This is a genomic window from Neorhizobium phenanthreniclasticum (assembly GCF_040066075.1).
Classification (GTDB): domain Bacteria; phylum Pseudomonadota; class Alphaproteobacteria; order Rhizobiales; family Rhizobiaceae; genus Neorhizobium; species Neorhizobium petrolearium.
Map to the genome: position 1 here is coordinate 1 of NZ_JBEAAL010000004.1, position 56502 is coordinate 56502.

A 56502-nucleotide genomic window follows, 5' to 3' on the forward strand; every position below is an offset into this window, starting at 1 on the left:
TCGACCTGCAGCAGAGCCTCAACCTCGCCTTCCTGTTCATCTCCCACGACATGGCGGTGGTGGAACGGGTGAGCCACCGGGTGGCGGTGATGTATCTCGGCGAGATCGTCGAGATCGGCCCGCGGGCGGCGGTCTTCGAGAACCCGCAGCATCCCTATACGAAGAAGCTGATGTCGGCCGTGCCGGTGCCCGATCCGTCGCGCCGCCGGATCAAGCGCAACATGTCGACCGACGAGATCAAGAGCCCGATCCGCCCCGTCAACTATGTGCCGCCCAAGCGCGAATACCGCGAGGTCTCACACGGGCATGTCGTCCAGATCGCATGAGGGTTTGGTAAGGAATGAGGGAACACCCTTATGCAGGGAGGGTGGTCGGGTCGGGCGGGATTGCAATGGACTTGCAGAATTGCTCACGGAAAGGGAACTGCCTCCAGCGTCGGGTGCTCCTGGCCATAGCTTTCTTCTGTTGAGCGGTCTGCTCCTGCTACAAGAGGCGATGATGGGGTTGGATTTCTCTTCAAAGGCGGAAAATTCGAAAGTCGCATTCAGAACAGAATTGCATTGCGGTATCCGACTTAAGCCAAAGTCGTAACATACTCGCGCAATCTCGTGCCTAAGAGCGCGAGATTGGCCTTGAGCTCTGCATAGCCGGCATTCTTTTCGCGCGTATCTTCGTCCATGTAGAGCTTCCGATTCAACTCGATCTGAATGCTGTGGCGCTTGTTCGACGGGGCAGAATAGGCGGAGACGAGCTCTGCACCACGGAAGGGGACATTCAGCGAAACCGAGTAGCCGAGACCTTCTAGAGTCTCGATGACGAGGTTGACGAAATCCGGCTCGCTCGACTGTCCGTCATAATCGCCGACAACCACATCCTTGCGGACCGTGCCCGGTGGATCGGGTGAAAGCACATGGCCGATCGCGGGCATGGAATGGCAGTTGACATGATAGACCTTGCCGAAGGTGGCGTAGGTTTCGTCGAGTAGCCGAACGATCTCTCGGTGATAGGGGCGCCAGTAGGTTTCGACCCGCTTTTCGAGCTCCTCCACGGTTAACTTTCGGCCATACATCGGCGTATCGCCCCAGGCGTAACGCCAGGCAAGCCCCATGCCCCGACGGGCGGCGGCGCTGTCGCGGGTCGGGTGCGGCCATTCACCTTCGATCATTTCGACGTCGACGTCCCTCACCGATCGGTTGAGATCGAGGAAACTGCGTGGGAACAGGGCGATAAGCAACGGCGCACCTATCGAGGGTGCGAAGCCGAAAAGATCGTCCACGTAGGTATCGGCTGCAACCCGCACCAACTCGTCGGAGACCGTCCGTTCAAAATCTGGGATCGTCAGTCCGCTATGGGGTGAATCGAAGACAAGCGGGACAGCCGGCGCGGTCGGCGGAATAATCTTCAATACGCCGTCTATCTCAACGGCTGCAAATAATGGGTCCGACATGAGAGCCTCGTTTAGGCTGTGGCAGCGAAAGCGGCCGGATAAGTGATGTCGGGCATTCCGACGAACGATGCTCCGCGACGGCCGACCATGCCGGGCGCAGCGAAGGGGCGAGGATAGACGACCGCTGCCGCCGGCCGGATCTTGGCGATCTTTTCGAGCGCCTCTATCTGATCGGCAGGCATGTCGATATTGAAAATGATGTCGCTATGCGGACCTGTCGTCATGCGCGGGGTGTTCATCGCGTCCTCGATATCAAGGCCCGCATGCACGATCATGCCGGTCAGCTGGGTCAGCGATGGGACGATCTGGTTGCCGCCAGCAGCGCCATAGGCGGCGAATGAACCGTTTTCGTCGGTGATCGCCACGGGACACATATTGCTCGGCGCATAGGCATTCGGTTTCAGCGAATTGGCGCGGCCGGGCGTCGGATCGAACCAGGACATGCCGTTGTTGAGCAGGATACCGGTCGAAGGCGACAGGGCACGGGCGCCGAACCGGTTGAGCAACGTGAAGGTGATCGCCACCATTCGGCCTTCATGGTCAACTGCGTTGACCTGCGTCGTGCTGGTCTTGCCGTTCGTCTCGGCCGGGTTAAGGCGCTTGCGGTGGGCGCCGAAACTTTCCCACAGCGCTTCGGCCATGGCCGTGAAGAAACCGGCGTCGACCGGCCCCCTGCCGCGCTTCCTGTCGAAGTGATCGAGCGCGTCGAAGAGCCGCTGGCCGGCGCTGGTTTCTCCGGCCACATGCACCGTCTTCCCCTGCAGTGACATGGTCCGCGATGGATAGAGGAGGGGCGCATAGTTCGCCATATCCGCAAGCGTGATCGAGCTGCCACCGGCATTCAGATCGGCAACGAGCTTCTCGCCGATCGCACCCCCATAAAGTGCGTCTGGGCCTTCGTTGGCGAGCTGTTCCAGCGTCTGTGTGAGTTGCTCAAGCGGCAGCGTCGCTCCCGGTTCGGGCGCGTGGCCGCCGGGCAGAAAAATGGAGCGCGTGCCGGGGTCCATGGCAAGCTCGCCTTCGGCAATGGCGACCGCCAGCGTCGTGTGCCAGTCAACATACATGCCCTTGCGGGCACGTTCGATCGCGGGCGCCAGAGCCCTGTCGAAACCGATCGTGCCATAGCGTTTCAGCGCCTCGGCAAAACCGCGCACGCAGCCCGGCACGACGGCAGCGGTAAAGCCCCGGACGTTGCGGTTGTCGATCGAGGCCGGGTGGCCGATGAAGGTCCTGATTGTCGGATCGGGCTTGTAGAACTCCTGATCGAAAGTGGACGGCACGCGTCCGGTGAACTCGACCACCTCGACCTTGCCGTCCGGCTCGGCGATGAGCATGTAGCCGCAGGCGGCGAGGCTGGTCATCCATGGTTCGACGGTCTGAAGCGTGAAGGCGGCGGTGACCGCCGCATCGACGGCATTGCCGCCAGCGGCAAGAACCGCAGCGCCTGCCTCGGCTGCCGCATAATGTTGTGACGTGACGACACCATGTTCGCTGACGCCGGCCACCTTGCGATAGATGCCGCGTTCGACGCGCAAATGGTTATATTGCGGGTTTTCCATTATTGGCTCTCCAGCGCGGCGGCCACCATGCGGCTTGCGCCTGAAAGATCGCCGAGCTTTTCGCCCGCCTCGATCCTGTGCTTGTTGCGTCCGGCGCGGGCTTGCCGCGCCATTGCCTCTTCCGCGACTTCTTCCGCTTCATCGGCGGAGATAACCACGATGCCGCTCGCGTCGGAGACCACGACATCGCCCGGCAGGACCGGTACGTTGCCACACGAAACGGGGAGATTGAGCGACCCACCGAGGTCGTTGAGCCGTGTGGTGATGCCGGAGACGCCCCGACACCAGAGCGGCATGCCGAGTTCGACGACTTCCTCGACATCGGTGCACGGGCCATCGATCGCAACGCCGATCGCACCGGCCGTCCTGATGGCAAAGGCAACCCCGCCGCCGATACAGGCGTGCCGGTCGTCGCCAAGCCGGTCGACGAACAGGAAATCCCCCGGACGCAGCAAGCCGACGGCATGATGGAGAAGAGTCGAATCCGTTGCAGGGATCGCGACCGTCACCGCCGTGCCGACCAATGTCTTCTTCGGTTCGACAACCGGCGTGATCGAATGGCGCAGGAACCCGCGATGGCGGAAATGGCCGATCGTCGCGACCTCGACGCTCTCGAATTTCCGGATGAGTTCGGCGTCGACCTGTTTCGGCACAGGCCCGATGTGGTATTTCTTCATGGCGCTTCCTTCCGGAGCATGGATTCTCCGGCCTCGTTTTCAGCCGCGTGATGTTGCCAGCCCTTGCCGGGTACGGCGGCAAGCAGTTCCTTGGTGTAGGTTTCCTTCGGCGCGCCGAAGAGCGAAGCCGGGTCGCCACGTTCGACGATTTTCCCGTTCTTCATGACCGCGATGTTGTCGCAGATCTGGCTTGCGACCCGCAGATCGTGAGTGATGAACAGGATACCGAAGCCGAGCCGGGCCTGCATGTCGGCGAGCAGTTTCAGCACCTGCGCCTGCACCGAGACGTCGAGCGCCGAGACGCTTTCGTCGGCGATTAGAAGCTCTGGCTCGACTGCAAGCGCTCTCGCGATGCATATGCGCTGCCGCTGGCCGCCAGAGAACTCGTGCGGGAAGCGACTGGCCGAGGCCCTGTCGAGTCCGCAGGCTTGAAGGAGGTCGAGGGCGCGGGCCATGGCGGCCTTGCGATCGAGCCCATGAATGATGGGACCTTCGGCAATCGCATCGCCGACCTTTTCGCGCGGGTCGAGGGCGGTATACGGATCCTGGAAGACGATCTGCACTTTGCGGCGCGCTTCGCGCAACGCCTTGCCGGAGAGTTCGGCGAAATCGCCGCCGGAAATCAGGATATCGCCACTTTCCGGCTGCACCAGGCGGATGACGCATTGGGCAAGCGTCGATTTGCCGGAGCCGGATTCGCCCACGAGGCCGAGCGTTTCGCCGCGGCGGATGGTGATGTCGACGTTGTCGACCGCCTTCACGGTGCGGCCGCCGCCGAACAGGCCGGAGCGGGTGAAGGTTTTCATGATGTTCCTCGCGATCAGCACCGGATCGCCGAGCCCTTGGCGCTCCTTGCGCGGCGTCAGCGTCGGTACGGATGCGAGCAGCCGGCGGGTATAATCCTGACGCGGGTGATTGAGGATTTCGTCGCGCGTGCCGATCTCGACGAGGCAGCCCATCTGCATCACCGCGACGCGGTCGGCGATTTCCGCCACAACGCCGAAATCATGGGTGATGAAGATGATGCCGGTGTCATGCCTGGCGCGCAGGTCCAGCATCAGCTTGAGGATCTGCGCCTGGGTGGTGACGTCGAGCGCCGTCGTCGGTTCGTCGGCGATCAGAACCGACGGATCGAGCGCGAGCGCCGTAGCGATCATGACGCGCTGGCACTGGCCGCCGGAAAGCTGGTGGGGATAGGAGTGGTAGATCTGCTCCGGATTGGGAAGCTGCACCTCGCGGAAAAGGTCGATCACCTTCCTGCGGATCTCCGCCTGCGATAGTTTCGTGTGGATACGGAAGGTTTCCGACACCTGTTCGCCGACCCGGAAGATCGGGTTCAGCGCTGCCATGGGTTCCTGGAAGATCATGGCGATGCGCCGGCCGGTGATGCTGCGCCGGGTCGCATCGTCGATGGTCAGCAAGTCCGTGCCTTCGAACATCACTCGGCCGGTCGGCTGCCCGAGGTTGCGGGGCAGGAGGCCCATAGTGGCAAGCGCCGTCAGCGATTTGCCGGAACCGGATTCGCCGACGATGCAGAGGATTTCGCCCTTGCTCACTGACAGCGACAGATCCTCGACCGCAAAACGCCGATCGGCGCCTTCCGGAAGCGGCACGTTCAAATGTTCGATCGAAAGTCGCTCGCTGCTCATGAGGCCGCCTTTGTGTCTTGAGGTGCAAAGGCGGTTGGCGAGCGCATGTCGCAGCCGCGCATATGTCCGACGAAGCGGGCGCAGAAGCCAACAAGATGTTCGACCATTCTTGCGCCTTTCTCCGCACTGGCGAGCAACGGATCACCGCCCAGCATGCCGTCGGCATTCACCTCGTGGCAGTTCATCTGCACATGCACGGGCATGCCCTCGAACTGTATGTTGTTGACGCCGCCGGTCGGGAGGCCGAACGCCTTGGCGCGCACAGATGGACGGGCGAGGTCCATGCGCATCAGTTCGGGGAAGAGATGCAGGTAGATGGAAGTCAGCGGCTCGCCGCCGTGGCCGCGCGCAGCAGCGACGGAACTGCCGTGCAATTCCTTCCAGAGCACGTCGGGGATCGATTGCCAGAGATTGACGAAGGGGATTGAAACCCCGCGTTCCGTGCGGATACGGCGAAGTGTCTGATCGAAGAGCGGTGCGTTGCTGGTATGGCCGTTCAGGATCAGAATATGCTCGATACCGTGATCGAGGAAGGCGGTCACGGTATCCTCGACGACAGCCGAAAACGTCGAAGGCCGCAACTGGATGCCACCCGCTATGGTCTTGAAGAAATCCGCATAACCGAAGGGAATGGTCGGCGCGACGATCGCGTCGGAGGCTTCCGCCACTTGTCCCGCCACCGCCTCGGTCAGCATGAAATCACCCATCGGGGCGTGGGGGCCTTGTTCCTCCTGGCTGCCGAAGGGCAACAGGATGACCGGCTTTTCGGAAAGACGCTCGCGGAATTCCGCGAACGTCATGTCCTTCAGCGCATGCTTGCGTATCCTGGCCATCATACGAACTTGAAGTAATCGCCGTAGATGCGCATTTCGCCGTTCGGCTTGTATTTGAATTCGATGCCGGCACGGTGGGCGCAGTTGTAGACGCTCTTCCACAGGTAGTAGCCGGGCGTCACGCGTTGCCATTCTTCCGAAAGCGCCAGATAGGCCTTCTTGCGCTCCTCGAATTCGGTCGTGGCGTCGAACTTCTTGCCGAGCTCGACGAATTCCGGCGTCGGATCCCAGGTCTTCCAGTTGGCCGTCGAGCGTGATGCGGTCGGGCCCCAGTCGAGCCAGAGCGGCTGGTAGGGATCACCGGGGATGAAGTCCGAGCTCATGGACATGTTCATGAGATGGAACGGGCGGCGATAGACGAGTTCGAAATTGTCGAGCACCTGTGCTTCGACGTTGACGCCGATCTCCCGCCATTGCTCGACCATGATTTCGGCGGCCGCCTCGTAGTTCGGATAGAACTGCCGAGTGATGTGCCAGAGCAGCTTCTCGCCCTTGTACTTCGTCTTGGCGACCAGCGCCTTGGCGGCGGCGACGTCGTAGGGCAGTTTCACCGGCAAGTCAGGATCATAGAACTTGCCGTATTCCTTGAAGTTGAACGGAACGGCCGGATGTTCGGTCGTGCCGTTGAACAGCGCCTGGACAATCGAATCCATGTCGATCGCCTGGACCATGGCGTAGCGCAGATTGGCGTCGACCAGCGGATTGTCTTCCGGATCGGGGCGGGTGTTGAAGGCGAAAGCCGGATAGTTGTCGGCGAGCACGCGCTTCAGCACTACGCCCTTGTAGCTTTCCAGCGTTTTCTCCTGATCGGTCGGGATGTTGACCATGAAGTCGAATTCGCCCGAGACGAGGCCTGCCATGCGGGCGGCGAATTCCGGCACGATCTTCCAGGAGATCTGCTTGACCGGTGGCGGGCCGTCCCAATAATCGTCGAAGGCCTCCAGCACCATGATCTCGCCGGAACGGAAGGTCGTCACCTTGTAGGGACCCGTGCCGATCGGCTTCTGGCCGAAGCCGTCGACGCCCACTTCCATGTAGTATTTCTTCGGCACGACGAAGCCGATATAGCCGGTCAGCTTTGCCGGAATGTTGGGATCGGGACGCTCGGTTTCGATCTCGAACGTATATTTGCCAGTCGCCTCGACCCGCTTGAAGCCGGCCGTGAAAGTCTTGCCGCGCGGTTCGAACGGCTTCTGCCCCCATAGTCGCTCGGGCGACAAGGTAAAGACGGCATCCTCCGACGTCATCTCGGCGCCGTCGTGGAATTTCACGCCTTCGCGCAGCTGGATGCTCCAGACATTGCCGTTCTGCTCCCATTTCGTCGCAAGTTTCGGCGCGAAGAGCAGGCCGTTCTCATCATTGATATAGTCACGGTCGACGAGCGTGTCGTAGAAATTCGGAAAGATGCGGCGTGACGTGGTCGAGATACCGTTGATCGTCGCCATATTGGCCCAGAGATTGTCGACGGCGATCGTCAGCGATGGCCGGTCCGCGGCATTGGCCCGCGGCATGCGGCCGGCGAGCGACAATGCACCGGCTCCCAGAATGAGACTTCCCACTTCGCGTCTGGTATACATGGTTCCACCTTCTCCTATTATGATTATAAGGTTCTATTCATGCGGTTCTGACACGCAGCATCGGGTCGAGCCGGTCACGCAACCAGTCGCCGACGATGCTCATCGAAAGCGTGACGAGGAAAATGATCGATCCGGGCACGACCGAGATCCACCATGCGGTCGACAGGTAGTCGCGTCCGTCCCCGAGGATCTGGCCGAGGCTCGTCTGTGGAGGCTGGATGCCCAGGCCTAAGAAACTGAGCGAGGTTTCCAGAAGGATGATCTGCGGAAAGGTCAGGGTGACCTGCACGATCAGCGCGCTCGCGACATTCGGCAGGACGTGCTTGAGATAAAGCCGGCCGTTGCCTGCGCCGAGTGCGACGATCGCCTTGGCATAGGGCTGGCTGATCGCCGACAGGACCACGCCGCGGGAGAGGCGCGCATATTTTTCCCAGCCGAACAGGCCCATCAGGATCACGAAGAGCGTCATGCTGTTGCCGAAAAAGGCAAGCAGCGTCAAGGTGATGAGGATGAAGGGGAGCGATGCCTGGAAGTCGACGAGCATCATCAGAACTTCTTCCACCCATCCCCTAAAATGTGCGGCGATGAAGCCCACCGCGGAGCCGAAGACCGCTCCGATGATCGTGCCGGCGATCGCGACCGAGAGCGACATCCGCAGTCCGGCGATGACCCTTGCCACCATGTCGCGGCCGATGCGGTCGGTGCCGAGCGGAAAATCCGGATTGCCGCCGGTGAGGAAAGCCGGTGGCCTGAGGCGCGCGAGCAGGTTCTGCTGCGACATGCCGTAGGGCGTGAAGACGTTGCCGACAATCGCGACCAGCACGGCGATGACGAGCACCGTAATGGCAAGGACGAGGATGGGAGAGATGCGCTTCATCCTTCTGTCCTCAATTCTGTACGCGGATGCGGGGATCGAGCAGGCCGTAGAGCAGGTCGACCACCAGGTTTGCGAGCACCATGGTGACGGCCATGATGAGGACGAGACCCTGGACAACCGCCAGATCCCTGGACGAGACGGCGGTCACCAGCAGGCGACCGACCCCCGGCCAGGCGAAGACGGTCTCCACCACGATCGCACCGCCGATCAATTCGCCGAGGTTGAGGCCGATGATCGTCACGAGGGGAATGCTGGCATTCGGCAGGGCATGGAAGATGATGCGCTTCCAATAACTTACTCCCTTTGCAGCGGCGGCCCGGATATAGAGTCTGTCGAGCACTTCCAGCATGGCTGAGCGGGTGAAGCGGGCGAGCGTGCCAGCCGTGAACGTGGCGAGCGTGATCGCCGGCATGATCAGGTGCCAGATGGAGCCCGTGCCCGAACTCGGAAGCCATTGCAGACTCAGGGAGAAGAGCAGAATCATAAGGACCCCGAGGAAGAAGTTCGGCAGCGCGAAGCCGAAGACTGCGGTGGCCATGATGAGATTATCGAAAGTCGAGCCGCGCTTGATGGCGGCGACAATGCCCGCTGGAACGCCGATCAGGATGGCACCGAGATAGGAGAAGAGCCCGAGCATCAGCGTCCAGGGGATGCGCTCGGCGATGATGTCGATCACCTCGCGACCGTCGCGATAGGAAACGCCGAACTCGCCGATCGCCATTTGCATGACGTAGCGCAAGTATTGGACCCATAGCGGGTCATCGAGGCGCCAGAGCGCACGGAACTGTTCGATTTCCTCCGGGGTGGCGTCGGCCCCGACAAGTGCGACGACCGGGTCGCCGGAGGTCCTCAAGACCACGAATGTGAACGTCACGACGAACCAGAGCGTCAGCGCGGTCCGCAGAATCTTCAGCAACCAGAAACGCGTCATAAATGCCCCGTTTCGGGGCCTGGCGACCCCAGCTGTTCCAATTTTTATGTCATTTTTTTCGAAAGCTAATCACGGGAATAGATTATTATCTATTACAAAATCGCGGGATCATTGATATGTATGAAATATGAAATACGGCATCGAATTTCGTCATCTCCACTATTTCGCATGCGTGGCGGAAGAACTGCATTTCAGCCGCGCGGCCGACAAGCTCGGCATGGCCCAGGCACCTCTCAGCCAGCAGATCCGCCAGCTCGAAGAGCGGCTCGGTACCCGGCTCTTTCGCCGCACGACGCGCCGTGTGAAGCTCACGCCGGCGGGTGAGATATTCCTGCGTCACGCACAGGAAATCCTGGGCGGCATAGACAGGGCGGTCACGCATACGCGTTCCATTTCCGGCGAGGACAGCGGAACGATTTGCGTCAGCGGAGTCCATTTGGCGCTATCGCATGTCATGCCGCCTGTCATTGCCGACTTTCGCAAACTCTATCCGGCGATGACGGTCGATGTGCAGGTCCTGGGAACAGCGCAGCAGTTGGAACTGCTGCAGAGCAACAAGGTCCAGGTCGCATTCATCCGTTCGACCAATCCGGCTGGCTTCTTGAAAACGGAACATATTCTGGAGGAGGGCTTCGTGGCGGTTCTGCCGAAAGACCATCGGCTGGCCCAGAAAGACGACCTGACAGTGAAGGACTTTGCCGGTGAGCCGCTGATCACCTATGCGCCGCTTGTCGGCGCGAGCTATTATCACGCAATCATGGACGCACTTCGCCGCGCAGGGGTCTATCCGGTGATCGTGCAGGAAGTCTCGCACACATTAGCAATCGGAACCCTAGTCGCGGCGGGCGTCGGTGTGGCGATCGCACCATCCTGGCTGGCTCACAACCCAAGCCCATATGTGGTTTACCGCCGTCTCAACGATATTCCTGCAGAAGTCGAACTGCTGGTTGCTTGGCATGCGGAGGAAAAATCGAAAACCGTAATCGACTTTATCGAGATCACTCGACAGACTGCGGCGAAAAAAGAGTTCGTCGGAATCTCGAGCTAAAGATGCGAGGCCTTTCTTTGGCGCAGCCGTCGGATTTTCCTCGGCCTCGCCCAGTCGAGCGCAATCCATGACGAAGTGCGTCAAATTCTTAAAGCCATCGCCCCCGCAAGCGTGTGCAGCCTACTTCAAGGAGGCTGGAGATGAACGGGCTTAAAACATATCGCTCTAGTTCGATTGCAATATCCAGTGATCCCAGAAATCGTTGCGGCCGTCTCGGGTATCAACACGAGGGACAACGGACATACCGGCGCGAAGGCGTCCGGCGAGTGTCTTGTCATCAATCGTTATCTTCACAGGAACCCGCTGGACGACTTTCGTGAAATTACCTGTAGCGTTGTCGGCGGGGAGGAGAGAAAATTCAGAACCGCTTCCGGGCGAGAGGCTTTCCACTCGCCCGCCGATTTCAATACCGGGAAAGCTGTCTACCCTAATCGTCACCGGCTGAGCAGGATGGATATCGCTGACTTGGGTCTCCTTGAAGTTCGCGACGACGTAAATCGCATCCAGCGGGACGACTGCCATCAGCTGTGTGCCGGCATTTACGAGTTGACCGATTCTGAGTGTCCGCGCGCCGATCGTGCCATCAACGGGGGCCACAATCTGCGTGTAAGAAAGGTTGAGCTCCGCCTGCGCCACTTGAGCCGCTACGCGGTGACGCTGGGCCACAGCCTGATCTTTCTGTGATTCCAGCACGGGAATTTTATTTCGGGTTGCAATAACATTTGCTTCGTCGCGTTTGACTGCGGCGGCCGCCTGATCGCGCAGCGAAGCGCTTTGTTCGGCACGGGATCGGGTTCCGGCGCCGTTCATAATCAGCTTGGTTGATCTGTCGGCTTCCGCCAGCGCAAAGGCGAAGGCAGCATTGGACGAGTTCAGAGCGGCTACCGCCTGCTCGACCAACGAGTGCTGCAGAGCAATCTGAGCGTCGACATTCCTGATCGCGGCATCCGCAGATTCGAGATCAGCCTTTGCCTGAGAGAGTGCGATTTGGAAGTCCCTGTCGTCAATGCGGGCAATAAGCTGGCCGGCCTTTACCGTGTCGTTGTCTTCGACAAGAATTTCCTTGATGTATCCCGACATCTTGGGAGCGACCGTGGTGAAGTCAGCTTTCACATAGGCATTGTCGGTCTGTTGGACGTAGCGGTTGACAACGAAGTGCCTATATCCGGTATCGACTCCGATCGCAGCTCCGGCGGCAAGGGTGATCGCGAGAATTCCCGTCCGCACCGCTCCTCGTTTGGCGGACTTGCGCGCTGGGGCGCCGGCATTGGGAGGCTCAGGAACTACCGACTCGGTCGTGGCGACGATGCGCAAGCTCTCCTCGGGCTCTTTGGCCTCAAAAGCTCTCGCGCCCGGTAACTCAACCATCTTCCAACTCCTTCACCGTGGCAGACGAAAGACCGTCCACCCGTTCGACGGAATAGATGCCTGCAAAATTTGATCGTGATAATGAGGGAAGATGTAAAAGGATTATCAAGCACAGGTGTAAGGTAAGGACCGATGGATAGGTTGAAGAGTCTCGAGGTCTTCGGTCGGGTTGTGGAAACAGGTGGCTTCTCCGCCGCGGCGCGCAAGTTGAACATGTCAACCACGATGGTGGCCAATCACATACAAGCGCTGGAAGATAGTCTCGGTGTCCGGCTGCTGCAGCGAACGACGCGGAAGGTAAGCGTTACCGAGACAGGAAAGTTCTTTTACGATCGTTCCTCTGCAATCTTGATGGATCTCGAAGAAGCGAACGAAGCCACGGCTGCCCTTTCTTCTATGCCTCGCGGCTCGCTGCGAATCTATACAAACTCCTCCATGATAAAGAGCCTGGGGCCGATCACGGATGAATTCCTGGAGCGGCATCCCCAGGTTACCATCAGCCTGGATGTCGGCGAGCGGATGATCGACATGATCGACGCCGGCTACGATCTGGCGATCCGCATGATCATGCCGGAAGCCAATTTGATCGTAAGGAAGCTGGCGACGTGGAGGCACCTTCCAGTCTGCGCCCCGGAATATATCGAACGACATGGAGAACCTGAAAGTCCGGGCGATCTGCTCGGGCATAACTGCCTGCAATATTCCCTATACGCTTACGGCGATCTATGGCGCTTTATCGGTCCCCAAGGGGCTGTTGTTGAGGCGAAGGTGAAGGGCAATGTCGTTTCAAGCAGTGCAGACCTGCTCCTTGATCTCGCCCTACGCGGGCGCGGGATATTTCTTGCGCCAGCACCTGTCGTCAGTGAGGAAATCGCGGCCGGACGGCTTGTCCACATCATGAAGGCCCATAAGGGCGTAGAGTTTGCTCTTAGCGCTGCCTTTCCCAATCGCAACTACCTGCCCACCAAGGTGAGGTTGTTCATAGACCTGCTGGCTGAGCGGCTTTCGAAATTGCCTCAGTTCGCAGGGTAGCGATTGGGCTTCCAACGCACCGGTCACCGGCGACGGATGGATGGAGCAAAGCTGTTTCAGGCGCGGTCCTTTGCAGGATGGATGCGGCCCAGTGCGATCTTCCACAGGATCAAACAAGGCGCTGCAGCCAGGAAGAAGATCGTGATGGCGAAGAAGGCCGTGTCGAAGGCTATCGTCGTTGCTTGCAGGGCGACCTGTTTGCTGATCAGCGACACTGCCGTTTTGTCAGCGAGGTCGAATTCCAGCCCGTGGTTTGAGAGAAGCCTGCTAACCGAGCCGATACGCGCGATCACCTCTTCACTCCCCGGGTGAATATGCGCAGCCAGCACGGCGCGATTGTAAGCGGTCTGGTCTTCGATAAAGGTCTGCAGAAAAGATATTGCGACCAGACCACCGACCTGGCGGCCGATGTTGAACAAGGCGACTCCGTAAAGGAGAAGTGACTCATCCAGGCTCATGAGCGTAACGAGCGTGATCGATAGGAACAAGAAGCCAAGAGCAAGGCCTCGTATCAGGATCGCAGGGGTCATATCGGTAATGCCGCTGTCACCGCTGGAGGCTGAGAGAAGCCACATTGCGAACATTAAACCCAGTATGCCGAAGGGGACAGTAACAATGCCCGGCAAGTTGAGCTTCTGGATCAAAAACGCCGTCAGAAAAAGTGAGCCGATGAACGTCAGCGTGCTTGGAAGCAACAGACTGCCAGCGGCAACCGGGGTCATCTTGAGAACGGAAACGGCAAACGACGGTATGACGAAGCTGCTTCCGAGCAGCGCAAAACCGGCTGCCAGACTGGCGACGATTCCAAATGCAAAATTGGCGTTTCGGAAAACAGTAAAATTGAAGATCGTGGCGAACGGCTGATCGCAAAACTGGCGGATCAGTTGCAGGCCGAGAGCCGCGAACCCGGCGGCAGATGCGATGACGATGGTGCGATCGTTGAACCAGCCCCACCGGTTGCCTTGATTGAGGACGTAGGTAAAGGAGGACGCGGCAACCGTGAACAGGAGCAAGCCTTCCAGGTCGAACCGCACTCTCTTGCTTTGCACCTCCTGAGAATGAGGTGATAGCGCCAACATGGCGATCCCCGCAATGCCGAAGGGAACCGACCAAAGAAAGATGAAAGACCAGTCGATCCTGTCGAGTAGCCAACCGTGCATGTAAGGGGCGAGGGTGGCTGGAGCGACGACTGCGCCGACCGCATAGATGCTCTGGACAACTGGCTGGTGCTTTCTGGTAAAAGACCGAAACAGCAGCGCCTGCGTGCCAGTTAACAATACCCCACCGCTCATGCCCTGGAGAAGCCGAAGACCAAATAGGAGTTCAAGATCGTTGATATGGGCTGCACCGAAGCAGGCAGCCGTCATCACAACTCCTGCCATCACGACGCATCGGTAAAGGGTGAGCAGTCCCGCCAGCCAAGGCGTGAGTGAGAAGGCGATGAGTTTGGCGGCAGTATAGCCATAGTCCAGCTTCGCGAACTCGTCGGCGGATGCATGCGTACCCCCCATCATGTCGAGGCGAGCCATGGATAGTGCAGTTCCTGCCAACGCGTCCGTTAAAACGATAACCGTTGAGCCTGCCAATAGAAACAGCGGGCCGGCCATTGAGGCGGCAGTGGTGGTCTCGATCGGATGGGAAGTATTTGCCATCTCAGTCTCTCAAGCGCGTGCACCACCAGAATGGGGGAGGTGGTGCGTGGTAGAGATCGACAATGCATTGCGACGACGTCGCTGATAATGGCCGTTTTCGTGGATGCACTCTCAAACGAGGGTTTAAGATCGTTGGATCCCATTTCCTTCCCATAGATTGCGATGGATCGCTGATCGATTTTGGCTGCACTTCGCGGTGAGGCCCAAATTGATGCTTGCCAAGTATAACGCGGACTATTAGGGTCTGCGTTATGGCTCACATGACGGCAGGCGTGGAATACGGATTGCATTGTCTCCTGTGGTTGGCGAGCTCGCCCGAGGCGCCGCTCAGCAGCCGCGATCTGGCTGATTTTCAAGGAATTTCCCCGAGCTTTCTGGCGAAGATATTTCCGAAGCTGGAAAAAGCGGGGATCGTGTCCGCATCGGAAGGCGTAAAAGGGGGATACCTGCTCGCAAAGCAGCCCAGGGACATCACCGTCCTGGAGGTTGTTGACGCAATCGAAGGCAGTAAGCCCTTGTTCGATTGCCAGGAGATTCGCGGCCGCTGTGCCGTATATCGGGAGCGGCCGCCGTCATGGGCGACGAAAGGCGTATGCGCAATCCATGCGGTGATGCTGCGTGCGGAGAAGGCGATGCGGGATTCGCTTGCGAGCCAGACGCTGGCCAATATCGCTGGGGACGTGGAGCGCAAGGCGCCACCGGAATTCTCGAGCGATGTTCGCAAGTGGCTTGCCGATAGGGCGGCGAACCGAGGCCGTGGGCTTGCGGCGGAAGATGGGGCGTAGTCCCGAGATAAAGGCGGACCAGGACTATGAATTGCGGCTGACGAGGTTGGAGATGCGGCCTCTCTGGGAGATGGGGATGTAGAGTGATGAAGGATACATTCATATTGACCCGCAACGGCATTTTTCACTCGCTGGTACGTATCCGCCCGGAGTGCGATGGGGCTAGCGAGCCATGCGTCATCATGTCCGCAATCCTTTGTTCCGGGAGGTGACACGATGGCTAGCTCAACTGTCGCTACAGATAGTCCGTTGGTTCTTGTCGTTGATGATGACGAAGATGTTCGCCACTCCCTTCGGGAGCTTATGGAATCCGTCGGCCTCGACGTCGCCTGTTTTCCATCGCCTCGCGAGTTGCTAAACGCGGGCCTTCCTGATCGGCCCGGTTGCTTGGTGCTGGACGTCCGTATGCCAGGCGCGAGCGGCCTGGACCTGCAAAACCAGCTGTCAACGCGCGGGATCACGAAACCCATCGTCTTCCTTACAGGATATGGCGATATTCCGATGACCGTGCAGGCCATGAAAGCCGGGGCCGTCGATTTCCTGACGAAACCAGTGCGGGACCAGACGCTGCTGGACGCCGTGATTGCCGGCATCCAGCGGGATGTAGAGCAGAGGGCGCAGGCAGAAAACATCTATCAGCAAACCACCCGGTTCGCGACCCTGACGCCGCGTGAACGCCAGGTGCTTCGCGAGGTAGCGCGCGGCCGCCTGAACAAGCAGATCGCTTTCGAGCTTGGAATCAGCGAGATCACCGTGAAACTCCACCGCAGCAATGTGATGCGCAAGATGCGGACTATTTCTGTTGGCGAACTCATTCGCGCTTGGGATTCACTGCCTTCCAGCCTTCGCGAGGCGCCGCAAGCCTGAGCTTGCGGCATCACCGTCTTCGCGCGCCCTGCGTTTATCACTTTCGAAAACAACGGCTCTCGGCGCATAGCGCCGCGACATGTTTTTGCCATTCGTGGGCCTCTCAAGGCTGCGAGTTCACTCCAAGGGTTATGGCGCCTTTCACTGGCGTACCTTGGACGCTCGCAGCGGGAGGCGATTGCACCGAGGCGAGCGGGGCAACTAATCACCCGATCTATCCTACCTGTACTCTGGGACTAGACGGTCGATGCCTCTGTTCGATAGGCCGGCGGCCTGCCGTGACGCATTCTCCTGCTCGGTCGAAAGGCCGCAACAGGAGACATCAGATGCGCGATATCATCAATATTCTGGCACTTGCTGCGACGATCGGCACGGCAGCTGCCACGTCGGTACAGGCTGCGGAACCTCGGGCGAAGCCGGTGATCGTGTTGGTACACGGCGCATTTGCCGAGTCATCGAGCTGGAACGGCGTAATTCAGGCGCTTGCCAAGGACGGCTATACGGCAATCGCAGCCGCCAACCCGCTCCGCAGCGTGACGAGTGATGCCGCGGCAGTCGCAAGCGTTCTCCGCTCGATCCCGGGACCGGTCGTGTTGGTCGGTCATTCTTATGGTGGACCGGTCATCACCGAAGCGGCCAACGGAAATTCCAACGTGAAGGCGCTGGTCTATGTCGCCGCCTTTGCCCCGGACACCGGCGAATCGAGCGCGCGCCTTTCAGGCAAATTTCCCGGCAGCACCCTGGCGGATGCGCTAACGACGACCGCGCTGCCGGACGGTGGCCAGGATCTCTACATCCGGCAGGAGCGGTACCACGATCAATTCGCCGCCGATGTGCCCGAGGACGAGGCGCGGCTGATGGCGGCCACCCAGCGCCCCATCACGCAGGCCGCATTGGCCGAACCGTCGGGCGTCGCCTCGTGGAAGACACTACCGTCCTACGCGATCTACGGCACCGCAGATCGCAACATCCCGCCGGCTGTGATGGGCTTTATGGCGCAGCGTGCGCATGCGGTGAAGACCGTCGTCATCGAGGGCGGCTCGCATGCCCTGATGGTCTCGCATCCCAAGGAAATCGCCTCGCTGATCGAGGAAGCAGCCTCGGCGAGGTAACGCCCGCAGGCAATCTCTTAATCCCGTCATCAACTTGAAACCAGGAGATCGAACATGAAAATCGTCGTCATCGGAGGCACGGGCCTCATTGGTTCGAAGACCGTCGAACGGCTTCGCAAGAGGGGACATGAGGTGCTTGCCGCCTCTCCGAATTCGGGTGTGAACACCGTCACTGGTGAAGGCCTTGCCGAAGCTCTGGCCGGCGCCCAGGTCGTGATCGATCTGGCAAACTCACCCTCCTTCGAAGAAAAAGTCGCCATGGAATTCTTCGAAGCAGCCGGCCGCAACCTTTTTGCCGCAGAAAAGACAGCCGGCGTTCGCCATCACGTCGCACTGTCGGTCGTCGGCACCGACCGTATGCAGACGATGGGGTATTTCCGCGCCAAGCTGCGTCAGGAAGAGCATATCCGCAAGTCAGGAATTCCCTACACGATCGTCCATGCGACCCAGTTTTTCGAATTCGTAGCGGCCATCGCCCAATCGGCAACCGAGGGAACGAATGTTCGCGTGCCGACGGGGGCATTCCAGCCGATCGCAGCAGACAACGTCGCCGACGCCATGGCCGATACCGCGCTGGCCGAACCGGTGAACGGCATGATCGAGATCGCCGGCCCCGAGCGCGCACCAATGAATGAATTCATCGCGCGCTACCTCAAGGCCACCAACGATCCGCGCACCGTCGTCGCTGACCCGCGCGCCCGCTATTTCGAAGTCGAGATCGACGACCGGACGCTGGTTCCAAATGACGGCGCCCGCCTCGGTGCCATTAGCTTTAAAAACTGGCTGCAGTCTCCCGCCGCTCAGAAGAAATAAGCGGTTCCCTCGCGAATAATTCCTCCCCGCCTTGCCGGTCCCTCGGGCCGGCAGGCCCCTGCTCAACAAGGAGACGAAAGATGATCAGGACATTTCTCTGCGCTATGGCTCTCGTATTTGCCTCCGCGGCTGCGGTCACGGCCGATGACGACAGCGACGAAAAGGTGACGCTGGTCTACGACCAACCGCTGCCGACCGTGCCGGGCAAGAGCATGAAGGGCGTGCTCGTCGAATATGCGCCCGGCGGCACTTCGCCCGCTCATACCCATCCCAAGTCCGCGTTCATTTATGCGACGGTTCTGGAAGGGGCGATCGCCAGCCAGGTCAATGGCGGGCCGGTGACCGTCTACCATGCCGGCGAGAGCTTTTCGGAATTCCCCGGCGACCATCACGCCGTCAGCGAAAATGCAAGCAAGACCGAACGTGCTCGCCTACTGGCCGTGTTCGTGGTCGATACGAACGAAACCAATCTGACGACTTACGAAAAATAACCTCGACCCGGGCGCCCAGCGCTCGCGTGACATCAATGACTGAATGGCGCCCGCAGCCGGCGCCATTCCAGCTCCGATTACAACCAACACCGAAATACCCTGCTGTGCCAGCGAGTGCCGTCAGGAGGATCCCATGCGTATCGAAAAACTCTATCCCATGACGTCGACGCGCCTGATGGTGATCGATGTCGCTGCCACGCTGCAGGTCGCCGCGCTGACGCTCTCCAATCCCGGGATCGGACTTGTCGTCGTCAGCGAGGAAAACGGCAAGGCTGCGGGGGTGCTCAGCAAATCCGATCTTATTCGCCATCTGACGGATCGTGAGGCAAAGGCCAGCGTCGAGGCGCTGATGAGCCGCAACGTCATTTCCTGCAGTCCGGCGGACGAATTGCAGGCAGCATGGCAGGTTATGGTTGAAAACCGCATCCAGAACATGCCGGTACTTAGTGCGGATGCAAAACCGCTCGGCGTTCTCGATATCCGCGACGCCCTGAAAGTGCTTTTCGAGCAGGAACAGCTGCAGGAACACATGCTGGCGAACTACATCGCCGGCATCGGCTACTGACTGCCGCACATCGATACGGAACGAACACCATGCTAAACGCGCATCTGGGTGAAATCGCCGGCGCGCCGCTGGTCTGGCTGATCATTCTCGGCCTAACCGGAATGGCGGTGTGGAAGCTCATCGGCCCGTTGCGCTCCAATCTGCGGCTCGTGGTGCAGATCATCTTTTTCACGGCCATGACCTTCGTCCTCGTTCTGGAGGATATTCCGCTCGGTCAATCGGACGGTCTGCGGATTGGCGACGAGCATGCCGCTTTTGTTGTCTTCGCCCAGTCGTTGTGGTGGCTCCATCTTTCCTGGGCCGTCATCGGCTTCGTGCGAATCTATTTGGTCCTGGAGGGAAGGCCGCGCGAGGCTCGCCTGCTGCAGGACATCGTCGTCGGCGTCGTCTATATCTGCGTCACGCTCGCCGCCCTGGCTTTCGTTTTCGGCGCACCGGTCGGAACGTTGATTGCAACGTCTGGTGTTATCGCTATCGCGATTGGCCTTGCTCTCCAGAATACGTTGGGCGACGTCTTTTCCGGCGTCGCCCTCAATCTCGGGCATACCTATGCGCTGGGCGACTGGATCCTCCTTGAGGACGGCACGGAGGGACGCGTCATCGCGAGTACCTGGCGGTCGACGCAAATCCTGACCGGCGCCAACAACATCGTCGTCTTGCCCAACAGCGTCCTTGCCAAGCTGAAGCTTACGAATGTCAGCCGGCCTGACGAAACGCATCTTCTCAAGATGACGGTGCGGGTGGTGCCGGCACACGCTCCCTCCGTTGTCGAGAAGGCCATGTTGACAGTCCTGGCCAGCTGTAACTCGATCATACAGGAGCCGCCGCCGGTGGTCGCGCTCAGCAATCTGGATGCCACCTCACTGGAAATCCATCTGTTTTTCCGGGTGAGCAATCCGATGCTGAGAATGAAGGCTCGCAGCGAGGTGATCGACCGTTTCTATCGCCATTGTCGATCCACCGGATTGCAGCTGGCGATGCCTCCGTCGGCGATCGCTATCGTGAACGGAATTCCGGTTGAGGAAGGCGCGCGGACGCCTGAAGCGATGCTGCAGGAGGTTATCGATGAAAACCCGATCTTCTCTGGCCTGACGCGGCCCGAAAAAGAAAAATTGGCCCAGTCGGGAGTAACGCGCGAATTTCAAAAGGGTGACGTCATCATCTCCAGGGGGCAGGCGCTGCCCCCGATGATGATTATCCGCACCGGCGTCGTATCGATGCAGCACGACGAGCAAGAAAAGTGGCGCCTCTCGTCGGGAGATTTCTTTGGCGAAATCGGGCTTCTCGCGGGAATGGGCGAGGCTTATACACTGCAGGCGCTGACCGCGGTCACCGCCTATGAGATCGACCAGGAAAGCTTTGCCCGCCTAATCGCCGACCGTCCGGCGATAATCGAGGAAATCGCGGCAATGCTGTCCGCATACTCGAGCGACATCAGCCAGCTGCCGCTTACAGCGGCAAAACACGAGCGGAACGCCTCCGCTTTCCTGAAGTCGATCCGGACAATCTTCAGCACCTAGATACCGGCCACTTTGCGTATGCGGCGATCAATCCTGCAGCCGATAGTGAGCGAAGAATCAACTCGGAAAAGCCTTGCCAGCCCCTTGTACCGGCGATTCCGCAGAGTGGGTGCGTGAATTCATGCATCAAATCTTCGTCCTATCCTTCGGAACAGGTGTTTTTGTCGCAAGCTCCCATATACCGTTCTCGCCAGAGGGCCGTGGTGCGGTCCCGGTTTAAGGCACCACGGCGATCTCAAATGCAACGGGATTGGGTTGAGGCATGTCGAGGTTCGCCGGAACGTCGGGGGTAGATGGTGGTGGATCGGCCTGGTCCCCAGATATCGATGCCGTGCAAGCGGCGAAGGTCGTCGAGCGGGTCACCGGCAATGCCTGGGCAACCGATGCCGATGGCAATTTTATCTACGTGACGCCGGCAGCACTCGCTTTTTTCGGCACCAGCCTGGAAAGCCTCAATACACAGCCTGACGAGAACACGTGCGGCTGGAGGCGTGTCATCCATCCGGAAGATTATGACGCCGCCGCTGCCGCCTGGCGTCGGTGCTTGCAGACGGGCGAGCATTACAACGTAGAACACCGGATGCTGCGTGCGACCGGAAGCTATGGCTGGGCCCGCAGCACAGGGCAGCCGATACGCGACGCGGCTGGCACGATCACCGGATGGTACGGCACGGTCATCGACATGGCCCTTCCGTCCCGGATCGGCGAATACCGAGCCAAAGACATCGATGATCGGCTCGCCGATCGATCGGCCCATGATGCGCTTCAGTCGATGGACGCGGTCCATCCGCATGACAGGTCCACCGTCGAGCAGGCGGCGGCACGAGCCTTCTTTCACGGCATCCCTCAGATCAGCAGCTATCGTCAACTGCAGTCCGACGGCAGTTATCGCTGGGTCGAGTTCCGGGTCGAGCCGGACTATAGCATCAGCGTCGATGTCGATCCGGCGGTCGCGCGGCAGGACGAGCCGTGGACGATGGCAAGCTCTTTCGGTGAAACGGGAGATGCGGTTCAGGCAGCTCTCGCCATCGAAAAACTCTATGGCGGCGCTTGGGCAATCGACACAACCGGGCAGTTTACCTATGCGACCCCAACGGCGCAGACCTCGATCGCGATGACGCTCGAGGACCTCAACGTTCTCCTGGACGGAAAGCCTTTTCTTGAAGGTGGGCGGCAGGGCTGGCAGCGCGGCACGCATCCCGACGATAGCGAAAGAGCGGGAGAAACGTTGCGCCGCGCGCTCAAGACGGGCGAGCACTGGAATGTTGAATACAGGGTGCTGCGCGCCAACGGCGCCTATGTCTGGCACCGGGCAGCGGCCCGCCCGACGCGCGACGAGCAAGGACGTATCACCGGATGGTTTGGAACAGCATTGGACATCGACGTGTATAAGAGAACCGAGGCGGCGCTTCGTGAACGCGAACGGCAACTGCAGCAGCTTATAGATACCGTGCCGGCGCTGATCTGGAGCACGATGGCGGACGGAACACCGGCCTTTGTGAACAAGCGCTTCACGGAGGTGACCGGGGCTACGCTTGAAGACATGACGGCACCGGATGGCTCGCCTTCGCTCGGCGTTGTGCATCCCGATGATAGGGTGGCGGCGCGGGAAGCCTTCCTGCATTCGGTCAGGGCAGGTGCCCCATACATTCAGCGCTACCGCCAGCAACGGGCCGGAGGCAGCTATCGCTGGACAGAAACGCGGGCGGAACCGTCACGTGATGAGGCAGGCACCATCGTCCAATGGTACGGCCTGAGCTCCGACATCCATGACCTCATAACCACCCAGGAGGCGCTGCGCGAAAGCGAGCAGCACCTCCAGCAGCTGGTCGAAACGCTGCCTGCGCTGATTTATTGCGCTCTTCCGAATGGCAAGCCGATCTATCGCAGCCAGCGTCTTCGCCAATATCTCGGCTTCAATCTCGAAGACACGGATGGTCTGGGAAAATCCCGATTGGACGGCACGCTCGACGCCGTGATCCATCCTGATGACCTGGCCGTCGTCAAGGAACGGTATGCCCATTCGCTGGCGACTGGCGAGCCCTATTTGCTGCGACACCGACTGCGGCGCTTCGACGGCGTGTACCGCTGGGTTGAGACCCGTGCTTCGGCCATGCGCAATGGCGACGGCGAGATTATGCAATGGAACGGCATTTGCCTGGATATAGAGGATCAGGTGCGTGCGCAGGAGGAGCTTAGCCGCGCCCAGGAAAATCTCGCCCGCTCCAGTCAGGCGGCCAGCCTTGCGGAGTTGTCGGCGTCTATTGCGCATGAGGTAAACCAGCCTCTTTCGGCGGTGATGAACTATTCCAGCGCCTGCCAGCGCTGGCTCACCGCCGAGCCGCCGAATATCGAACGCGCTCAGAAGACGTTGGAACGCATCGTCCACAGCGCCAATTCCGCCGCTGATGTCGTCAGCCGCATTCGCGCTCTCTTCAAGCAATCGACGGATAAGCGGGACAGCATCGAGCTCGGCGCCGTCGTAAGAGAGGCGCGTGACTTGCTTGCCGAAGAGGCGGGTCGGCGGCGCATCCGGATGGATATCGAGGGCGAGAGCGGCCTCCGGCTAGTCCCGTTCGACCGGGTGCAGATCCAGCAGGTAATGGTCAATCTGATGCGCAACGGTATGGACGCGATGGCCTCCGTTTCGAACGACCGTGTCCTCCAGATCCGTGCCTTCCGGGCGGACGATGTGGTCCGCATCGAGGTCAGGGACCGGGGGTGGGGCATCCAGTTCCCCGACAAGATTTTCGAGCCCTTCTTCACCACCAAGGATGAAGGAATGGGCATGGGGCTCGCGATCTCCCGCTCGATCGTCGAATCGCATGGCGGGCAGTTATGGGCGGAAAAGCACGAACCTCGCGGCGCGAAATTCGTTTTTACCCTGCCGCTCGACGTGGCGAAGATGCCATGACGCGATCGCCGGGCCGGAAGGGGACAGTATGCACAAGCCTATTGTAGCGATTGTCGACGACGATCCGGACGTGCTTGCCTCACTGGTGGAACTCCTTGAATCGGCGGGGTTCACTGCCTGCAGCTTCACCTCGGGGGAGGCGCTGCTTTCCTCCGGTCTTAAGGGAGTGGATGTGTTGATCACCGATATCGGCATGCCCGGTGCCGACGGGTTCGAACTCCGCGACCTTGCCAGGCGGGAGAACCCGCAACTTCCCGTATTCCTGATCACCGGGCGGCATGAGATAGCGGATCAGGACCGAGCCCGAGGGATTGGCGGTTTTCTGCGAAAACCCTTTGACGGGCATGCTCTGCTTGCGGCCGTTCGCGACGCGCTGGGCGACCGGAAAGGCTGAGCCCGACCCGCGTTTACGTCACTTTCTCGGTCCCGACATTACGCTTTTTTTTGGTAGAAATAGCCGGTTTGACAGGCGCAAGCATCGGCTTGGAGCGCTTGCGTTGATCAACGGCGATCACCGCGCGGCCAGCGCCCACCCTCAAAATATCAAGCGTCTCCGTCCCCATAGCAGAGTAGCCATGACTCAATCCTCGCTCTCGTAAACGAATGGGGCACCTACCCTGTTCTTGGGGCTAGCTCTCCCTCTTCCTCGGCCCAATCGACCGCCAAAACGCGCCCCAATACACTCTGCCGCATGGTCCGTGCCTCGCACGTTCCACCCCCGCAGAACAGGAGCACATCATGACGCAGGTAGAAGCAAATCCCCATATGATGGGTCAGCAAAAGACAGATGTGAGTATGGAAAACATCTCACGTCCCGGTCAGCCGACAACCGAAGAACTGGTTCCATCGCGCTACGCGGTGAAAATCGGCGAGATCGAGGTGTTGGTGATCAGCGATGGCGTACTGCCCCTTCCGACCAAGATGTTGGGGCACAATGTCGACGCAGCAGAACGCGCCGTCTGGTTGGAAAATATGTTCCTGCCGGTGGACGCTTTCGATTGGGCACTGAACGCTGTCGTGGTGCGCAGCGGCGCGCAGACCATCCTCATCGACGCCGGGCTGGGACTGGATCCAGAACTAAACCTGCCGCGGGCAGGGCAGCTGGTCAAGCGGCTGGAGAGCGCCGGAATCGATCTCGCGTCGGTGACCGACATCGTGTTGACCCACATGCATATGGATCACGTTGGCGGGCTGCTCGTCGATGGCGTTAAGGAACGGCTGCGCCCGGATCTGCGGATTCACGTCGCTTCCGCCGAAGTCAAATTCTGGGAAGCGCCCGATTTCACGCATGTAAACATGCCTCCGGGCTTCCCGGATGCCCTTCGCGCCGCCGCCAAACGATTTGCCAAGGAATACCATAACCAACTGCGGCTGTTTGACGAGGAGTATGAGGTTGCTCCAGGCGTCGTCGTCTCCCGCACGGGCGGCCATACGCCAGGGCACAGCGTGGTCCGCGTGGTATCCGGCAACGACCGGCTGATGTTTGCCGGCGACGCCGTGTTCGCGGTCGGTTTCGAACACCCTGACTGGTTCAACGGCTTCGAACACGATCCCGAGGAGGCTGCCCGCGTTCGAGTCCGGCTTTTGAAGGAATTGGCGACGACCGGCGAGTTGCTGGTAGCCACCCACATGCCGTTCCCCTCGGTTGGGCATGTTGGCGTTGATGGCGACGCTTTCCGTTGGGTGCCGGTTTTCTGGGATTATTGACCGCAAAATAGCCGACGTGCCGATGAGGCACCGCGCGCGATCCCGGTCCGCCGGGATCGCCAAGTCTACCCGCCCCAATCGTCAGAGGGATACGACATGACCACGACAGAGACACGCCTATTTGCCGGCATTTCAGTTCCCAAAACGCCGCTTGTCGATTTAGCGATCGACTATGCTCGCGAAACATACGAAACCTACCTGTTCAACCACGTGTTCCGGTCCTGGCTATTCGCGGTCAGGATTGCTGAGCTTCAGGACATCGCCCATGATGGGGAAGTCCTTGCCCTCGGCGTGTTGCTGCACGACATCACTCTTAACGAGAGATTTGCAGGTCCTCGTCGGTTTGAGGTGGAGGCCGCGGATATGGCACGGGATTTTGCAAAGAAGGCCGGATTGGACAAGCGCCGCGCCCAACTAATTTGGGACAGTGTAGCACTCAATTCCACGCCTTCGATCGGGCTCTACAAGGAGGCGGAGGTTATGCTCTGCACGACCGGCATCTGTTTTGATGTCGTAGGCCTAAAATACAGCGTCATTCCGTCATCCGAAGTACAGGCGATTGTCGCTGAATTCCCGCGGCTCGGAATGAAGCAGAAAATGACCGCGTGTTTCTGCCATATCGCGAAAACGCAGCCGGAAACCACCTACGACAATTTCGTCAGGGATTTCGGTGAGCGCCTCGTCCCGGGTTATCGCGTCCCGTCGTCCGTCGATCTCGTCGCGGCCGCCCCCTTCGACGAGTGACGGCGGCATCCGGCGGGGTCAATGTGCCCGCAACACGGCTAAAGGTTCCGCCAGACGACCTGAACCTTTGGATAGGTGGAGAATCCCGAGTTGAATAGCCATCGTTGTTCGCCGGGGGCATTCTCAAGTCATTTCTGAACTATCTGACCCCGAAGCTACAAGCCGGCGAGGGTTTTGGCTTCGCCGGCCATGAAGTCGCAAAATAGCCTTACGCGCGCCGGTACAGTCCGCCCGAAGGCATGCAGGGCGCTGAAGGGCAACGTGGGAAGCGCGAAATCCGGTGCAAGTTCGACAAGCGTACCGGCCAGCAAATCGTTCGTCACAAGGCATCGAAGCAGGTAAGCGGCGCCAAGTCCGCTGCGCGCGGCTTGAATCAAGGCCATTCCCGTATCGCAATCGACCCTTCCCCTTGGAATGAAGTCGGTACCATCGGCGAAGCGGACTGACTGTACCACGCCGTCCATCACGTAACGGGCAAAGGGCAGCCCAGCCAGTTCCTCGATGGATTTCGGGCTGCCCCACGTATCGAGAAAGGCGGGGGAGGCGACAATGGCCATCGGCAGATCCGCCAGGCGGCGGACGATCAGATCCTCCTGTGTCGGGATTCCGGCGCGCAAGGCGACGTCATAATCCTCCCGGACCAGATCGACGAAGCGGTCGGTCAGCCTGACATCGAGCTGGAGATCCGGATAGCTCTTCGCAAATGTGCCAAACAGGCTCGGAAGCAACAGCTGCGCAAGCTCGCCAGGCATGCTGATCCGCAGCCTGCCGGATGGAGCAGTTTGGAGCCGGATGGCATCGTCACTCGCATCGATTTCCCGCAAAAGCGGCGCGACGCGCTCGAAAAACATCTGCCCATCCTGGGTCAGGGTCAGCGCTCGGGTGGTGCGCAGGAAGAGCCGCGAGCCAATTTTCCTCTCCAGCCGCGCCACGCTTTTCGAAACTGCCGATGGCGTCGTGCCAAGGTCGCGCGCTGCCGCGGTGAACGATCCGGCTTCAACGGTCCGCACAAACGCCATCAATCCCGGCGTTTCGTCCAGCAGGTTTGGCATTCGCGTCTCCGTGGCACAGATCATGTGCCTGATCGTGGTCTAATGGCATGCGCTGTCAGCATTTATCTCATCTGCGATGAAAAGCAGGAGATAAACAAATGCAGCATCTCAAAAACAAGGTTGCCGTGATTACCGGCGGCAATAGCGGTATCGGCAAGGCAACCGCGCAGCTCTTCGCAGAGGAAGGGGCGCAGGTCATCATTACCGGCCGACGCCGGGATATTGTCGAGCACGTGGCCGGCGAAATCGGCCACGGCGCCATCGGCATCGCCGGCGACGTCGCCGATCTGGAGCATCACCAAAAACTCGCGGACCTGGTGAAGCGCCGCTTCGGCGAGTTTGACATCTATATGGCCAATGCCGGCGTCATCAACCTTAAAGCTTCCGGCAGCGTCACCCTTGAGGATTACGACCGTCACTTCGCAACGAATACCCGCGGCGTCTTCTTCGGCGTACAGGCGATGGCTCCGCTTCTTCGCGATGGCGGCAACATCATCATTACCAGTTCGCTGGCCGCAACGAAGGTTCTGCCGGACCATGCCGTCTATTCCGGCTCGAAAGCCGCGGTTGCCGCCTTCGCAAGGAGCTGGGCCATCGAGTTCAAACCACGGAAGATCCGCGTGAACGTCCTGAGCCCCGGACCGGTCGAAACCGCAATCCTCGGCAAGCTTGGGGTTTCGGAAGCCGATCGCCCGGCATTTGAAGGTCAGATGGCGTCTCTCATTCCCGCCGGCCGCATGGGGCGGCCGGAGGAACTGGCTCGCGCGGCGCTGTTTCTCGCGTCCGATGCAGGAAGCTTCGTGAACGGCATCGAACTGCATGTCGATGGCGGCATGACCCTGGCTTGAAGGAGCAAAGTTATGAACGAGCAGCATAATTCCGAAATTGCCGCATTCATCGATCGGCTGGCAGAAGCCGGCAGCAATTATCGAATGGAAGAGATGGAGGATTTGTACACCGAAGACCTGGGCTTTCTGGTCCTCACCCCCGACGGCACAATCGCGCGGTTTTCCAAGGCGGAAATGTTTGCCGAATTCCGTGCCCGGCGCGATGGAGGTGAAAAGCCGCTTTCGACCGAGAAAAGGATATTGCACATCGAGCAACAGGGCGATGAGGCGACGGCAGTTCTCTATCGTCGCATGAGCGATCGTGCGTCGCCGGCTTTCTACGAGTTGCGCATGCGACGGATAAACGGCGACTGGAAAGTGTCGGGGGAAACGGTCTTGCCCTGGCCAGACCTTGCCACCGTCAAAGGGTTCCTTCCGCACCGTGAATATTGACACAAAGGGGCGTGTTGCACCTCTCCTCCGTACAACGCACTGCAGCCGGCTTCCGATGAGCCGGCTGCAGTGGTTTCTGCCCGGTCTTGTTTTAAAGGGTGGCCCGGCGCCAATCCCCGGGCGTCGATCCGGTGTGGCGCTTGAACGCCACGCAAAAGGCGGTGAGCGTTGCATAACCAAGCGTTCCGGCGATGTTGGTTATCTGCAGCGCCGGGTTGCGCAGCATCGCCATCGCCTGTTCCATCCGTCGCTGGCGCAGCCATTCATGTGGCGTGAGCCCCGTGCTTTTCTTGAAGGCCCTGCAGAAGTGGAAGCGCGAAAGATTGGCAGCCTCGGCAAGCGCGCCGAGTGAAAAATCCTCCTCGTTTTCTGAGGACAACCGCTCCAGCGACATGCGGAGAATGGCCGGGGAGAGGCCGCCCGAGGCTTTTTCAGCGGTTTGGGCGACACCACTATGGGTCTTGACGAGGTGGATGGCAATCAGACTTGCTAATTGCTTCCGATAGAGTCCTGCCAGATAGGCCGGATCGCCCGATGACTTATGCGTCATCTCAAGCAAGGTTGCCATGACATTGTCCGGTTGCGCTGTGCTCTCGACCAGAGGCCTCGCAGAGCGGGAGCCTTCGCGCGCGACACTGTCGAGAAGCTCCGGCGACAGATAAAGCTGCACAATGTCCATCGGTCCGTGGATGTCCCATCGCGAACTGGAGCCTGCTGGGATGAAGGTGATGCTGCCGCGGCGCCCCATGCCCGTCGAATATTCCCTTCCAGACCGCCGCTCCAAACGCTGCATCGTACCGAGATAGGTCATGAGCACGTGGTCCGACATGGGCTGCACGATTTCATGAATGGGACCGTGCTTCCAGCGCGTGAGCCGGGTATCGAAAGGGTCGTCGATGCATAGGGATTCCACTGGTGCGGTACGCAACACGCGCTGCATTTCGTGGTAGGGCGTCACGCCTGCTTCCAAACGCTTCGTGAATGTCACGGCCGGGTTCGGTGACTTGATATCAAAGGAAGCCATGCTCGATTCCTTCCTGCGGGCTCGTCGTCGAGAGCTAGGAAGGAGAATAGAATTCAACCGCTATTGGCGACATTGTTCGCTGGACTGCCAAAACCTGACCCAAAGAATGGGCGCCCAGCACAAGAGGCGTTGGTGGCTTTCGCAAATCGGCGCGATGTCCTATGCCTAAGGATAGCTTTTCCGATCGAAATGCCAGCCGGCAATCAACGATTGCGATATCGCTCTATCGCGGATGGAGTGCCGTTCCAGCTTTAGATCAGATGCCGATCGATGTGTTTGTGAGGCCGATCTTCGGAGGGGCGAAAGTGATGACGGATAGGGAAGCGGCGCCGGCGGCGGATGGCGCCGCTTCCCGACCGACCTAGCTCTGGATGAACGCGAGCAGGTCGGCGTTAATGATCTCGGCATGCGTTGTGCACATGCCATGCGGCAGGCCCGGATAGACCTTGAGAGTGGAATTCTTCAGGAGCTTTGCCGAAAGTGGCGCAGAGTCTGCGATCGGTACGATCTGATCGTCGTCGCCATGCATGACAAATGTCGGCACCGTGATCATCTTCAGGTCTTCGGTGAAATCGGTTTCAGAAAACGCCTTGATACCGAGATATTGCGCGTTCGCGCCGCCCATCATCGACTGGCGCCACCAATTCTGGACGACAGTGTCGACCGTCTTGGCGCCCTCCCGATTGAAACCATAGAAGGGGCCGCTTGCGAGATCGTAATAGAACTGCGCCCGGTGCGCGGCAAGCTGGGCGCGCAAGCCATCTAAGACTTCAAGCGGCAGGCCGCTGGGATTGTCGTTCGTCTTGACCATGATCGGCGGCACGGCACCAATCAGCACCAACTTGGCCACGCGCCCGTTCGGCTGCCCGTGCCTGGCAACATAATGTGTCGCCTCGCCGCCGCCAGTCGAGTGCCCGATATGGATGGCGTTGCGGAGGTCGAGATGCTTGGCGACTGCGGCGAAATCAGCAGCATAATGATCCATATCGTGACCGTCGCTGACCTGGCTCGAACGTCCGTGTCCACGACGGTCATGGGCGATCACCCGATATCCCTTGCCAAGGAAGAAGAGCATCTGTGCATCCCAGTCGTCGGCTGAGAGCGGCCAGCCGTGATGGAAGACGAGCGGCTGGGCATTTTTCGGACCCCAGTCCTTGTAGAAAATCTCAACGCCGTCGGAGGTGGTTACATGGTTCATCTCACGGCTTTCCTTACTGGCCTGGCTGCCTTTGGTGGTGGTGGTTTTGGCTGCAGCGCCGGTGGGCATGGCCGCCAGTACCGAGGCGGAAAGGCCGGCAATCAGCACACTGCGGCGAAGTGGCAGCGATTCTGCAAAAAGATGTTCTTTTGCGTTGGAAGGATCTGGGAAAGAATTTCCGATCATGGCTATCTCCTTGTTCGAGGCATTGCTCGCAGACGTTTTATGCGAGGACGAAAACCCATGACCTTGCGGGATTGCTGTTCGTGTCGCGAGATTGCTGTTCTTTTGATCGGCCAGGCTAATCTGGGAACTGTCCGCTCGACGAATCGCAGGAACTGGGTGTTGCGAGCCCCCCGCAACCAGTTCCGGCATAACGCACTCGCTGCAATCCTTAGAGGATGCGAGAGGCGAGCACCGCGTAGCGCTGGCCGTCCGCTCCGATCTTTCCATTGAGGTACAGACAACAGCCGACGGTGCCACATGGCTCGATCGCCAGCTTGTCGCTCGCGATCCGATCGATTTCGGCGTGGGCTTCGGGTTGGAAGTGAGCCAAGCGATGGAAGCCAGAACCGAACATCTGGTCGAAGAAGGCCTGGCACGGCGCGAGGGCAAGCGGGTCGTCTTCGCCCGCAACCTGCTTGGTACGCTCAGGCAATGTGAACTCGACGCGCTCGGCGAAAAGCTCTCCAATGAAATGAACATGCCGTACCGCCAATCCGCCGGCGGGGAGTATGTTGCCGGCACCTACAACCGGCGCTTCACCCTTGCATCCGGCCGCTTCGCGATGGTCGACGACGGCCTCGGCTTCAGCCTCGGGCCGTGGGCGCCTTCCGTCGAGAAGCACATCGGCCAGCCCATATCCGGTGTGGCTCGCGCCGATGGCGGTGTTGACTGGAGCTTTGGACGAAAGCGCGGGTTTGGCTGTGAATGAAATGTTCCAGCCTTTCGCTTGATTCAAACCGGCGGAATCGTATATGACTATTGGTGGTCATATGGAGGATTGCCATGAAGGAAATCCAGCTCAAGGACGCGAAGGCTACGCTTTCCGCCGTGGTCGATCGAGCCGTGGCCGGCGAGCCGACCGTTATCACCCGTCATGGTCGCAAGGAAGCCGTGCTGGTTTCCTTCGAGGAGTGGGAACGAGTTTCCAAGGTGCCGGACTTTGCCGATCTGCTTTTAGCCTTTCCCGGTGAGCCGGAGGATATTCCCGGACGATCGGGGAAGCCCGCCCGCGCATTGCGCGAAAACGGTCTCTGATCTTGTATCTTCCGGACACCAATATTGTGTCGGCCGATGCGCCGACCAAGCGCCATGTCGGTGTCGAGGCGTTCGCGGCGTGGGTGCGTGCGAATAGTGACAGGCTGTATCTTTCGGCCATCACCATCGCCGAGATCGAGGCGGGCATTGCCCGCGCCGTCAGGATCGAGGCGACGACGAAGGCGACAAACCTGCGCCGCTGGCTTGCCGCCGTCGAACATTTCTATGCCGGTCGTATTCTACCGTTCGGCGTCGAGGAGGCCAGACATGCGGGCCTGATGCTCGATCGGGCGCGAGCTCATGATCCCGGTTTCGAGGACATCGCCATTGCCGCAACCGCCGCCGCGCATGGTCTCACGGTTCTGACGGCTAATGAGCGTCATTTCGAGCCACTGGGCGTGCCACTCGCCAATCCCCTGAAGCAATTGCCGACCATTCAGTAATGGCCCGTACCGGTATTGGTCGGTTCCGCAACCTGTAACTATTTTACGATGGCTTTCGCCGAGGCACGCTGGAAAGGAGTTCCACCTTGTCAGCTACACGCGTTCTCTGGGGCCAACCCGCCATCGTCCTCCTGATCGCCCGGTCCTTGAATCAGATCGAGAACGCCTACAGCGCGAACAATCCCATCTTCGAAAATTGCCATGCCAGGATGAGCTTTGCGACCAATGACGAGAGGATTGGAGACAGGGTGCCGTCCTCGTCGTGCAGGAAATCGAGGCGCCATCGTCGGCGGATCCACGGGTTCTGGAGAATGTCCAAGCCTTTCCGGCACCGCTGCCGAAGGGGTCTTGGAGCCTTTCGCGGCAAAGCGCTCCGGTCAGCTATATGCTTCATGACTGGAGAGCGCCCAGCCTCATGAAGGCAACGAAGTTGCCGACGACAGGCCGTTTAATGGCGCATTAACCATCGCTCGCTAACAGTTGATCTCGCGCGAAATGACCTCCGCGCCTAACCTCTATGGGGATCAACATGTATGTTGTATCGGTGCTCGATAACGGCGACCAACGGACATTCGTGTCCGAAAATCTGAAAATAATAGACCGTGTTGTCTATGCTACCATTTGCGGCGCTCAGAAGGAGTTCATGCTCTCGGAGATCGTCGATATTGTTCCCGTTGATGCAAAGCCTTCGAAAGAGTCTACCGCACGTCTGCGAGCTTCGCTGACCCAATAGCGCTTGCGGCCGAATTGCGCTCCCGCCAGACGCGGATTGCGCTTTGAGCCTCAACGCTTGACCTATCGCATCGCTTTCACACTCTCATCCCAATACGTCGCTGCCGCCGATCACACATGGGCGAGCAGCTTCGTGGGCTCGCCGGCAAAAGTCGGCGAGCTTTCCAGATGCGGCCCGGATCATTGAGCTACAGCATCGTTCAGCCATTTCCGGAGGAAACGGAAACTGTCCGATCGCAGCTTCGGTTCGGCGAACATGAATACATAATGCTCGCGCACCATGTGGTCCGCAAATAGCGCGACAAGCTGACCTTCCGCCAATTCCTGCCTGACCAGCCTTTGTCGAACGATCGCGATGCCGAGGCCCTCCACGGCTGCAGTCAATTCGAGGCCCGAGCTCTCCAGATCGATGAAACGGGCATTCGCGAATGTTCTCGCGACGCGTGGTCCCAGCCAGCGTTCCCAGTTGCGGGTGAATTCGGCGGAACGCAGCAGGACATGCCGTTCGAGATCGTCCGGTGTATCAAGGGGCGGCGCGCGCCGAAGATAGCCAGGACTACAGACCGGAGTGAGATCCGCATCGGCCAGAACCTCACACACAAAACCTTTCCTGCCGACAGCCTCGCCTACATAAATCGTCCCGTCCGCTCCTTCGCTGTCATGCCCGCCTGTCACGAATTTCACGACAATGTCCGGGTGGCGCGCATAAAGCGTCCCCAGCACCGGCATAATGCATTTTTGCAAAAAGACGCGAGGGCTGCCGATGACGAGCGGTCGCCGGTTGACGCCAACGGATAGGTCGCTGGTAACGGCGCGTATCTCGCCGAGCGAAGCCTGGATTCTGCCCCAATAAACTTCGCCAACAGGGGTAAACGCAATCTTTCGGTTCGTTCGCTCGAAGAGATGGCAGCCGAGAAAAGCTTCCAGGTTTCGGATCTGGCGACTGACGGCGCCCGCCGTGAGGCAGAGTTCGCCCGCTGCCTTGGCAATACTCATATGCCGCCCCACCGCCTCGAATACCGGAAGCGAGGTCATTGGTGGCAGTCCTCTGCGCGATTTTTGCATCTGTTCTCCTCCCGTCTACTCTAGTGTTCAGTTGAGAAAAACTCAATCGATAGGAAAAAAATTCGATTTTTCCTGCAGCCGGCCCACGTTACCGTTCCCTCACGAAATGAATGGGAGGAGGACCATGAAAAGCCTGTCACTAGCATCTTTCGGCGTGGCGCTCGCAGCCGCGACATCGCTTGCGCCGTCTCCGGCTGCGGCCGAACAGTTGCGCGTGGGCCTTGCCGCACTCGCGACCTCTGTCGATCCGCATTTCCACCGAGCCGGCTACAATTTCGATCTTCGCGAGAACATCTCGGATGCACTCGTCTACGCCAATGGCGTCAACGGCAGCGTCGAGCCGCGTCTTGCGAAATCGTGGGAAATCCAGGGCGAGACCAAATGGGTCATCATGCTAGAGCCGGAGGCGAAATTCCAAGACGGAAATGCGCTCGGAGCCGATGACGTAATCTATTCGATCTGCCGGGTGCGCAATGTGCCGAATAGTCCCGGCCTCTTCAGCAGCTTCATCGCCACCATTGCCGATATCAAGGATGCCGGTGAGGGCAGGATCGAGATCGACACCAAGAAACCCGATCCGAACCTACTGCGCAGCTTGAGCAATATCGGCATCGTCCAGAATCCGACCGGCGCTACGCTGGCCTATGACGACAAGACCTGCGGCAACGATAATTGGCTAGAGACGGCCGACTTCAATAGCGGAAAGGTATTGCCTGGCATCGGCCACTACCGCGTCAAGAAGTTCGCGCCCGACGTTGAGATCGAACTGGAGCGCAACGATCGTTATTACGGCGCGCCACCCGCTTACGATTCGGTGCTGGTCAAATCGCTTCCGGACAACAGCGCCCGCATCGCCGCTCTGCTCGGCGGCTCGGTGGATGTCATCAACGCCGTCCCGATCAATAGTATCGACAGCATCCAGTCGTCTGGCAAGTATCATCTGTCGTCCATGCCTTCGACGCTTTTGATCTTCCTGTTGCCCGACCAGGGACAGGAAAAGACGCCGAAGGTTTCCGGTACGGATGGAAAGAACCCCTTCCTCGATCCGCGCGTGCGCAGGGCGCTCAACCTCGCCATCAACCGCGAGCAGATCGCCGAAACCGTGATGGGTGGCATGGCACAGCCGGCGAGCCAGATCATCGTCGAGGGCGTTTTCGGGCACAATCCGGACCTGCAGGCCTATCCCTATGACCCGCAGGAGGCCAGGCGACTGCTGGCCGAGGCCGGCTATCCGAACGGCTTTTCGTTGACGCTGAACGCGCCGAGCGACCGTTATGTCAACGGCGCTCAGGTCGCCCAGGCCGTAACTGCCATGCTCTCGCAGGTCGGGCTGAATGTAACGCTGGAGACCTTCCCTTTCAGCATCTACTTCACCAAGGCGAGCGCATACGAGTACAGCCTCTATCTGGCAGGTGCTGCAGCCGACACAGGCGAAGGCCTGAGCCAGATGATCAATCTTGCCGGCACCCGAAATCCCGACCGCGGTTGGGGTGGAGCGAACCGCGGACGATATTCCAGCGAGGTCACCGACAAGGCGCTTGAAGACGCACAATCGACGTTGGACGACACCAAGCGGGAGGAACTGATCCGTGCGGCGGTGGCTGAAGTCTACAAGGACGATGGCTATGTGCCACTCTACCACGAGTTCGGTGTCTGGGGCGTTCGCAATGGCGTGCACTACGACGCCAACGCCAACCTGACCAACATCTTCTACACCGCGCGTCCCGAATAAGACGATACCGGCAAGGCTGGTGGTCAAGCCGGCCTTGCTTTTGTTTTCATGAAAGTGCGAAACCGGATGGGTACAGAATTCAACGACGCGCTCACGTCACAATACGATTACCGAGGACTGCGGGACGCTTTTACGCCATCGGCCATGTACCAAGCCTTCCTGGACGTCGAGAAGGCCGTGGCGACCGCTCAAGGAGAGCTCGGCATGATCCCCAACGCCTCAGCGGAGGCGATCGCGGAACATTGCCGTTACGAGTATTTGGACATGAGCCGCCTGGACACATCGTACCGGACAACCCGACACCCTCTCATGCCGGTGATCAACGAACTCGTCCGGCTCTGCGGCCCACAGCACGGCGGATATGTCCACTGGGGTATCACCACGCAGAACGTCATCCAGACCGGATTGCTGCTGCTCGCCAAGCGCGCTCAGGTGGTGCTGGACGAACTGCTCGCGGACATCCTGCGTCATCTCGGCCGTCATGCCCGCACACATGCCAACACCATCATGGCCGGACGCACACATTATCGCCACGCTGTGCCGATCACCTTCGGCTTCAAGGTGGCGGTCTGGATCGAAGAATTCCTTCAGGCGATGGACCGGCTCAAAGAGACCGAGAAGCGTGCCTTCGTGGTCATGAGCGGTGGTGCCGTCGGCTGCTTTTCGGCTCTCGGCAAACAAGGCCCCGCATTTCAATCACGGGTGGCCGCACTTCTCTGCATGGGCGATATGGCCATTCCCTCGCGGGCGATCCGCACCCACATGTGCGAATATGTCAATGCGTTGAGCCTGACGGCGTCCATCTGCCACAAGATCGCCGAGGAGGTCTATCAGAGCTCGTCGGAGGAATATGGGGAATTGCACGAGGGCCGCATCGAGGGCACCATCGGCTCCTCCACCATGCCGCAGAAGATCAATCCTATTCTGTGCTACGGCATCATCGCCAACAGCAACAAGCTTTATTCCTTGGCCGGGATGCTGATGGCGACCGCTCACCGGCCATTCGAGTCGGACGGTAGCGCCAACCAGATGTTCGAGGATGGACTGGCGGAAGTCATCGGTGCCATCTCCGAAATCCTCGTGCGGACCGAACTTCTGGTGCGCGACCTCTATGTCGATACGGAGCGGATGCGGACCAATCTGGATCTGTCGCAGGGGGCCATCTTCGGCGAATTTGCCATGATGCGGCTCGGTGAGACGCTCGGCAAACACAAGGGGCACGAACTGGTCCATGACGCTGCCATGGCGGCGGCAGGCGGCAAAGCTCCTTTCCTGGAGGAATTGTCGTTGCTGCCGGGCGGCCCGGCGCTTCGGGCAGAGATCGAGAATCGGCTTGAAACCGGAAATACGAGCGGCATATGCGCTGAATACGCGGTGCATTTTGGATCGCTGGTTCAGGATATCGGAGCCGGATCGTTTCCGACCGTCGAGCAGCGCAACATCAACGCCTACCTGAAGGTTGACCGCTGATGCTGTCCTTCGTGCTGCAGCGCCTGCTGCAAAGCGTCATCGTCGTGTTCGTGCTGTCGATCGTGCTGTTCGTCGGGGTCTGGCTGATCGGCAACCCGGCGGATATCCTGATCTCGTCGGAAGCTTCGGAGGCTGACCGGCTTGCCGCCATCGCCGCGCTCGGCCTCGACAAGCCGCTTTGGCACCAATACCTGGTCTTCCTTGGCAATGCGGCACAGGGGGATTGGGGGGCCTCTTTCGTCTACAAGGAGCCGGTCGTCAGTATCCTTCTGCAGCGGCTGCCCGCCAGCCTGGAGCTCGGCTTGGTGGCCTTCCTCATCGCCGTTGGCATTTCCATTCCGGCGGGCCTCTATGCCGGTTTGAATCCGGAATCGCTGCTCGGTCGAGGCATCATGGCCTTCTCGCTGATCGGAGTGAGCATCCCGACGTTCTGGCAGGGCATGCTGCTCATCGTCGCATTCGGCATCGCCCTGCCGATCTTGCCGGTCGGCGACCGGGGCCAATTGGCAACGCATTTCGGCATCACCTCAAGCCTCTGGACGCTCGACGGCTGGTCGCACGTCATCATGCCGGCCTTCAGCCTGGCGCTGCTCAAGATGTCGCTGCTGATGCGCGTGACGCGTGCAGCGACCATGGAAATCTCACGCCTCGACTTCGTCAAATTCGCTTATGCCAAGGGCGTGAAAAGCCGCAAGGTGATCGTCGGCCACATCCTGCGCAATGCGCTGGTTCCGCTCGTCACCGTCACCGGGATCGAACTGGGCAATCTTCTCGCCTATGGCGTGATCACCGAGACCGTTTTCTCCTGGCCGGGGCTTGGCAAGCTTCTGATCAACTCGATCAAGGTACTGGACAGGCCGTTGATCGTGGCGCAGCTCACCTATACGGCGCTCCTGTTCATCGCCATCAATTTCATCGTCGACATTTTACACACGGTCATCGATCCGCGCGTCAAATCTGTTCTGAGGCGGCGCACCGCATGAGCACGGCTGGCCTTAAGGATTTTACCGGGCGTTTTGCCGAAAGCCACTCCGCCGTGGTCAGTCTCGCGGTGAGCATCACATTCGTCGCCTGCGCCATCTTTGCGCCACTGCTGGCACCGACGGACCCATACGACCTGACGCAGTTGCAGCTCTCGGACGCGTTGAAGCCCACGGGCTCCAAGCGCATGCTGCCGGGAGAGGAAAGCAGGGCGAATATGCGGATCGATGGCGGCTCTTCATCGGTCGAGCCCGTTTCGCCGGCCAAGACCCGCCTTGCCTTTTTGACCGAGCCCTGCGCACCGAATTGTCTGAGCGTCATTGTTCAGCCGGAGGATGTCCGGCTCGCAAGTTTGCAGATCCGCAACCTGCCGGCAGGCGTGACTGTCGAAGGTGCCAAGAAACACCCGATCCAGCCTTGGTGGACCGTTGACACCCCACAGGGCAGCAAGGTCAGGATCATCTCGAGCGCCCCATTGCCTGCGAGCTTCACTTTTTTGGCTATTGCGAAGTCCATGGAGCAGGAGACGGACTTCATATTTCGTCTCGGCACCGATGGTTTTGGGCGCGACATGCTCTCGGCCATCCTCTACGGCATCCGGATCAGTGTTTTCGTCGGGTTGGTAGCGGCCGGCGTCGCCATGGTGTTCGGCACTGGGCTCGGGCTTCTCTCGGCCTGGCGTGGCGGCGTCACAGACGCGATCGTCATGCGCGCTGTCGATTTTATGCTCGGCCTTCCGGCGCTCCTGGTCGGGCTGGCGATCCTCGCTGTCCTCGGCAACGGCGTCAGCAAAGTCGTGCTTGCCATCGTCATCGTGCAATGGTCCTATTATGCTCGAACCGCCCGCTCTTTCGCCCTTAGTGAACTCGGCAAGGAATATGTCGAGGCGGCGCAGTGCCTGCGGCTGTCGCCGGCGCGCATCATGCTGCGCCATGTGCTGCCAAACTGTATGCCACAGATCATCGTGCTCTTCACGCTCAACATCGCCGCGGCGATCTCGCTCGAATCCTCGTTGAGCTTCCTCGGCGTAGGCCTGCCGCTCACCAGGCCTTCTCTCGGCATGCTGATCGCCAGCGGCTACGAATTCATCTTTTCCCACAAGTATTGGATCAGCATCTATCCGGGTGTGGTGCTGCTGGTGATGATCGTTGCCATGAACTTGCTCGGCGACCGGTTGCGCGATCTCAATAATCCGCGGCTTGATCGCTAGGAGAACCCGCGCGAATGAGTGAACCCTTTTTCCAAGTCGACGGCCTCAACACCTGGTTCTTCACCCGCCAGGGCATGGTCAAATCCGTGCGCGATATTTCCTTTGATCTTACTCGTGGCGAGGTGCTTGGCATCGTCGGAGAATCCGGCTCGGGCAAATCGGTTACCGGCATGTCGATCATGGGCCAGGTCGACGAGCCGGGCCGCATCGTTTCCGGCTCGATCACCCTTAATGGCGAGGAACTGACGACCCTCGATTTCGAGGAGATGCGCCGCTATCGCGGCCGGAGGATCGCCATGATCTTCCAGAACCCGTTGATGACGCTCAACCCTTTGATGCGGGTGCGCGACCAGATGTACGAGGCAATCGGCGCGCATGAGGATGGTTCTCGCCGGAACATGCATGATCGTTGCATCGAGGCGCTGAAGGCCGTCGGCATTCCGTCGCCGGAGGAGCGCTTGAATGCCTATCCGCACGAAATGTCGGGCGGTATGCGCCAGCGTGTCGTCATTGCTATCGCGCTTCTTCTCGGGCCGGATCTGATTATCGCCGACGAGCCGACGACGGCGCTCGATGTGACGATCCAGGCGCAGATCATCTATCAGATCCGCCGGCAGATCGACGAGCGCGGCCTCGGCATGATTTGGATCACCCACGATCTGTCGACGCTTTCGGAACTCGCCGACCGGATCATGGTCATGTATGCGGGGGCGATGATGGAGATCGGCACGACGCAGGAGATCATCGGTTCCGCCCGTCATCCCTATACGCGCAAGCTTCTTGATTCCGTTCCTTCGCGCAACACGCCGGGAGAGAAGCTGAAGCAGATTCCCGGCAACATGCCCTCGCTGCTTGCGCTCGGAAAAGGCTGTCCCTTCACCAGCCGCTGCGAACGGGCGACGGAAATCTGCGGCGAGCCGGTACCGGCGACCCAACTGTCCGGCACGCACCGCATCTGGTGCTACCATCCATTCGAGGACTGACCACTTGAACGAGATGATCTTCGAGGCAAAGGGCCTTTCGCGCAGCTTCTCCGTCGCAGGCAGCCCAATTCGTGAATTTGCCAATCATTTTCTCCGTGATCGGCAGCCAACGGTGCTGCGGGCCGTCGACAACGTCTCGCTGACCCTGCGCGAAGGCGAGACGCTCGGCGTGGTCGGTGAGTCCGGCTGCGGGAAATCGACGTTGGCGCGGATGATCGCCGGTATTCTGCCGGCCTCTTCCGGCGAGCGGTGCTTCCGTGGCGAAGCCTATGACAGCTTCTTGGCCCGCAAACGCGACGCGCTGAAGATCCAGATGGTCTTCCAGGACCCGCTTTCCTCCCTCAATCCGCGCCTGAGGGTAGGGGAGATCGTCGGCGAGGCAGCGGTGTTGCACAGACTAGTGCCGCGTTCGAAGGCAAAAGACTATGTCGTGGACATTCTCGCCCGCGTCGGCCTGCCTGCCGACAGCATCAATCGCTATCCGCACCAGTTTTCCGGCGGCCAGCGCCAGCGCGTCGGCATCGCCCGGGCGCTTGCGGTCAAGCCCCACATGCTGATCTGCGACGAAGCGGTTGCGGCTCTCGACGTCTCGGTGCAGGCGCAGATCATCAACCTGTTGATGGACATCAAGCGTGACAGCGGCCTTGCGATGATCTTCATCAGCCATGATCTCGGCGTCATCCGCCATCTCTGCGACCGGGTTGCGGTGATGTATCTCGGCCGCATCGTGGAGCTCGCCGAAACGAAGCAGCTCTTCGCCTCGCCGACGCATCCCTATACGCGTATGCTGCTCGACGGCATGCCCAAGATTTCGCTGCAACGCCGCCGGTTCATGCCGATCCAGGGCGAAATACCTTCACCGCTCCATCCACCCTTCGGCTGCCATTTTCATCCACGCTGTCCGATCGCCACCGAACACTGCAGTCGCGTCCGGCCCGAGCTGCGACAGATCGTGCCGGGCCACGTTCACGCATGCCTGAACATCGAGTGTTGCTCAGCCTCAGGCGAGATCTAGCTGCAGCCGCCCAGGCGTTTGAGCCAACGGCGATTCCATCGCGTTGCGCAAACTGCGTGGAGGGCATGCCCAGTGGGCAACGCGAATATAGCCTTTTAAATCCTTCAGATCTTTCCGAAACTTCACGGTGTCGCGGGAGATGCGGTGGAAATGGCGATCGCACCGCGCTCCTGCCCGAGGCGGCTGACTTCGACTATGGGCGGTATTCGCTTGCGGAGGCCGGCACCTTTTCGATGCAGGCCTGAAGCAGCTCGTCGGTCGAGCATCATATCGGGCGGGGCGTCGCCAATAGTGCCCGAGCGGGAAACGAGGGCCAGAACATGGCCCTCGAAACTTCGGGTGCGGATGTCTTCACGCGACAAGATTCAAGGACGGGCGAGATCCCAGACGCCAAGAACGCCGTCGCCGGTGACATCGCCCTGCTTCATATCCTTGACCCAGTAATAAAGCGGCATGCCATCCTTCGCCCACTGCTTCTTGCCGTCCTTCCGGGTGACGATCGAATAGCCGTGACCAGCCTTGGCGCTCGCCTCAGCAAACAATGGCGGCCAATTCTTCTCGCAATCGCCATAGCAATTGGAGACATCCTTCTTGTCGTTCCTGAAGGTGTAAAGGCTCTTGCCCTTCTCGCCGGCAAGGACTTTGCCCTTGGCGGTATCGACACTGGTGACCGACGGGGCAGCCAGGGCGGCCGTGGCGGCGAATGCGGCGACGGCAAACGCCGACAGGAATTTCATGGACTTCATCGTGTGTCTCCTAAGGTTCTGACATGCGTTCTTGCGATGCCGACCATAAGACACATGACGCGGCGATTTTATTCCCTCGTACGGTCGATAATTGTAGTAAAAACAAAAGGATGAGCCATTCGCCGCATGCAGGTAGACCCCGGGCGAAACTATCTCGCCCGGGGTTGGTCTTGTATTGAAAGCGGCCAGCAGACGATCAAGCCTCGCCCAGAACCTGCTTGCGAATCTCGTCGGCAACGGGGTGCAAGGCCTCCGAAGGAAGAGAGCCAACGAGACTATAGCCCATCCCATTCGACGCCCAGCTCCAGCCGTCAACCTTGCCTTGAGAGTGCGGCGTCATCGTTCGCGTCTGATCCACCACCATAGGCCTCGTCAACATGACAAGGCGCGTGCCATGATCGTTGTCATACATCAGCATCAGGCCGGCACCGTGAGGCGTGGAGACGACGCGGCCGCCCATCAGCCGGTATCCGGATTTGGATAAGTCCGGCAGGACAGGCTTCTGTCCCATCCGCTCGGTCGCCCAATCGACCAGCTCGACCATGTTTTCGGCCCGTAGCTCGACCGGCCTGATCCTGTCGGCTGCATAGGTGGCGAAACTGTCAGAGGCTTCCCGGGCAAGGGCGACCACACCTTCGGTGGGATGGGTCATCATACCGTGCATGTACCAGCCACCGGAGCCGCCTGCGAACAGGAGCACGATGGCCGCTGCCGCAAGCCTCAGGGCGGAGACACGGTTCTGTCGTTGCGCGGCGATCATATGATTGAGATTGAGACTGATGGGGATTGGCTCTTCGGTGACAGGATCGAATACGGAGCGTAAAGTGGTGCGCTGGGCAGAATAGGAGGCAAAACGGTTGGCGACATCCGGGTGCCTTTCGAGATAGATCGCGACCTCGGCACTGCGGGCATCGTCGAGCCGACCGTCTACATAGGCGTGAAGGTCATCTTCTGTGATTGGCCTGTCAGTCATTTCACTCTCCGCAGATGCGAACCTGGTCTAGCGACGCTCGCAGGATCCTCCAAGATCTGCCGCAGGCGCTCGCGTCCTCGCGACAGCCGAGACATGACGGTCCCGATGGGGATCGCCAGCACTTCGGCGACCTGGGCATAGGACAGGTCCTCGACCGAGACCAGCAGAAGTACGCTGCGCTGTTCTTCCGGCAATCGCTGAACCGCCGCCATGACGTCCGCCTTCGTAAGTCCGTCTTCTTGCGTCGGGTTGTGCGCTATAAAACCCTCGCCAATGTCGTCGATCCTGACATGCTCTCCGCGCCTGGAGGCCTGTCTGAGGCGATTGACCGCAAGATTGTGCAGGATCGCGAACACCCAGGTGCGGGCATCATCGTTTCGGCGCCGGTGCCAATGAGAAATCACCCGTTCAAGGCAGTCCTGTACGAGATCGTCAGCTGCAACCGCGTCGTGGATGAGACCGCGGGCATAGCGCCGCAGCGCCGGGATCATCGGTTCGACTTGAGAGAGGAGATCATCCATAACGCACCTGTTGCCGGTGGATGGCCCGCCTCGAACGGGCGGGCCACTATACTTACTCCGCCTGGACCTGCACAACCTCGCCGGGCTTGCCATCGGCCGAGGTCGCGACGACGAGATATCGCTTCTCGTCCTTGTGCCTGGCCTCGACGATCTGTCGGATCGGACCGACCGCGTTGACGATGGCCGAACCGGCAGGATTGGTCATGAACGTCGCCAATCCCTGGAGTTGACCGCTGCCATCGGGCTTGTCGGAAAGAGCAAGGACGTAGGGTTTCTTGGGATCAAGGCCGGCGACGGCAGCCTGCAGCACCTGCGTCAGCCCCTGATTGAACAGGGTAACGCTCGTCGACTGCTTTTTGTCTTTGTCTCCCGTGGCTGCAAGCTTCAGGTGAGCGGCGTCTCCGGCAGCGCCGAGCGGCACGAGGTTTTGCATTCCGTCGCCTTCGGGAACAGCATTCGGGACATAGGCGACCGCCTGCGGCGCCTGACCGATCGGAATATTGGCGATGACCTTGCTCTTCAGCGTGTCGATGACGGCGAACTGATCGGCGTTTTCGAGGCCGACATAGACGCGCGTGCCATCGCCCGACGGCCAGATGCCGTGCGGCAGATTGCCGACCGGGATCGTCGCGACCTGCTCGAAATTGTCCGTGCGGAACACTTTCACTTCGTTCAAGCCACCGACGGTTACATACGCAAAGCTGCCGTTCTTGTTGATAACGAGGTTGACGTGGTTGGTAATCGGTCCGGTATCGATGGTCTTGACAAGATCGAAGGGGGCCTCGGCATTGAAGACCTGTGTCTTGCCGATATCCTTCAGCGTGAACCAGACCTGCTTGCCGTCGGCCGAGGCGGCAATGTTGGGGCAAAAGGGGCTTTCCTGCTTCACGTGGCCGACGATCTTGTGGTCGGCGACAGTGACGACTGCGACGTCCGGATTGAAGGACGAGCAGATGTAGCCGTATTTGCCATCCGGCGAGAAGATCTGCATGCCGGGGCCTGGAGCAACCTTGATGCGGGTCTTTTCTTCGAACGTGTTCGCGTCGATGACAGAAATATAATCCTCGCCCCGCACCGTGACCCAAACCTCCTTGCCATCGGGCGTGTAGAAGGCCTCGTGCGGCGAGCGACCAACATAGGTCGTGTGCTTGACGGCGTTGGTCGCGGTATCGATGAAGGTGACCGAGTTGGAACCGATCGAGACGACGGCAAGCGTCTTGTGATCGGGCGAGAAGCCCATGCCGTGGACGAGGACCTGCCCCTTGTAGAGCGGGCTCAGGTTGCCGGGCTGCGGATCGCCGAGCTTGATGACGCCGAGCAGCTTGTTGTCGACCGGATCGGATACCGAAACCGTGTTGGAGAATTGCTCCGCGGCATAGATGCGATCCTTGTGGCTGATCGGAATGTCCGGATCGGAGGCGAGGCCGGGCGCCTGACCGGCAAAGGCTGCCATGGGTAGAAGCATGGTGCTTGCAAGCAAAGCAAAGATCTTCAGGTTGGTTCTCATATCTCGGTCCTTTTCAGTTGGCCGGTTTCATCATCATCTGGATGGTCGGGGCCCTTGATGATGTCTCTTCTTCGGAACTTTGTGTTGTCTTTGCCCCACCTGATTTGACCTGCGTCGGTACGGCATCGGATGCAGGCAACGGATCGCCAACTGCAATACGCATGGCGGCGATTTCCTGCTGCTGATCGACGATGATTTCCTGCGCGAGGCGCTTTAGCTGCTCGTTATTGCCGTAGCGCAGATACGCGACGGCCATGTCGATAGCGCCCTGGTGATGGGGGATCATCATCTCGACGAAGTCGCGATCCACATCGCCGGTCGGCTTGACTGCCATATCGTTCATCATTTTCACCATCGCGGCGTCGTTTTCCTGCAGGAACGGACTTTCGTCCGCCGTTCCAGCCGCGGCTTCGTGGTGATGAGCCGGCGCATCATGGGCAAAGGCCGATACGGAAATGACGGCGAGGAGGGATGTCGTCGCAAGAACGCGGGTGCTGCAAAAGCAGTGAGTCATTGTTGTCTCCTGATCCTTCTCGAAGAGTTCAGGAGGGTAGACATCGTGCTTTTCAGATTATTCCCACCGACGGGATCTTTTTCATGGGTTCGTTTCGACGGTAGCAGCCATGGCGCATCTTTGCTCCCACGCATATGCATTGGTGAAACCGGTTTTCTCTTGGACTTGCGGTCGGTCAGCCGTGACCCCGATGGCCCGAGATGTCGGAGGCCAAGCAATCTGATCGCGCCGCGTGCAGAGGTCATGATCAAGGCGCGGCGAAACAGGCCGGCGCGGCGATCGGTTGTTCCTGCCTGCTGCCGTTATTCCGTTAACTCTTCCACCTTGTGCGCGAGGTCGGCGATATAAGCTGCCGTCGACAGATCGGAACCGGTCGCATCCATCAGCAGCTGGCTCGGGCTCTTTGAACGGCCGAACTGATGGACGTTGTCGTTCAGCCATGTCTTCAGCGGCAGGTAGTCGCCCGCTTCGAGCCCGAGTTCCACCGCGGTCTCTTTGCGGGCGGCTGCGAAGAACTGCGAGGACATGATGTTGCCGATCGTGTAGGTCGGGAATGACCCGACCATGCCAGCCGACCAGTGCACATCCTGCAAGACGCCGAGTGTATCGCTCGGCACATCAAGGCCGAGATAGACCTTGATCCTCTCGCGCCATATGGACGGCAGGTCGGCGACGCGGATCTCGCCCGTCATCAATCCCGCCTCGATTTCCGAGCGCAGCATGATGTGGAAATCGTAGGTCAGTTCGTCCGCCTCGACGCGAATGAAACCGGGACGCGCCGCGTTGACGGCGCGCCAGAAGTCTTCGGCCGAGACATCCGAAAGCTGGTCGGGGAAGGTCTTCCTGAGGTCGGCAAAGTTCAGTTCCCAGAAGCGCCGCGAGCGGCCGATGCGGTTTTCCCAAAGGCGCGACTGGGATTCGTGCGTGCCGAAACTCGCCCCGCCGACGGCATAGAGATTGACGAAATCGGTGGCGAAGACCGAACGCGAGAACTCTTCGGGAATGCCCTGTTCATACATGCCGTGGCCGGCCTCGTGCCAGACGGCGAAGAGCCCGCCCGGCAACCAGGTTTCGCGAAAACGGCCGGTGATGCGCACGTCGGAGCGGGTGAAGGAGATTTCGAAAGGATGGACGGTGTCGTCGAGGCGGCCGCGGTTGAAATCATAACCAAAGCGGGAGGAGATCAAGCTCGAAAAGGCCCGCTGCCTGTCGACCGGATATGCTCGGTCGAGGATTTCGGCACGGACATTCGCTTCTTTCACCTCGGCGAGCAGGGGCAGAAGGGCTTCGCGCAATTCTCCGTAAAGACCACGCAGGCGATTCCAAGTCATGCCCGGCTCGTAGGTCGCGACCAGCGCGTCATAGGGATGATCGTCATAGCCGATCGCCGAGGCGATTTCGCGCTGCATATCCATCGTGCGTTCAAGCATCGGGGCGAAGGCCGCGAAGTCGTTGGCGGCTCGCGCCTTGCTCCAGGCCGCCTGGGAGACGGTCTTGAGTTCCGCCGCGGCGCCGACGAGCGATGCCGGGATGCGGGAAAGCGTGCCGATTGCATCGGCCGCCTGTTCGACGGCAAGAAGGCGGATATCACCGGGAGCGACGCCGGAAAGCTCTGCGCGGGCCTCCTCGATTGCTCGCTGCAAACCGTCGCCGGTCGCGATATCCCGGGCGAGGCCGATCAGGGTCGCGATCTGCTTGCCACGCGCATCGACGCCGCCCGGCGGCATCATCACCCGCGAATCCCAGGTCAGCAGGTTCACTGCGCAAAGGATGTCGTTGAACTTGGCGACCTCGCTTTTGAAGGCTGCGTAGCTCATGGAAGCAATAGTCCTGTTGGATCGTTTGCGTTTGGCGCCGGCGTGCCGAAATCGGTCAGATGGCAGGCGGCGAACTGACCGCGGCCGCGGGGCGAAAGAAGCGGCCGCTCGGTGCGGCAGCGGTCGAAGACATTCGGACAGCGGCCTGCGAAGGGACAGCCGGGCGGCAGGTTGAGCGGGCTCGGCAGTTCGCCGCGCAACGCGACCTTGCGATTGCGCTGGCCCGGGTCGAGCTCGGGCGCGGCTTCGAGCAGCGCCTTGGAATAGGGGTGGCGCGGCGCGGTGAACAGGCCTTCCGAGGTGTTCACCTCCATCACCTGGCCGAGATACATGACCGCCACCCGGTGCGAGATATGCCGCACGAGGCGCAGGTCATGAGCGACGAAGACAACAGTGAGATGGAGCCTTGACTGGAGCTGCAGCAGCAGATTGATCACCTGCGCCTGTACCGAGACGTCGAGCGCTGAGACGAGTTCGTCGGCGACGATCACATCGGGTTCCACAGCGAGCGCCCGGGCAATGCCGATGCGCTGCCGCTGGCCGCCGGAGAATTCATGCGGGTAGCGCGCCGCCGCATCCTGCGGCAGGCGGACGAGGTCCAGCAGTTCGGCGATGCGGCCGGGTATCTCCGGTTTCGACCGCATCCGGTGGACGAAAAGCGCTTCACCCAGGATCTGCGATACGGTCATGCGCGGGTTGAGCGAGCCGTAGGGATCCTGAAAGATCATCTGCACCCTTCTGTTGAAGGCGCGCCGTGCGTCGCCACGCAGGAGCGCGATGTCCTTGCCCTCGAAGCGCACCGCCCCGGCATCGGCCTCGTGCAGGCGCACCAGGCAGCGCGCAAGAGTGGATTTGCCGCAGCCGGATTCGCCGACGATGCCGAGCGTCTCGCCGCGATGGACTTCGAGCGTCACGTTGTTCAGTGCGTGCACGATGAGTGGCGGTTCGCCTTTCAGGCGCCGCATCAGCGAATAAGGGCCGCGAAACCGTTTCGAGACGCCGTCGATCGAAAGAATGGGAAGGGTCGCGTTCACAGGATCGCCTCCGCCGCCGCCACTCGCTCGTGGTGGAAACAGGCGACCGTGCGGGTTGGCGAGGTCACAGCCTCCAGCACCGGGCGTTCCTTGAGACACATATCCGTAGCGAAGCTGCAGCGCGGATGAAAGGCGCAGCCGGTCGGCAGGTTGGTGAGGCTCGGCGGCGTGCCCTCGATCGATTGCAGCATGGTGCGCGAAGTGCCGGATCGGGGCACGGAGCCTAGCAATCCGCGCGTATAGGAATGACGCGGCCGAGCGAAAACCTCCGCAACCGTGCCCGTCTCGACGATGCGGCCGGCATACATGACCGCCATCCGGTCGCAGGTCGCGGCAACCACGCCGAGATCGTGGGTGACGAGCACGACGCTCATCGCCATCCGGTCGCGCAGATCGAGCAGCAGTTTGAGGATCTGGTCCTGGATCGTCACGTCGAGCGCCGTCGTCGGTTCGTCGGCGAGCAGAAGCTTCGGCGAACAGGCGAGCGCAATCGCAATCATCACGCGCTGCCGCATGCCTCCAGAGAACTGGTGCGGATATTCGTCGAGACGCCGTTCGGCGGCGGGAATGCCGACGATGTTCATCAGCTCCAGTGCTCGCGACCGCCGCTGTCTGGCGGTGAGCGTCGTATGGGCGATCAGATTCTCTTCGATCTGCATGCCGACCGGCAGGACCGGATTGAGCGCCGTCATCGGTTCCTGGAAGATCATCGCGATCTCGCTGCCACGGATCCTGCGGAGTTCCTCTGCCGACATGGCAACGAGATCGCGGCCGCGCCAGTCGACATGGCCGGTCGTGCGTCCCGGCTTGCGGATCAACCCCATGATGGAACGCAGCGTGACGCTCTTGCCCGAACCGGATTCGCCGACAAGCCCGACGATCTCGCCCGGTGCCACATCGAAATCGACATCGGCCGCGGCGATCGCCAGCCCGCGCGGCGTATCGAACGTCGTGGTCAGGCCGCGCACGACGAGCCCGGCATTCTCGTTTCCGCCGGTGTTTCCGTTCGGCCCCATGTTTGCGGACATCGCCATCACCGCCGCACCCTCAGAAGGTCTGCGACCCCGTCGCCGGCGAGGCTGAAGCCGAGACCGGTCAGGACGATTGCCACGCCCGGGAAGACTGAAATCCACCAGGCCGTATTCATGAAATTCTTGCCGTCGGCGATCTGCACGCCCCATTCGGCGGCTGGCGGCTGAGCGCCGAGGCCGAGATAACCAAGGCTGGAGCCGAGCAAGATCGCCAGCGCCATGTCAGTCATCCAGTAGACGATCGCTGGCGTAATCGCGTTGGGCAGCAGATGCCGGAAGATGATGCGCAGCGGCGTGTAGCCCATCACCCGGCCGGCATCGGCATAATCGAGCCGTTTCTGAACCTTGATCTCGGCCGCCACCAACCGGGCATAGAAGACCCAGCCAACGACGCCGACGGCGACATACATGTTACCAAGGCCGGGCCCGAGTACGGAGACGATGGCAATGACCAGGACCAGGAAAGGGAAAGTGATCGTCGCATCGACGATGCGTCCGAAGATCGCCTCCGAGATGCCACCGGCATAACCGACGAAAGCGCCGACGATCGTGCCGAAAATGAAAGGCCCGATGGTTGCGAAGATCGCGATCTGCATGTCGATCGTATAGGCATGGATAACGCGCGAGAACACGTCACGGCCGAAATTGTCTGTGCCGAAGGGATGCGCCCAGCTCGGCGGCGCGAGCAATGCGCTGTAGTCGAACGCGGTCGGATCATAAGGTGCCAGAAGAGAAGGCCAAAGCGCCAGGACAAGGCTGAGGCCGAGAATGACGCCGCCCGATACAAGCGATCGCGGCAGCACCTTCAGGCGAAAGGCGGATCTTGCCGCAGCCCAGGCGGCGCTCATCGGGCAATCCTTGGATCTAGCCAGGCCTGAACTATATCGGTGATCAGAAAGGTCAGCGAGACGAGAACGGCGAGCGCGATCGTCAGCCCCTGCAGTACCGGATAATCGCGGCCGTAAATGCTGTCGATCAGCAGGCGGCCGGCGCCGGGCACGGCGAAGACCGTTTCGGTGATGACTGCGCCGCCGAGCAGCGTGCCGATTTGCAGGCCGAAGAGGGTGACGGTGGAGATCAGTGCGTTGCGTAGGATATGCCGGAAGAGGATGACCCGCGAGCGCAGGCCTTTGGCCGTAGCGAAATCGACATATTCGGCATTCATCACCTCGATGATCGAGGCGCGCAGGTTGCGCATCAGCACTGCGGCGAAGCTCAGCGCCAGCGTCAATGCCGGTAGGAAGAGATGGTAGAGCCGGTCGCCCAGCGTGTCGCCATAGCCGCCGACCGGGAAGAGTTTCAGCTGGGCCGCAAAAACGGTGAGAAGGACGATGCCGACATAGAAGACCGGCATGGAGAGCCCCATCTGGAACGCACCGCGGATGATGCTGTCCGGCAGCCGCTCCCGTTTCGACGCCGCTACGAAGGCGAGCGGCACGGCAAGAACAAGCGCGATCAGAGCCGACATGCCCGTCAGCATCAATGTCACCGGCAGGCGCTGCAGGATCAGTGACGAAACCGATACCTTGAGGCCGATCGAATTGCCAAGATCGCCGGTGACGACGCGCCTCACGAAATAGAAGAATTGCACGACGACGGGTTGGTCGAGGCCGAGCTGGCGGTTGATCCGCTCCACGTCTGCGTCCCGGGCGCGGTCGCCGAGCATGGCGCTGGCGGGATCACCGGGAAGAAGACGCACGAGGATGAAGGTGACGATGAGGATGAAGATCACCGTCGGTATCATCTGGAGCAGGCGGCGAATAACGAAACTGAAAAGTGGCAAAAGCCTCTCCCGGACTTTCTATCGGAAAAAGGCCGCAGGCCTCGAAAGCGAGGCCTGCGAAGCAGGCTCGGAATTATTTCTCTTTCCAGGTCTTGGCGAAGATGTTGTTGCCAAGCGGAATCTGCAGGAAGCCGTGAACCTTCTTGCTGAGCGCCACCGGATAGGGCGTCTCGTAGAGCGGCACGGTCGGACCTTCCGCGTTGTAGATCTCCTGCATCCGGGCGTATTGCTCGGCCCGCTTCTTCGGATCCATCTCCTTCTGCGAGGCTTCGAAGAGCTGGTCCGCCTCGTCGCTCTTCCATCCGGTATGCAGAGCGTCGATAGTCTTCGAATAGACGAAGTAGGAGGTGATCTCGTTCGGATCGGCGATGTCGTCGGTCCAGGCGGCATTGCGCATCACGAAGGTGCCGTCGCGATACTGCTGTGTGCGGGTCGGGTTGTCGACCTGCTGCAATTCCAGCTTGATGCCGATCTGCGCCCACATCTGCTGCAGCGCTGTCGAGGCGGCGATCTCGTCCTGGTTGCCGGCGAGCACGAGGATGCTGGTCGAGAAGCCTTCCTCGAAGCCGGCCTCCTTCATGAGGACCTTCGCCTTGTCAAGGTCGTAAGGATAAAGCGGCTTGTCGCCGACATGCAGCGGCGTCGCGGTGGACATATAGGAGGTCTGCGGTTTGCCGACGCCGTGGGTGACGATCTGGATGATCGCTTCCTTGTTGACGGCAAAATTCATCGCCTGGCGCACTTTCGGGTTGGACAATGGATTGTCCTTGCCGCCGAGCTGCGGGCGTACATTGAGCGTGATGTAGGCGACGCGTGTGGAGGGGAAGAGCTCCATGTCGAGGTTGCCCGAGGACTTCAACTCGTTGACGCGGGAGTAGGGGATGAATTCGGCGCCGTCGATCTCGCCGGACGTAAGTTTCAGAATGCGCGTGGCGTCATCCGGGATCAGCTCGAAGTTGATGCCGTCGAGATAGGGCAGCGGCTGGCCGTCCTCGCCTTTGGCCCAGTAATATTCGTTGCGGACGAGCTTCATGCTGGAGCCGCGATCCCAGGATTTCAGCACGAACGGGCCGGAACCGATCGGATGCTCGGCGAAGGCCTTGGCCTTTTCCTCGTCGGTTGCGCCCGGCGAAGCCTCGAACTGCTTCTGCGGCAGGATCGCGGTATTGAAGACGGTCAGTGCGGCCAGGATGGCTGGGTCCGGATGTTTGAGCTTGATGAGGATGGACTTATCGCCTTCGATCGTCACATCGTCGATGGACTCGATCATGAAGCCCCATATGCCGTTATCCTTCTTGGCGGCACGCTTCAGCGACCATGCGACATCGGCAGGCGTGATGGGCGAGCCGTCGGAAAACCTGACGCCGTCGCGCAAGGTCAGCGTGAGGTTCATGCCGTCGTCTGCGAGCTTGTATTCGCTGGCGAGCCCCGGCTGGACTCCTTTGCCATCGTCCGTCGGCAGAAGCAGAGTGTCGTAAAGGTTGGAGAGAATCCAGATGTCGACATTGGCGTCGTTCAGGACCGGGTCGAGAAAAAGGCTGTCGGCGTAGCGGCCGTAGGTCAGCGTGCCGCCCCGTTCCAAGGCGAATGCCGAGATGCTGGTTCCCAAAAGAAATGCAGCGGTAAACACCGCCCTAGCGATTGTTTTCATGGCCATTCCCCTGGTTATTTTACGAAAACTGTTCTTGTTGGTAATAACGATTTCATGCGCTGGAAACGCTGTCAACTGAATTTCCGCGCCGAACGTTGGATAGTTCTTGACCACGCCTTCTGTGGAGCGATAATCGTTATATTCAACTATAACGGACAATGACGAACAGCTTCATGGAATTTTTCATCGACCGAGAGCTGCCGGTGCCGCTGCGCACGCAGCTTCAGGGGCTTATCGAATACGGCATCACCTACGGGGAACTGGCACCTGGGGAAGCCTTGCCTTCGGTGCGGGAGCTTGCCGAGAAGATCGGTGTTGCGCCGATGACGGTAAGCCAGGTCTATGCCGATCTGAAAGCTGCAGGCCTCATCGATACGAGGCCGGGCGCCGGCACTTTTGTCAGCGACAGCCAGCAGGCGCGGGTGGCTGGCAGGACCGAGGCCAGCGGGTTACGCCGGCATATCGATCAGCTGATCGACGAAAGCCGGGCGCTCGGCATCCGGCCGACCGAACTCGTCTCGCTAGTCAGTGCCCGTGTCTTCTACCGCGACAGCGTCGGACCGCGCCTCAGGATTGTCATGATCGGTCTGTTTCAGGACGCGACTGCGAGCTATGCCCGTTTCATCGCCGCCCGGCTGGGGCGCGATGTCACCGTGGAGCCGGTGACGGTCGCGGCCCTGGAGCGGGATGCCAAGATCAAGGCGCTTGCCAATTCCGCCGACCTCGCCGTCACCATCGCCAACCGGCACCGAGACGTGGCGATGCTGGTGCCGAATACGAAGGTCGTGACGATCAGCTTCACGCCGTCGGAGGAGACGCGTCGGGCGCTCGCCTCGCTGGACTCGCTTGCCCGCATCGCCGTCATCTCGCGGTTCCCTGAATTCCTGCCGATCATGAAGAGCGGCGTGCAGCGCTTCGCGCCACATGTGGGGGAGGTTGCCGCCGGCGTGCTCGATACGCCGGGCCTCGATGCGGTGATCGCGAATGCCACCGTCGTCGTCTACGCCTCCGGGGCGGAAAGCATTCTCGCTGACGTTCCAGAAGGTGTGCCGGCGATCGAATATCGCCATGCGCCCGATACGGCCGATATCGAGCGGGTGATCGTGCCGATCATACGCGCTGCCGGCGTCTCGCCGCAGCCCGTGGACGACGCGAAACGAGCGCCGATCGATGTGCAAGGATAAGGAAGGCAGACGGAGATGAGAATATCGGAATGTAACTGGCAGCAGATCGAGGCCTATCTGAAGACTGACGACAGAGCAGTCCTGCCGCTCGGCAGCACCGAGCAGCATGCAGGACTTTCGCTATCCGTCGATTCCATCCTGTCGGAAAAAGTGGCAGCAGAGGCGACCGCGCCGCTCGGCATTCCGGTCTTTCCCGTGGTGGCCTATGGCATCACGCCCTATTTCCTTTCCTATCCGGGCACCATCAGCATCCGCCAGGAAACCTATGTCCGTCTCGTCCGCGATATCCTCGACGGGCTGAGGCGGCAGGGTTTCCGCCGCATCCTGATCGTCAACGGCCATGGCGGCAACCAACCGGCCGGGAGCCTCGCGGTGGAATGGATGGCGGATAATCCGGACACCGCCGTCAAGTTTCACAACTGGTGGAACGCGCCGAAGACCTTCGCCAAGGTGCAAGAGACCGACACCGTCGCCTCGCACGCTTCCTGGATGGAAAATTTTCCCTGGACGCGACTTGAGGGCGTCGCGCAACCCTTGCAGCGCAAGCCCATGATCGACACGGCGCGGATGCGGGTGATGTCGCCGGAGGCCGTCAAGACCTATCTCGGCGACGGCAATTTCGGCGGTTACTACGAGCGGCCGGACGAGGAGATGCAGGCGATCTGGGACGTGGCGATCGAAGAGACGCGCGCGCTTCTCGAAGGAGACTGGGCATGAGCGGGCCGGTCCTGATCTGGGGTGCCGGCGCGATCGGCGGGACGCTGGGGGCTGCCTTCATCCGGGCCGGCGAAGAGGTGATCTTCGTCGACAACGTCAAGGAACATGTGGACGCGATCAACGAGAAAGGGCTGAAGATCGTCGGTCCGATCTTCGAGGACGTGGTGAAGGCAAAGGCCTATCTGCCGGAAGAGCTCGAAGGCCAATATAAGCGCACCTTCCTCTGCGTCAAAGCCCATCACACGGAAGAGGCGGCGAAGGCGCTGGTCAGACATCTCGCGCCGGACGGTTACATCGTCTCGGCGCAGAACGGCCTGAACGAACGGGTGATCGCCCGCATCACCGGCGATAGCCGGGTGATCGGCTGTTTCGTGAATTTCGGCGCCGATTATTTCGAGCCCGGCGTGGTGCAATATAGCGGCCGCGGCGCCGTCGTCATCGGCGAGCTCGACGGCCGTTTCACGGACCGCTCCGAAAGCATCTACCAGCTCATGAAGACCTTCGAGCCGAAGGCGCTGATCACCAACAATATCTGGGGCTTCCTCTGGGGGAAGTTGATCTATGGCGCGCTCTTGTTCGGCACGGCGCTCACCAATGACAGCATCGCCGACGTGCTCGATAATCCGGTCGCCCGGCCGGTGCTGCGCAAGCTCGCGCTGGAAGTGGCGACCGTCGCGGCCATCAACAATATCAAGCCAGAGGCCTTCGACGGCTTCGACCCCGCAGCCTTCGGGCCGCTCGCGACGCCGGAACAGACCAACAAGTCCTTCGACGATATGGCGGCGCATAACCGCAGGTCGGCCAAATCCCATTCCGGCATCTGGCGGGATCTGGCAATCCGCAAGCGGAAGACCGAAGTGGACGCGCAGGTGCTTCCGGTGGTCGAGATCGGCCGGGAATCCTGCGTGCCGACGCCGCTCGCCGCTCGCGTCATCGAGATGATCCATGAGATCGAGGACGGCAAGCGGCCGCTTGACATGGCCAATATCGACGAACTTGCGAGGGCTGCGGCATGAACATTTCCTTCGACGGCAGGATAGTCATCGTCACCGGCGCGGCGCATGGCTTCGGCCGAGCGATCGCACAAGGGTTCGCAAGCCGCGGAGCAACGGTGCATGTCTGCGACATCAATGCGGCGGGGCTCGAGGAAACGGTAAAACTCTGCGGCCCGAACACGTCCGCGCACGTGCTCGATGTGGGCAGCCGCGCCGATGTGCAGAAGCTCGTCCCGGCCTTCGGCGACGTCGATATCCTCGTCAACAATGCCGGCGGTGTGCGCGGCCAGGTCGGCCGGCCGATCGAGGAGATTTCCGAAGGCGACTGGCAGACGATCTTCGACGTCAACCTTTCGGGCGCCTTCTTCATGGCGCAGGCGGTGGCGCCGGCGATGAAGAAGAAGCGGGCGGGGCGC

At 60.2% G+C, this 56502-nt stretch carries 53 protein-coding genes and 2 pseudogenes (1 of these 55 only partly in view); 30 read left to right on the forward strand and 25 right to left on the reverse strand.

Annotated elements, in window-relative coordinates; translation table 11 throughout:
* Positions 1 to 326, forward strand: a 326-nt coding sequence (locus ABK249_RS08120) for an oligopeptide/dipeptide ABC transporter ATP-binding protein (RefSeq protein ID WP_348862560.1), incomplete at its 5' end; no start/stop codon positions are given.
* A 248-nt stretch (positions 327 to 574) separates the two neighbouring features.
* Here ABK249_RS08120 and ABK249_RS08125 read toward each other — a convergent pair.
* From ABK249_RS08125 to ABK249_RS08160, 8 genes are read right to left on the reverse strand one after another with little or no spacing between them, the layout of a single operon-like run.
* Positions 575 to 1447 (reverse strand): N-formylglutamate amidohydrolase, encoded by an 873-nt coding sequence (locus tag ABK249_RS08125; RefSeq protein ID WP_052182760.1) that lies wholly within the window; start codon positions 1445 to 1447, stop codon positions 575 to 577.
* A gap of 11 nt (positions 1448 to 1458) precedes the next feature.
* Positions 1459 to 3006: a gamma-glutamyltransferase gene (locus ABK249_RS08130; protein WP_052182759.1), complete on the reverse strand. Its 1548-nt coding sequence runs from the start codon at positions 3004 to 3006 to the stop codon at positions 1459 to 1461.
* Positions 3006 to 3683: an RraA family protein gene (locus tag ABK249_RS08135; RefSeq protein ID WP_348862561.1), complete on the reverse strand. Its 678-nt coding sequence runs from the start codon at positions 3681 to 3683 to the stop codon at positions 3006 to 3008. Before ABK249_RS08135 ends, ABK249_RS08130 begins: the two co-directional genes overlap by 1 nt.
* Positions 3680 to 5332: an ABC transporter ATP-binding protein gene (locus tag ABK249_RS08140; protein WP_037148398.1), complete on the reverse strand. Its 1653-nt coding sequence runs from the start codon at positions 5330 to 5332 to the stop codon at positions 3680 to 3682. The genes ABK249_RS08135 and ABK249_RS08140 overlap by 4 nt, the downstream gene beginning before the upstream one ends.
* Entirely contained in the window at positions 5329 to 6168 is an 840-nt protein-coding gene (locus ABK249_RS08145) for a creatininase family protein (protein WP_037148396.1), read from the reverse strand. The genes ABK249_RS08140 and ABK249_RS08145 overlap by 4 nt, the downstream gene beginning before the upstream one ends.
* Positions 6165 to 7742: an ABC transporter substrate-binding protein gene (locus tag ABK249_RS08150; protein ID WP_037148394.1), complete on the reverse strand. Its 1578-nt coding sequence runs from the start codon at positions 7740 to 7742 to the stop codon at positions 6165 to 6167. The genes ABK249_RS08145 and ABK249_RS08150 overlap by 4 nt, the downstream gene beginning before the upstream one ends.
* Before the next feature lie 37 nt (positions 7743 to 7779).
* Positions 7780 to 8619: an ABC transporter permease gene (locus ABK249_RS08155; RefSeq protein ID WP_037148393.1), complete on the reverse strand. Its 840-nt coding sequence runs from the start codon at positions 8617 to 8619 to the stop codon at positions 7780 to 7782.
* Between the two features lie 10 nt (positions 8620 to 8629).
* Positions 8630 to 9550 carry an ABC transporter permease gene (locus ABK249_RS08160; protein ID WP_037148391.1) on the reverse strand — a complete coding sequence of 307 codons (921 nt, stop codon included), beginning with the start codon at positions 9548 to 9550 and terminating at the stop codon, positions 8630 to 8632.
* Between the two features lie 127 nt (positions 9551 to 9677).
* On the opposite strand from ABK249_RS08160, the gene ABK249_RS08165 reads away from it, so the two are divergent.
* The gene (locus ABK249_RS08165) at positions 9678 to 10598 is read left to right on the forward strand and encodes a LysR family transcriptional regulator (RefSeq protein ID WP_227703460.1); all 921 of its coding nucleotides are present in this window, start codon (positions 9678 to 9680) and stop codon (positions 10596 to 10598) included.
* Positions 10599 to 10763: 165 nt separating this feature from the next.
* Here the strand turns inward: ABK249_RS08165 and ABK249_RS08170 are convergent, their stop codons facing one another.
* Entirely contained in the window at positions 10764 to 11966 is a 1203-nt protein-coding gene (locus ABK249_RS08170) for an HlyD family secretion protein (protein ID WP_227703459.1), read from the reverse strand.
* A gap of 132 nt (positions 11967 to 12098) precedes the next feature.
* On the opposite strand from ABK249_RS08170, the gene ABK249_RS08175 reads away from it, so the two are divergent.
* Positions 12099 to 12998, forward strand: coding sequence for a LysR family transcriptional regulator (locus tag ABK249_RS08175; protein WP_227703458.1), 900 nt, complete (start codon positions 12099 to 12101; stop codon positions 12996 to 12998).
* 56 nt (positions 12999 to 13054) lie between these two features.
* Here the strand turns inward: ABK249_RS08175 and ABK249_RS08180 are convergent, their stop codons facing one another.
* Positions 13055 to 14650: an MFS transporter gene (locus tag ABK249_RS08180; protein ID WP_348862562.1), complete on the reverse strand. Its 1596-nt coding sequence runs from the start codon at positions 14648 to 14650 to the stop codon at positions 13055 to 13057.
* Positions 14651 to 14901: 251 nt separating this feature from the next.
* Here ABK249_RS08180 and ABK249_RS08185 point away from each other — a divergent pair, with 251 nt between their 5' ends.
* The 12 genes and pseudogenes from ABK249_RS08185 to ABK249_RS08235 all read left to right on the forward strand — a co-directional run bounded on the left by ABK249_RS08185 (position 14902) and on the right by ABK249_RS08235 (position 26168).
* The gene (locus ABK249_RS08185; RefSeq protein WP_037148383.1) at positions 14902 to 15435 is read left to right on the forward strand and encodes an RrF2 family transcriptional regulator; all 534 of its coding nucleotides are present in this window, start codon (positions 14902 to 14904) and stop codon (positions 15433 to 15435) included.
* Positions 15436 to 15651: 216 nt separating this feature from the next.
* The gene (locus ABK249_RS08190; RefSeq protein ID WP_037148381.1) at positions 15652 to 16302 is read left to right on the forward strand and encodes a response regulator transcription factor; all 651 of its coding nucleotides are present in this window, start codon (positions 15652 to 15654) and stop codon (positions 16300 to 16302) included.
* Between the two features lie 344 nt (positions 16303 to 16646).
* Positions 16647 to 17414, forward strand: coding sequence for an alpha/beta fold hydrolase (locus tag ABK249_RS08195; protein WP_407722093.1), 768 nt, complete (start codon positions 16647 to 16649; stop codon positions 17412 to 17414).
* A 54-nt stretch (positions 17415 to 17468) separates the two neighbouring features.
* Positions 17469 to 18227, forward strand: coding sequence for an SDR family oxidoreductase (locus tag ABK249_RS08200; RefSeq protein WP_227703455.1), 759 nt, complete (start codon positions 17469 to 17471; stop codon positions 18225 to 18227).
* Positions 18228 to 18307: 80 nt separating this feature from the next.
* Complete coding sequence (locus tag ABK249_RS08205; protein ID WP_227703454.1) at positions 18308 to 18718, forward strand: cupin domain-containing protein; 411 nt, start codon at positions 18308 to 18310, stop codon at positions 18716 to 18718.
* 133 nt (positions 18719 to 18851) lie between these two features.
* Complete coding sequence (locus ABK249_RS08210) at positions 18852 to 19283, forward strand: CBS domain-containing protein (RefSeq protein WP_227703453.1); 432 nt, start codon at positions 18852 to 18854, stop codon at positions 19281 to 19283.
* Positions 19284 to 19312: 29 nt separating this feature from the next.
* Positions 19313 to 20803, forward strand: coding sequence for a mechanosensitive ion channel family protein (locus tag ABK249_RS08215; protein WP_227703452.1), 1491 nt, complete (start codon positions 19313 to 19315; stop codon positions 20801 to 20803).
* A 262-nt stretch (positions 20804 to 21065) separates the two neighbouring features.
* Positions 21066 to 21707 (forward strand): annotated as a pseudogene (locus ABK249_RS34020) (PAS domain-containing protein); the annotation flags it as partial.
* A gap of 72 nt (positions 21708 to 21779) precedes the next feature.
* A complete protein-coding gene (locus ABK249_RS08220) occupies positions 21780 to 23717 on the forward strand; it encodes a PAS domain-containing protein (RefSeq protein WP_463139870.1) in 1938 nt (645 codons plus the stop codon).
* A gap of 28 nt (positions 23718 to 23745) precedes the next feature.
* Positions 23746 to 24111 carry a response regulator transcription factor gene (locus ABK249_RS08225; RefSeq protein WP_348862564.1) on the forward strand — a complete coding sequence of 122 codons (366 nt, stop codon included), beginning with the start codon at positions 23746 to 23748 and terminating at the stop codon, positions 24109 to 24111.
* A gap of 374 nt (positions 24112 to 24485) precedes the next feature.
* Complete coding sequence (locus tag ABK249_RS08230; protein WP_407722091.1) at positions 24486 to 25424, forward strand: MBL fold metallo-hydrolase; 939 nt, start codon at positions 24486 to 24488, stop codon at positions 25422 to 25424.
* A 96-nt stretch (positions 25425 to 25520) separates the two neighbouring features.
* Positions 25521 to 26168, forward strand: a complete 648-nt coding sequence (locus ABK249_RS08235; RefSeq protein ID WP_037148365.1) for an HD domain-containing protein — start codon at positions 25521 to 25523, stop codon at positions 26166 to 26168.
* Between the two features lie 155 nt (positions 26169 to 26323).
* Here the strand turns inward: ABK249_RS08235 and ABK249_RS08240 are convergent, their stop codons facing one another.
* Positions 26324 to 27220 carry a LysR family transcriptional regulator gene (locus ABK249_RS08240; RefSeq protein ID WP_227703448.1) on the reverse strand — a complete coding sequence of 299 codons (897 nt, stop codon included), beginning with the start codon at positions 27218 to 27220 and terminating at the stop codon, positions 26324 to 26326.
* 98 nt (positions 27221 to 27318) lie between these two features.
* On the opposite strand from ABK249_RS08240, the gene ABK249_RS08245 reads away from it, so the two are divergent.
* Together ABK249_RS08245 and ABK249_RS08250 are read left to right on the forward strand one after the other, a co-directional pair.
* Entirely contained in the window at positions 27319 to 28068 is a 750-nt protein-coding gene (locus ABK249_RS08245) for an SDR family NAD(P)-dependent oxidoreductase (RefSeq protein WP_227703447.1), read from the forward strand.
* A 12-nt stretch (positions 28069 to 28080) separates the two neighbouring features.
* A complete protein-coding gene (locus ABK249_RS08250) occupies positions 28081 to 28500 on the forward strand; it encodes a nuclear transport factor 2 family protein (RefSeq protein ID WP_227703446.1) in 420 nt (139 codons plus the stop codon).
* A gap of 91 nt (positions 28501 to 28591) precedes the next feature.
* On the opposite strand, the gene ABK249_RS08255 is transcribed toward ABK249_RS08250, so the two are convergent.
* Both ABK249_RS08255 and ABK249_RS08260 read right to left on the reverse strand, forming a co-directional pair.
* A complete protein-coding gene (locus ABK249_RS08255) occupies positions 28592 to 29524 on the reverse strand; it encodes a helix-turn-helix transcriptional regulator (protein WP_348862565.1) in 933 nt (310 codons plus the stop codon).
* Between the two features lie 361 nt (positions 29525 to 29885).
* A complete protein-coding gene (locus ABK249_RS08260; RefSeq protein ID WP_348862622.1) occupies positions 29886 to 30722 on the reverse strand; it encodes an alpha/beta fold hydrolase in 837 nt (278 codons plus the stop codon).
* 385 nt (positions 30723 to 31107) lie between these two features.
* Here ABK249_RS08260 and ABK249_RS08265 point away from each other — a divergent pair.
* The 3 genes and pseudogenes from ABK249_RS08265 to ABK249_RS08275 form a co-directional block, all read left to right on the forward strand.
* Positions 31108 to 31656, forward strand: a pseudogene (locus ABK249_RS08265) (DUF3363 domain-containing protein); the annotation flags it as partial.
* A 74-nt stretch (positions 31657 to 31730) separates the two neighbouring features.
* Entirely contained in the window at positions 31731 to 31982 is a 252-nt protein-coding gene (locus tag ABK249_RS08270) for a type II toxin-antitoxin system Phd/YefM family antitoxin (RefSeq protein ID WP_037148358.1), read from the forward strand.
* Between the two features lie 2 nt (positions 31983 to 31984).
* Positions 31985 to 32425, forward strand: coding sequence for a PIN domain-containing protein (locus tag ABK249_RS08275; protein WP_348862566.1), 441 nt, complete (start codon positions 31985 to 31987; stop codon positions 32423 to 32425).
* 912 nt (positions 32426 to 33337) lie between these two features.
* Here ABK249_RS08275 and ABK249_RS08280 read toward each other — a convergent pair.
* Positions 33338 to 34192, reverse strand: a complete 855-nt coding sequence (locus ABK249_RS08280) for a LysR substrate-binding domain-containing protein (protein WP_037148352.1) — start codon at positions 34190 to 34192, stop codon at positions 33338 to 33340.
* A 154-nt stretch (positions 34193 to 34346) separates the two neighbouring features.
* Between ABK249_RS08280 and ABK249_RS08285 the strand changes: the two genes are divergently transcribed.
* The 6 genes from ABK249_RS08285 (at position 34347) to ABK249_RS08310 (ending at position 41613) form a co-directional block, all read left to right on the forward strand.
* The gene (locus tag ABK249_RS08285; protein WP_227703444.1) at positions 34347 to 35954 is read left to right on the forward strand and encodes an ABC transporter substrate-binding protein; all 1608 of its coding nucleotides are present in this window, start codon (positions 34347 to 34349) and stop codon (positions 35952 to 35954) included.
* A 66-nt stretch (positions 35955 to 36020) separates the two neighbouring features.
* Positions 36021 to 37424, forward strand: a complete 1404-nt coding sequence (locus ABK249_RS08290; protein ID WP_348862567.1) for a class-II fumarase/aspartase family protein — start codon at positions 36021 to 36023, stop codon at positions 37422 to 37424.
* Complete coding sequence (locus ABK249_RS08295; protein ID WP_227703442.1) at positions 37424 to 38407, forward strand: ABC transporter permease; 984 nt, start codon at positions 37424 to 37426, stop codon at positions 38405 to 38407. Before ABK249_RS08290 ends, ABK249_RS08295 begins: the two co-directional genes overlap by 1 nt.
* A complete protein-coding gene (locus tag ABK249_RS08300; RefSeq protein ID WP_227703441.1) occupies positions 38404 to 39615 on the forward strand; it encodes an ABC transporter permease in 1212 nt (403 codons plus the stop codon). The genes ABK249_RS08295 and ABK249_RS08300 overlap by 4 nt, the downstream gene beginning before the upstream one ends.
* A 14-nt stretch (positions 39616 to 39629) precedes the next feature.
* On the forward strand, positions 39630 to 40598 hold the full coding sequence (locus ABK249_RS08305; protein WP_037148346.1) for an ABC transporter ATP-binding protein: 969 nt from the start codon (positions 39630 to 39632) through the stop codon (positions 40596 to 40598).
* 13 nt (positions 40599 to 40611) lie between these two features.
* Entirely contained in the window at positions 40612 to 41613 is a 1002-nt protein-coding gene (locus ABK249_RS08310; RefSeq protein ID WP_227705164.1) for an ABC transporter ATP-binding protein, read from the forward strand.
* Positions 41614 to 41978: 365 nt separating this feature from the next.
* Here ABK249_RS08310 and ABK249_RS08315 read toward each other — a convergent pair whose 3' ends face one another.
* From ABK249_RS08315 to ABK249_RS08365, 11 genes are all read right to left on the reverse strand, one after another.
* Positions 41979 to 42359 carry a COG4315 family predicted lipoprotein gene (locus ABK249_RS08315; protein ID WP_227703440.1) on the reverse strand — a complete coding sequence of 127 codons (381 nt, stop codon included), beginning with the start codon at positions 42357 to 42359 and terminating at the stop codon, positions 41979 to 41981.
* Positions 42360 to 42555: 196 nt separating this feature from the next.
* A complete protein-coding gene (locus tag ABK249_RS08320) occupies positions 42556 to 43332 on the reverse strand; it encodes an anti-sigma factor family protein (protein ID WP_227703439.1) in 777 nt (258 codons plus the stop codon).
* On the reverse strand, positions 43329 to 43853 hold the full coding sequence (locus ABK249_RS08325; protein WP_227703438.1) for a sigma-70 family RNA polymerase sigma factor: 525 nt from the start codon (positions 43851 to 43853) through the stop codon (positions 43329 to 43331). The genes ABK249_RS08320 and ABK249_RS08325 overlap by 4 nt, the downstream gene beginning before the upstream one ends.
* A 52-nt stretch (positions 43854 to 43905) precedes the next feature.
* A complete protein-coding gene (locus tag ABK249_RS08330) occupies positions 43906 to 45360 on the reverse strand; it encodes a YncE family protein (protein ID WP_227703437.1) in 1455 nt (484 codons plus the stop codon).
* Between the two features lie 13 nt (positions 45361 to 45373).
* A complete protein-coding gene (locus ABK249_RS08335) occupies positions 45374 to 45874 on the reverse strand; it encodes a DUF305 domain-containing protein (RefSeq protein ID WP_227703436.1) in 501 nt (166 codons plus the stop codon).
* A 302-nt stretch (positions 45875 to 46176) separates the two neighbouring features.
* The gene (locus ABK249_RS08340) at positions 46177 to 47691 is read right to left on the reverse strand and encodes a gluzincin family metallopeptidase (RefSeq protein ID WP_348862568.1); all 1515 of its coding nucleotides are present in this window, start codon (positions 47689 to 47691) and stop codon (positions 46177 to 46179) included.
* Entirely contained in the window at positions 47688 to 48725 is a 1038-nt protein-coding gene (locus tag ABK249_RS08345) for an ABC transporter ATP-binding protein (protein ID WP_227703434.1), read from the reverse strand. Before ABK249_RS08345 ends, ABK249_RS08340 begins: the two co-directional genes overlap by 4 nt.
* Positions 48722 to 49759 carry an ABC transporter ATP-binding protein gene (locus ABK249_RS08350; protein WP_227703433.1) on the reverse strand — a complete coding sequence of 346 codons (1038 nt, stop codon included), beginning with the start codon at positions 49757 to 49759 and terminating at the stop codon, positions 48722 to 48724. The genes ABK249_RS08345 and ABK249_RS08350 overlap by 4 nt, the downstream gene beginning before the upstream one ends.
* Positions 49759 to 50604, reverse strand: coding sequence for an ABC transporter permease (locus ABK249_RS08355; RefSeq protein WP_227703432.1), 846 nt, complete (start codon positions 50602 to 50604; stop codon positions 49759 to 49761). Before ABK249_RS08355 ends, ABK249_RS08350 begins: the two co-directional genes overlap by 1 nt.
* Positions 50601 to 51539 carry an ABC transporter permease gene (locus tag ABK249_RS08360; RefSeq protein WP_227703431.1) on the reverse strand — a complete coding sequence of 313 codons (939 nt, stop codon included), beginning with the start codon at positions 51537 to 51539 and terminating at the stop codon, positions 50601 to 50603. Before ABK249_RS08360 ends, ABK249_RS08355 begins: the two co-directional genes overlap by 4 nt.
* A gap of 73 nt (positions 51540 to 51612) precedes the next feature.
* Positions 51613 to 53190 (reverse strand): ABC transporter substrate-binding protein, encoded by a 1578-nt coding sequence (locus tag ABK249_RS08365; RefSeq protein WP_227703430.1) that lies wholly within the window; start codon positions 53188 to 53190, stop codon positions 51613 to 51615.
* A gap of 173 nt (positions 53191 to 53363) precedes the next feature.
* Here ABK249_RS08365 and ABK249_RS08370 point away from each other — a divergent pair, with 173 nt between their 5' ends.
* The 4 genes in view from ABK249_RS08370 to ABK249_RS08385 are tightly spaced (at most 15 nt apart) and all read left to right on the forward strand, a layout consistent with a single transcriptional unit that may run on beyond the window.
* On the forward strand, positions 53364 to 54374 hold the full coding sequence (locus ABK249_RS08370) for a GntR family transcriptional regulator (RefSeq protein ID WP_161784748.1): 1011 nt from the start codon (positions 53364 to 53366) through the stop codon (positions 54372 to 54374).
* Positions 54375 to 54389: 15 nt separating this feature from the next.
* A complete protein-coding gene (locus tag ABK249_RS08375) occupies positions 54390 to 55091 on the forward strand; it encodes a creatininase family protein (RefSeq protein WP_227703429.1) in 702 nt (233 codons plus the stop codon).
* Entirely contained in the window at positions 55088 to 56107 is a 1020-nt protein-coding gene (locus ABK249_RS08380; RefSeq protein ID WP_227703428.1) for a ketopantoate reductase family protein, read from the forward strand. Before ABK249_RS08375 ends, ABK249_RS08380 begins: the two co-directional genes overlap by 4 nt.
* On the forward strand, positions 56104 to 56502 hold the 5' portion of the coding sequence (locus ABK249_RS08385; RefSeq protein ID WP_227703427.1) for an SDR family NAD(P)-dependent oxidoreductase. 348 nt of this gene lie beyond the right edge of the window; only the first 399 of its 747 coding nucleotides appear in the window; it begins with the start codon at positions 56104 to 56106; its stop codon lies off the right edge, out of view. The genes ABK249_RS08380 and ABK249_RS08385 overlap by 4 nt, the downstream gene beginning before the upstream one ends.

Excerpts from the sequence above, each read along its gene's own strand:
- ABK249_RS08315 (WP_227703440.1), bottom strand. The coding sequence starts at position 42,359 with ATGAAGTCCATGAAATTCCTGTCGGCGTTTGCCGTCGCCGCATTCGCC.
- ABK249_RS08140 (WP_037148398.1), bottom strand. The coding sequence starts at position 5,332 with ATGAGCAGCGAGCGACTTTCGATCGAACATTTGAACGTGCCGCTTCCG.
- ABK249_RS08155 (WP_037148393.1), bottom strand. The coding sequence starts at position 8,619 with ATGAAGCGCATCTCTCCCATCCTCGTCCTTGCCATTACGGTGCTCGTC.
- ABK249_RS08365 (WP_227703430.1), bottom strand. The coding sequence starts at position 53,190 with ATGAAAACAATCGCTAGGGCGGTGTTTACCGCTGCATTTCTTTTGGGA.
- ABK249_RS08210 (WP_227703453.1), top strand. The coding sequence starts at position 18,852 with ATGCGTATCGAAAAACTCTATCCCATGACGTCGACGCGCCTGATGGTG.
- ABK249_RS08185 (WP_037148383.1), top strand. The coding sequence starts at position 14,902 with ATGGCTCACATGACGGCAGGCGTGGAATACGGATTGCATTGTCTCCTG.
- ABK249_RS08310 (WP_227705164.1), top strand. The coding sequence starts at position 40,612 with ATGATCTTCGAGGCAAAGGGCCTTTCGCGCAGCTTCTCCGTCGCAGGC.
- ABK249_RS08380 (WP_227703428.1), top strand. The coding sequence starts at position 55,088 with ATGAGCGGGCCGGTCCTGATCTGGGGTGCCGGCGCGATCGGCGGGACG.
- ABK249_RS08200 (WP_227703455.1), top strand. The coding sequence starts at position 17,469 with ATGAAAATCGTCGTCATCGGAGGCACGGGCCTCATTGGTTCGAAGACC.
- ABK249_RS08340 (WP_348862568.1), bottom strand. The coding sequence starts at position 47,691 with ATGAGCTACGCAGCCTTCAAAAGCGAGGTCGCCAAGTTCAACGACATC.
- ABK249_RS08320 (WP_227703439.1), bottom strand. The coding sequence starts at position 43,332 with ATGACTGACAGGCCAATCACAGAAGATGACCTTCACGCCTATGTAGAC.
- ABK249_RS08250 (WP_227703446.1), top strand. The coding sequence starts at position 28,081 with ATGAACGAGCAGCATAATTCCGAAATTGCCGCATTCATCGATCGGCTG.
- ABK249_RS08175 (WP_227703458.1), top strand. The coding sequence starts at position 12,099 with ATGGATAGGTTGAAGAGTCTCGAGGTCTTCGGTCGGGTTGTGGAAACA.
- ABK249_RS08165 (WP_227703460.1), top strand. The coding sequence starts at position 9,678 with ATGAAATACGGCATCGAATTTCGTCATCTCCACTATTTCGCATGCGTG.
- ABK249_RS08245 (WP_227703447.1), top strand. The coding sequence starts at position 27,319 with ATGCAGCATCTCAAAAACAAGGTTGCCGTGATTACCGGCGGCAATAGC.
- ABK249_RS08145 (WP_037148396.1), bottom strand. The coding sequence starts at position 6,168 with ATGATGGCCAGGATACGCAAGCATGCGCTGAAGGACATGACGTTCGCG.
- ABK249_RS08225 (WP_348862564.1), top strand. The coding sequence starts at position 23,746 with ATGCACAAGCCTATTGTAGCGATTGTCGACGACGATCCGGACGTGCTT.
- ABK249_RS08375 (WP_227703429.1), top strand. The coding sequence starts at position 54,390 with ATGAGAATATCGGAATGTAACTGGCAGCAGATCGAGGCCTATCTGAAG.
- ABK249_RS08300 (WP_227703441.1), top strand. The coding sequence starts at position 38,404 with ATGAGCACGGCTGGCCTTAAGGATTTTACCGGGCGTTTTGCCGAAAGC.
- ABK249_RS08180 (WP_348862562.1), bottom strand. The coding sequence starts at position 14,650 with ATGGCAAATACTTCCCATCCGATCGAGACCACCACTGCCGCCTCAATG.
- ABK249_RS08305 (WP_037148346.1), top strand. The coding sequence starts at position 39,630 with ATGAGTGAACCCTTTTTCCAAGTCGACGGCCTCAACACCTGGTTCTTC.
- ABK249_RS08260 (WP_348862622.1), bottom strand. The coding sequence starts at position 30,722 with ATGAACCATGTAACCACCTCCGACGGCGTTGAGATTTTCTACAAGGAC.
- ABK249_RS08240 (WP_227703448.1), bottom strand. The coding sequence starts at position 27,220 with ATGCCAAACCTGCTGGACGAAACGCCGGGATTGATGGCGTTTGTGCGG.
- ABK249_RS08370 (WP_161784748.1), top strand. The coding sequence starts at position 53,364 with ATGGAATTTTTCATCGACCGAGAGCTGCCGGTGCCGCTGCGCACGCAG.
- ABK249_RS08215 (WP_227703452.1), top strand. The coding sequence starts at position 19,313 with ATGCTAAACGCGCATCTGGGTGAAATCGCCGGCGCGCCGCTGGTCTGG.
- ABK249_RS08330 (WP_227703437.1), bottom strand. The coding sequence starts at position 45,360 with ATGAGAACCAACCTGAAGATCTTTGCTTTGCTTGCAAGCACCATGCTT.
- ABK249_RS08190 (WP_037148381.1), top strand. The coding sequence starts at position 15,652 with ATGGCTAGCTCAACTGTCGCTACAGATAGTCCGTTGGTTCTTGTCGTT.
- ABK249_RS08125 (WP_052182760.1), bottom strand. The coding sequence starts at position 1,447 with ATGTCGGACCCATTATTTGCAGCCGTTGAGATAGACGGCGTATTGAAG.
- ABK249_RS08355 (WP_227703432.1), bottom strand. The coding sequence starts at position 50,604 with ATGAGCGCCGCCTGGGCTGCGGCAAGATCCGCCTTTCGCCTGAAGGTG.
- ABK249_RS08280 (WP_037148352.1), bottom strand. The coding sequence starts at position 34,192 with ATGACCTCGCTTCCGGTATTCGAGGCGGTGGGGCGGCATATGAGTATT.
- ABK249_RS08350 (WP_227703433.1), bottom strand. The coding sequence starts at position 49,759 with ATGGCGATGTCCGCAAACATGGGGCCGAACGGAAACACCGGCGGAAAC.
- ABK249_RS08135 (WP_348862561.1), bottom strand. The coding sequence starts at position 3,683 with ATGAAGAAATACCACATCGGGCCTGTGCCGAAACAGGTCGACGCCGAA.
- ABK249_RS08130 (WP_052182759.1), bottom strand. The coding sequence starts at position 3,006 with ATGGAAAACCCGCAATATAACCATTTGCGCGTCGAACGCGGCATCTAT.
- ABK249_RS08290 (WP_348862567.1), top strand. The coding sequence starts at position 36,021 with ATGGGTACAGAATTCAACGACGCGCTCACGTCACAATACGATTACCGA.
- ABK249_RS08335 (WP_227703436.1), bottom strand. The coding sequence starts at position 45,874 with ATGACTCACTGCTTTTGCAGCACCCGCGTTCTTGCGACGACATCCCTC.
- ABK249_RS08235 (WP_037148365.1), top strand. The coding sequence starts at position 25,521 with ATGACCACGACAGAGACACGCCTATTTGCCGGCATTTCAGTTCCCAAA.
- ABK249_RS08220 (WP_463139870.1), top strand. The coding sequence starts at position 21,780 with ATGGCAAGCTCTTTCGGTGAAACGGGAGATGCGGTTCAGGCAGCTCTC.
- ABK249_RS08150 (WP_037148394.1), bottom strand. The coding sequence starts at position 7,742 with ATGTATACCAGACGCGAAGTGGGAAGTCTCATTCTGGGAGCCGGTGCA.
- ABK249_RS08270 (WP_037148358.1), top strand. The coding sequence starts at position 31,731 with ATGAAGGAAATCCAGCTCAAGGACGCGAAGGCTACGCTTTCCGCCGTG.
- ABK249_RS08295 (WP_227703442.1), top strand. The coding sequence starts at position 37,424 with ATGCTGTCCTTCGTGCTGCAGCGCCTGCTGCAAAGCGTCATCGTCGTG.
- ABK249_RS08205 (WP_227703454.1), top strand. The coding sequence starts at position 18,308 with ATGATCAGGACATTTCTCTGCGCTATGGCTCTCGTATTTGCCTCCGCG.
- ABK249_RS08160 (WP_037148391.1), bottom strand. The coding sequence starts at position 9,550 with ATGACGCGTTTCTGGTTGCTGAAGATTCTGCGGACCGCGCTGACGCTC.
- ABK249_RS08170 (WP_227703459.1), bottom strand. The coding sequence starts at position 11,966 with ATGGTTGAGTTACCGGGCGCGAGAGCTTTTGAGGCCAAAGAGCCCGAG.
- ABK249_RS08255 (WP_348862565.1), bottom strand. The coding sequence starts at position 29,524 with ATGGCTTCCTTTGATATCAAGTCACCGAACCCGGCCGTGACATTCACG.
- ABK249_RS08325 (WP_227703438.1), bottom strand. The coding sequence starts at position 43,853 with ATGGATGATCTCCTCTCTCAAGTCGAACCGATGATCCCGGCGCTGCGG.
- ABK249_RS08230 (WP_407722091.1), top strand. The coding sequence starts at position 24,486 with ATGGGTCAGCAAAAGACAGATGTGAGTATGGAAAACATCTCACGTCCC.
- ABK249_RS08285 (WP_227703444.1), top strand. The coding sequence starts at position 34,347 with ATGAAAAGCCTGTCACTAGCATCTTTCGGCGTGGCGCTCGCAGCCGCG.